The sequence below is a fragment of the Kitasatospora sp. NPDC058115 genome, assembly GCF_042884635.1.
Taxonomy (GTDB): domain Bacteria; phylum Actinomycetota; class Actinomycetes; order Streptomycetales; family Streptomycetaceae; genus Kitasatospora.
The window spans coordinates 1-56,566 of sequence record NZ_JBHVTL010000013.1 but is presented as its reverse complement, the minus strand read 5'-3'; the positions used below and the strand labels follow the sequence as shown (position 1 = coordinate 56,566).

45 protein-coding genes, 1 tRNA gene, 2 pseudogenes and 1 riboswitch (1 of these 49 cut by a window edge) are annotated in these 56,566 nt (G+C 74.0%); of the genes and pseudogenes, 15 read left to right on the top strand and 33 right to left on the bottom strand.

From position 1 onward, the window contains the following. The 3 genes in view from ACFVVL_RS15770 to mca are tightly spaced (at most 49 nt apart) and all read right to left on the bottom strand, a layout consistent with a single transcriptional unit that may run on beyond the window. Positions 1-2,009, bottom strand: the 5' portion of a protein-coding gene (locus ACFVVL_RS15770; RefSeq protein ID WP_387675381.1) for a thioredoxin domain-containing protein. It extends 49 nt beyond the left edge of the window; the window shows 2,009 of its 2,058 coding nt (coding positions 1-2,009); the start codon lies at positions 2,007-2,009; its stop codon lies beyond the left edge, outside the window. A gap of 43 nt (positions 2,010-2,052) precedes the next feature. Then, the gene (locus ACFVVL_RS15765) at positions 2,053-2,244 is read right to left on the bottom strand and encodes a hypothetical protein (RefSeq protein WP_380296639.1); all 192 of its coding nucleotides are present in this window, start codon (positions 2,242-2,244) and stop codon (positions 2,053-2,055) included. A gap of 49 nt (positions 2,245-2,293) precedes the next feature. After that, positions 2,294-3,199, bottom strand: a complete 906-nt coding sequence (gene mca / locus ACFVVL_RS15760; protein ID WP_387675378.1) for a mycothiol conjugate amidase Mca — start codon at positions 3,197-3,199, stop codon at positions 2,294-2,296. Between the two features lie 240 nt (positions 3,200-3,439). Between mca and ACFVVL_RS15755 the strand changes: the two genes are divergently transcribed. Beyond that, on the top strand, positions 3,440-3,850 hold the full coding sequence (locus ACFVVL_RS15755) for a DUF4307 domain-containing protein (protein ID WP_380296643.1): 411 nt from the start codon (positions 3,440-3,442) through the stop codon (positions 3,848-3,850). 272 nt (positions 3,851-4,122) lie between these two features. Continuing rightward, positions 4,123-4,620, top strand: a complete 498-nt coding sequence (gene greA / locus ACFVVL_RS15750; protein ID WP_380296645.1) for a transcription elongation factor GreA — start codon at positions 4,123-4,125, stop codon at positions 4,618-4,620. A 75-nt stretch (positions 4,621-4,695) separates the two neighbouring features. Here the strand turns inward: greA and ACFVVL_RS15745 are convergent, their stop codons facing one another. From ACFVVL_RS15745 to ilvA, 3 genes are all read right to left on the bottom strand, one after another. Further along, positions 4,696-5,553 (bottom strand): ABC transporter permease, encoded by an 858-nt coding sequence (locus ACFVVL_RS15745; protein WP_380296647.1) that lies wholly within the window; start codon positions 5,551-5,553, stop codon positions 4,696-4,698. Position 5,554: 1 nt separating this feature from the next. Then, positions 5,555-6,607 carry an ATP-binding cassette domain-containing protein gene (locus tag ACFVVL_RS15740; protein WP_387675373.1) on the bottom strand — a complete coding sequence of 351 codons (1,053 nt, stop codon included), beginning with the start codon at positions 6,605-6,607 and terminating at the stop codon, positions 5,555-5,557. A gap of 239 nt (positions 6,608-6,846) precedes the next feature. After that, on the bottom strand, positions 6,847-8,058 hold the full coding sequence (ilvA, locus tag ACFVVL_RS15735; protein WP_380296651.1) for a threonine ammonia-lyase: 1,212 nt from the start codon (positions 8,056-8,058) through the stop codon (positions 6,847-6,849). 122 nt (positions 8,059-8,180) lie between these two features. Between ilvA and ACFVVL_RS15730 the strand changes: the two genes are divergently transcribed. Further along, positions 8,181-8,690, top strand: coding sequence for a MarR family winged helix-turn-helix transcriptional regulator (locus ACFVVL_RS15730; protein ID WP_380296653.1), 510 nt, complete (start codon positions 8,181-8,183; stop codon positions 8,688-8,690). Here ACFVVL_RS15730 and ACFVVL_RS15725 read toward each other — a convergent pair. Then, positions 8,671-9,825 (bottom strand): cystathionine gamma-synthase, encoded by a 1,155-nt coding sequence (locus tag ACFVVL_RS15725; RefSeq protein ID WP_380296655.1) that lies wholly within the window; start codon positions 9,823-9,825, stop codon positions 8,671-8,673. The genes ACFVVL_RS15730 and ACFVVL_RS15725 overlap by 20 nt on opposite strands. 143 nt (positions 9,826-9,968) lie before the next feature. Here ACFVVL_RS15725 and msrA point away from each other — a divergent pair, with 143 nt between their 5' ends. Together msrA and ACFVVL_RS15715 are read left to right on the top strand one after the other, a co-directional pair. After that, positions 9,969-10,634: a peptide-methionine (S)-S-oxide reductase MsrA gene (msrA, locus tag ACFVVL_RS15720; protein ID WP_387675368.1), complete on the top strand. Its 666-nt coding sequence runs from the start codon at positions 9,969-9,971 to the stop codon at positions 10,632-10,634. Between the two features lie 170 nt (positions 10,635-10,804). Further along, positions 10,805-11,173, top strand: a complete 369-nt coding sequence (locus tag ACFVVL_RS15715; RefSeq protein ID WP_380294934.1) for a cupin domain-containing protein — start codon at positions 10,805-10,807, stop codon at positions 11,171-11,173. An 18-nt stretch (positions 11,174-11,191) separates the two neighbouring features. Here the strand turns inward: ACFVVL_RS15715 and ACFVVL_RS15710 are convergent, their stop codons facing one another. The 6 genes from ACFVVL_RS15710 to ACFVVL_RS15685 form a co-directional block, all read right to left on the bottom strand. Beyond that, positions 11,192-11,707 carry a DUF1203 domain-containing protein gene (locus ACFVVL_RS15710; RefSeq protein WP_387675365.1) on the bottom strand — a complete coding sequence of 172 codons (516 nt, stop codon included), beginning with the start codon at positions 11,705-11,707 and terminating at the stop codon, positions 11,192-11,194. Positions 11,708-11,781: 74 nt separating this feature from the next. Beyond that, on the bottom strand, positions 11,782-12,630 hold the full coding sequence (locus ACFVVL_RS15705) for a hypothetical protein (RefSeq protein WP_387675363.1): 849 nt from the start codon (positions 12,628-12,630) through the stop codon (positions 11,782-11,784). Continuing rightward, on the bottom strand, positions 12,627-13,187 hold the full coding sequence (locus ACFVVL_RS15700; RefSeq protein ID WP_380294940.1) for a SigE family RNA polymerase sigma factor: 561 nt from the start codon (positions 13,185-13,187) through the stop codon (positions 12,627-12,629). The genes ACFVVL_RS15705 and ACFVVL_RS15700 overlap by 4 nt, the downstream gene beginning before the upstream one ends. A 75-nt stretch (positions 13,188-13,262) precedes the next feature. Further along, positions 13,263-14,606, bottom strand: coding sequence for an Ig-like domain-containing protein (locus ACFVVL_RS15695; protein WP_380294941.1), 1,344 nt, complete (start codon positions 14,604-14,606; stop codon positions 13,263-13,265). Positions 14,607-14,777: 171 nt separating this feature from the next. Then, complete coding sequence (locus ACFVVL_RS15690; protein WP_380294942.1) at positions 14,778-15,116, bottom strand: hypothetical protein; 339 nt, start codon at positions 15,114-15,116, stop codon at positions 14,778-14,780. 483 nt (positions 15,117-15,599) lie between these two features. After that, positions 15,600-17,003 (bottom strand): cystathionine beta-synthase, encoded by a 1,404-nt coding sequence (locus ACFVVL_RS15685; protein WP_380294943.1) that lies wholly within the window; start codon positions 17,001-17,003, stop codon positions 15,600-15,602. Positions 17,004-17,202: 199 nt separating this feature from the next. On the opposite strand from ACFVVL_RS15685, the gene ACFVVL_RS15680 reads away from it, so the two are divergent. The 3 genes from ACFVVL_RS15680 to ACFVVL_RS15670 all read left to right on the top strand — a co-directional run bounded on the left by ACFVVL_RS15680 (position 17,203) and on the right by ACFVVL_RS15670 (position 20,849). After that, positions 17,203-18,288 (top strand): SGNH/GDSL hydrolase family protein, encoded by a 1,086-nt coding sequence (locus ACFVVL_RS15680; RefSeq protein WP_387675358.1) that lies wholly within the window; start codon positions 17,203-17,205, stop codon positions 18,286-18,288. Positions 18,289-18,350: 62 nt separating this feature from the next. Continuing rightward, complete coding sequence (locus tag ACFVVL_RS15675; protein WP_380294945.1) at positions 18,351-19,592, top strand: acetyl-CoA C-acetyltransferase; 1,242 nt, start codon at positions 18,351-18,353, stop codon at positions 19,590-19,592. 312 nt (positions 19,593-19,904) lie between these two features. Continuing rightward, positions 19,905-20,849 (top strand): hypothetical protein, encoded by a 945-nt coding sequence (locus tag ACFVVL_RS15670; RefSeq protein ID WP_387675355.1) that lies wholly within the window; start codon positions 19,905-19,907, stop codon positions 20,847-20,849. Positions 20,850-20,996: 147 nt separating this feature from the next. On the opposite strand, the gene ACFVVL_RS15665 is transcribed toward ACFVVL_RS15670, so the two are convergent. From ACFVVL_RS15665 to ACFVVL_RS15655, 3 genes are all read right to left on the bottom strand, one after another. Continuing rightward, a complete protein-coding gene (locus ACFVVL_RS15665; protein WP_387675352.1) occupies positions 20,997-21,410 on the bottom strand; it encodes a hypothetical protein in 414 nt (137 codons plus the stop codon). 91 nt (positions 21,411-21,501) lie between these two features. Continuing rightward, a complete protein-coding gene (locus tag ACFVVL_RS15660) occupies positions 21,502-22,413 on the bottom strand; it encodes a Bax inhibitor-1/YccA family protein (RefSeq protein WP_380294950.1) in 912 nt (303 codons plus the stop codon). A gap of 141 nt (positions 22,414-22,554) precedes the next feature. After that, a tRNA-Leu gene (locus ACFVVL_RS15655) sits at positions 22,555-22,636 on the bottom strand. Positions 22,637-23,049: 413 nt separating this feature from the next. Here ACFVVL_RS15655 and ACFVVL_RS15650 point away from each other — a divergent pair. After that, positions 23,050-23,823 carry an ABC transporter ATP-binding protein gene (locus ACFVVL_RS15650; protein WP_380294952.1) on the top strand — a complete coding sequence of 258 codons (774 nt, stop codon included), beginning with the start codon at positions 23,050-23,052 and terminating at the stop codon, positions 23,821-23,823. A gap of 54 nt (positions 23,824-23,877) precedes the next feature. Then, complete coding sequence (locus ACFVVL_RS15645) at positions 23,878-26,436, top strand: ABC transporter permease (RefSeq protein WP_387675348.1); 2,559 nt, start codon at positions 23,878-23,880, stop codon at positions 26,434-26,436. Between the two features lie 186 nt (positions 26,437-26,622). On the opposite strand, the gene ACFVVL_RS15640 is transcribed toward ACFVVL_RS15645, so the two are convergent. From ACFVVL_RS15640 to ACFVVL_RS15610, 7 genes and pseudogenes are all read right to left on the bottom strand, one after another. Next, complete coding sequence (locus ACFVVL_RS15640) at positions 26,623-27,993, bottom strand: NAD(P)/FAD-dependent oxidoreductase (protein ID WP_387675345.1); 1,371 nt, start codon at positions 27,991-27,993, stop codon at positions 26,623-26,625. A gap of 428 nt (positions 27,994-28,421) precedes the next feature. Further along, a complete protein-coding gene (locus ACFVVL_RS15635; protein WP_387675604.1) occupies positions 28,422-29,348 on the bottom strand; it encodes an exopolyphosphatase in 927 nt (308 codons plus the stop codon). 14 nt (positions 29,349-29,362) lie between these two features. Beyond that, positions 29,363-30,031, bottom strand: a pseudogene (locus ACFVVL_RS15630) (DUF501 domain-containing protein); the annotation flags it as partial. After that, on the bottom strand, positions 30,003-30,497 hold the full coding sequence (locus ACFVVL_RS15625; protein ID WP_387675342.1) for a septum formation initiator family protein: 495 nt from the start codon (positions 30,495-30,497) through the stop codon (positions 30,003-30,005). The gene ACFVVL_RS15625 and the pseudogene ACFVVL_RS15630, both read right to left, overlap by 29 nt. Positions 30,498-30,667: 170 nt before the next feature. Continuing rightward, positions 30,668-31,954 carry a phosphopyruvate hydratase gene (gene eno / locus ACFVVL_RS15620; RefSeq protein ID WP_380294962.1) on the bottom strand — a complete coding sequence of 429 codons (1,287 nt, stop codon included), beginning with the start codon at positions 31,952-31,954 and terminating at the stop codon, positions 30,668-30,670. 243 nt (positions 31,955-32,197) lie between these two features. Then, on the bottom strand, positions 32,198-33,157 hold the full coding sequence (locus tag ACFVVL_RS15615; RefSeq protein WP_387675339.1) for a transglycosylase family protein: 960 nt from the start codon (positions 33,155-33,157) through the stop codon (positions 32,198-32,200). A gap of 5 nt (positions 33,158-33,162) precedes the next feature. Further along, a riboswitch (cyclic di-AMP (ydaO/yuaA leader) is annotated at positions 33,163-33,311 on the bottom strand. Positions 33,312-33,542: 231 nt separating this feature from the next. Beyond that, the gene (locus tag ACFVVL_RS15610) at positions 33,543-34,829 is read right to left on the bottom strand and encodes a cytochrome P450 (RefSeq protein ID WP_380294966.1); all 1,287 of its coding nucleotides are present in this window, start codon (positions 34,827-34,829) and stop codon (positions 33,543-33,545) included. 220 nt (positions 34,830-35,049) lie between these two features. Here ACFVVL_RS15610 and ACFVVL_RS15605 point away from each other — a divergent pair, with 220 nt between their 5' ends. Beyond that, entirely contained in the window at positions 35,050-35,475 is a 426-nt protein-coding gene (locus tag ACFVVL_RS15605; RefSeq protein WP_387675336.1) for an SDR family NAD(P)-dependent oxidoreductase, read from the top strand. 20 nt (positions 35,476-35,495) lie between these two features. On the opposite strand, the gene ACFVVL_RS15600 is transcribed toward ACFVVL_RS15605, so the two are convergent. Continuing rightward, entirely contained in the window at positions 35,496-36,536 is a 1,041-nt protein-coding gene (locus ACFVVL_RS15600) for a MazG family protein (RefSeq protein ID WP_380296065.1), read from the bottom strand. 176 nt (positions 36,537-36,712) lie between these two features. On the opposite strand from ACFVVL_RS15600, the pseudogene ACFVVL_RS15595 reads away from it, so the two are divergent. Then, positions 36,713-37,402 (top strand): annotated as a pseudogene (locus tag ACFVVL_RS15595) (phosphatase PAP2 family protein); the annotation flags it as partial. 147 nt (positions 37,403-37,549) lie between these two features. Here ACFVVL_RS15595 and ACFVVL_RS15590 read toward each other — a convergent pair. The 5 genes from ACFVVL_RS15590 to ACFVVL_RS15570 all read right to left on the bottom strand — a co-directional run bounded on the left by ACFVVL_RS15590 (position 37,550) and on the right by ACFVVL_RS15570 (position 45,448). Further along, positions 37,550-38,209 (bottom strand): response regulator, encoded by a 660-nt coding sequence (locus ACFVVL_RS15590; RefSeq protein ID WP_380296066.1) that lies wholly within the window; start codon positions 38,207-38,209, stop codon positions 37,550-37,552. 76 nt (positions 38,210-38,285) lie between these two features. Continuing rightward, positions 38,286-39,689 (bottom strand): sensor histidine kinase, encoded by a 1,404-nt coding sequence (locus ACFVVL_RS15585; RefSeq protein WP_387675332.1) that lies wholly within the window; start codon positions 39,687-39,689, stop codon positions 38,286-38,288. Positions 39,690-40,711: 1,022 nt separating this feature from the next. After that, positions 40,712-42,346, bottom strand: coding sequence for a protein kinase (locus tag ACFVVL_RS15580; RefSeq protein ID WP_387675329.1), 1,635 nt, complete (start codon positions 42,344-42,346; stop codon positions 40,712-40,714). Further along, complete coding sequence (locus ACFVVL_RS15575; RefSeq protein WP_387675326.1) at positions 42,343-43,125, bottom strand: hypothetical protein; 783 nt, start codon at positions 43,123-43,125, stop codon at positions 42,343-42,345. Before ACFVVL_RS15575 ends, ACFVVL_RS15580 begins: the two co-directional genes overlap by 4 nt. A 178-nt stretch (positions 43,126-43,303) precedes the next feature. Continuing rightward, positions 43,304-45,448 carry an N-6 DNA methylase gene (locus tag ACFVVL_RS15570; RefSeq protein ID WP_387675324.1) on the bottom strand — a complete coding sequence of 715 codons (2,145 nt, stop codon included), beginning with the start codon at positions 45,446-45,448 and terminating at the stop codon, positions 43,304-43,306. A gap of 218 nt (positions 45,449-45,666) precedes the next feature. Between ACFVVL_RS15570 and ACFVVL_RS15565 the strand changes: the two genes are divergently transcribed. Beyond that, a complete protein-coding gene (locus ACFVVL_RS15565) occupies positions 45,667-46,323 on the top strand; it encodes a DUF4352 domain-containing protein (RefSeq protein WP_387675321.1) in 657 nt (218 codons plus the stop codon). Between the two features lie 170 nt (positions 46,324-46,493). On the opposite strand, the gene mfd is transcribed toward ACFVVL_RS15565, so the two are convergent. Further along, entirely contained in the window at positions 46,494-50,123 is a 3,630-nt protein-coding gene (mfd, locus tag ACFVVL_RS15560; protein WP_387675318.1) for a transcription-repair coupling factor, read from the bottom strand. A gap of 587 nt (positions 50,124-50,710) precedes the next feature. Here mfd and ACFVVL_RS15555 point away from each other — a divergent pair. Then, positions 50,711-52,027 carry a nucleotide sugar dehydrogenase gene (locus ACFVVL_RS15555; protein ID WP_387675315.1) on the top strand — a complete coding sequence of 439 codons (1,317 nt, stop codon included), beginning with the start codon at positions 50,711-50,713 and terminating at the stop codon, positions 52,025-52,027. Between the two features lie 97 nt (positions 52,028-52,124). On the opposite strand, the gene ACFVVL_RS15550 is transcribed toward ACFVVL_RS15555, so the two are convergent. Then, positions 52,125-52,406, bottom strand: a complete 282-nt coding sequence (locus ACFVVL_RS15550) for a beta/gamma crystallin domain-containing protein (RefSeq protein ID WP_387675312.1) — start codon at positions 52,404-52,406, stop codon at positions 52,125-52,127. A gap of 508 nt (positions 52,407-52,914) precedes the next feature. Here ACFVVL_RS15550 and ACFVVL_RS15545 point away from each other — a divergent pair. Beyond that, the gene (locus tag ACFVVL_RS15545) at positions 52,915-53,601 is read left to right on the top strand and encodes a hypothetical protein (protein WP_387675309.1); all 687 of its coding nucleotides are present in this window, start codon (positions 52,915-52,917) and stop codon (positions 53,599-53,601) included. A gap of 57 nt (positions 53,602-53,658) precedes the next feature. Here the strand turns inward: ACFVVL_RS15545 and ACFVVL_RS15540 are convergent, their stop codons facing one another. Further along, positions 53,659-55,020 carry a hypothetical protein gene (locus ACFVVL_RS15540; protein ID WP_387675306.1) on the bottom strand — a complete coding sequence of 454 codons (1,362 nt, stop codon included), beginning with the start codon at positions 55,018-55,020 and terminating at the stop codon, positions 53,659-53,661. A gap of 266 nt (positions 55,021-55,286) precedes the next feature. Beyond that, a partial coding sequence (locus ACFVVL_RS15535) for an SUKH-4 family immunity protein (RefSeq protein ID WP_387675303.1) occupies positions 55,287-56,566 on the bottom strand: 1,280 nt, incomplete at its 5' end.

Here is a 56,566-nt window from a genome sequence, read left to right as displayed (position 1 = left end):
GTGGTCGGCGCGTCGCAGGTGAAGTGCCGGCAGACGTACGCAGCCGGCGCGCCGTCGACCAGCGGCCGGCCGGCGAGCAGCGGCACCTCGTCGCTGCCCGCGCCCGGCTCGCCGAACGCGACCACGGCGCCGGGCGCGGTGCCCAGCAGCGCGGTCCGGTGCAGCGCGACCGTCCCGGGGTCGCCGGCCGGGCCGATCACCGCGACCTCGCGCGGGCCGTCGGCCAGTGCCTCGGCGGCGGCCAGGCCCCAGCCGACGAACCGCGGCGCGCGCGGGGCGAGCGCCCCGACGATGCCGAGCGCCCGCTCGGCGGCGGTCCGGTGGCGGTCCGAGCCGGTGTACGCGGCGTAGGTGAGCAGCGCGGACGCGGCGGCGGTCCAGCCGGACGGGGTCGCGTTGTCGGTCGGGTCCTGCGGGCGCCGGATCAGTTCCTCGGCGTCGTCGGCGGTGTCGTACAGCGCGCCGGTGCGCTCGTCGGCGAAGTGCTTGAGCACGGTGTCGAGCAGCCCGCCGGCCAGCTGGAGCCACTCGGCCTCGCCGGTGACGGCGTACAGCGCGAGGAAGCCCTCGGCGGTGTCGGCGTAGTCCTCCAGCACACCCGCGTTGGCACCGGGCCGGCCGTCCCGCGAGGTGCGCAGCAGCCGGCCGTCGGGGGTGAGGTGGACGGCGAGCAGCAGGTCGGCGGCGCTCTCGGCGGCCCGCACCAGGTCGGGGCGCTCCAGCAGGGCGCCGGTCTCGGCGAGGGCGGCGATGGCGAGGCCGTTCCAGGCGGCGACCACCTTGTCGTCCCGGGCGGGCGCCGGGCGGGCCGCGCGGGCCGCCAGCATCCGCTGCCGGATCGCCTCGTACTCGGCGGTGTCCTCGGGGTCGGCGAGGAGCTGGAGGACGGAGGTGCCGTGCTCGAAGGTGCCCTCGGCGGTGACGGAGAACAGCCGGGCGGCGGTGGCCGCGTCGGCGGGGCCGAGCAGGTCGACCAACTGGCCGGGCTCCCACACGTAGTAGGCGCCCTCGGCGGTGGCGCCGGTCTCCTCGTCGAGGCTGTCGGCGTCCAGCGCGGAGGCGAACGCGCCTTCGGGGGTGCGCAGTTCGCGCAGCAGGAAGTCGGCGGTGGAGAGCGCGACCCGGCGGGCCAGCGGGGAGCCGGTGGCCCGCCACAGGTGCAGGTAGGCGCGCAGCAGCAGCGCGTTGTCGTAGAGCATCTTCTCAAAGTGCGGCACCACCCAGCCGGCGTCCACCGCGTACCGGGCGAAGCCGCCGCCGAGCTGGTCGTGGATGCCGCCGCGGGCCATCGCCTCACCGGTGCGGACGGCCATCTCCAGCGCGGCCTGCGAGCCGGTCCGGGCGTGGTGGCGCAGCAGGTACTCGACCGCCATGGCCGGCGGGAACTTGGGCGCCCCGCCGAAGCCGCCGTGCCGCGGGTCGAAGTCACGGCTGAGCGCGACCAGCGCCTCGTGCAGCTCGGCCTCCCCGGGCGGCTGGTGCACCCCGCTGCCGGCCGCGTAGACGGAGGCCCGCTCGGCCAGGTCGCCCCGGATCCGGGCGGCGACCTCGCCGACCTCCTCGCGCCGGTCCCGCCAGGCGGCGTGGACGCCCTCCAGCACCTGCCGGAACGACGGCATCCCGTGCCGGGGCTCGGGCGGGAAGTAGGTGCCGAAGTAGAACGGCTCCTTGCCGGGCGTCAGGAAGACCGTCATCGGCCACCCGCCCTGCCCGGTCGCCGCCTGCACGGCCTCCATGTACACCGCGTCGACGTCCGGCCGCTCCTCCCGGTCCACCTTGACCGCGACGAACCGCTCGTTGAGGTACTCCGCCGTCCCCTCGTCCTCGAAGGACTCGTGCGCCATCACATGGCACCAGTGGCACGCCGCGTAGCCGACGCTCAGCAGGACGGGCACCCCGCGCCGTGCTGCCTCGTCGAACGCCGCGGGGCCCCACGGCCACCAGTCGACCGGGTTCTCGGCGTGCTGCTGGAGGTAGGGGGACGTCGCGTCGGCGAGGCGGTTCGGCATGTTCCCCATCCTTGCGCATCCGCGCGGCGGAGGGGGCGTGGCCTCACTCCTTCGGGGCCTCCGGCTCCTCGGTGAAGTTCACGCGCTTGAACTGCTTGTTCATCGACTTGGCCAGGAACCAGGTGGCCACGCCGAGGGCGGCGAAGACGACGAAGCCCAGCAGGCCGGGGGTGACCTTGGCGTCGTCGACGGCGAGCTCGACGGCGAGGTGGGTGAGGTTCACGGGGGCACTCATATCTCTATGGTGGCCCGGCTCACGGGGAGCCGGGCCGTCGGGGGGTGCTTCAGTCCCGCGTGTCGGCCGACTCGGCCGTCAGGCTGGGGGTGCGCAGGCCGGCGAACAGGTCGTCCTCCGGCAGGTCCACGTCGACCAGGGTACGGGCGAGCTCGTAGTCCTCGGTGGGCCACACCTCGCGCTGGACCTCCAGCGGGACGCGGAACCACGGGCCGTCCGGGTCGATCTGGGTGGCGTGCGCGATCAGCGCGCGGTCCCGGGTCTCGAACCAGTCGTCGCAGCGGACCCGGGTGGTGATCTCGCGCTCCTGGCGACCGCTCTTCTCCCAGCCGGCGATCCACTCGCCGTAGGGGGACTCGTGGCCGTTCTCGGAGAGGTACGCGTGCAGGGCCCGGATGCGGCCCATCGGGAAGCCGTGGTTGTAGTACAGCTTCAGCGGCTGCCAGGGGTCGCCGGCGCCGGGGTACGCGTCGGGGTCGCCGGCGGCGTCGAAGGCCAGCATGGTGATCTTGTGGGTCATGATGTGGTCGGGGTGCGGGTAGCCGCCGTTCTCGTCGTAGGTCGTGATGACCTGCGGCTTGAACTCCCGGATCAGGCGGACCAGCGGCTCGGCCGCCTCCTTGACGTCCTTCAAGGCGAAGCAGCCCTCGGGCAGCGGGGGCAGCGGGTCGCCCTCCGGCAGGCCCGAGTCCACGAAGCCCAGCCAGGCCTGCCTGATCCCGAGGATCGCGCGGGCCTCGTCCATCTCCTTGCGCCGGACCTCGTGGATGTTCTCCTCGATCTCCGGCCGGCCCTGCAGCTTCGGGTTGAGGACCGAACCGCGTTCCCCCCCGGTGCAGGTGGCCACCAGCACGTCCACCCCCTGGTCGACGTACATGGCCATGGTCGCCGCGCCCTTGCTGGACTCGTCGTCCGGGTGGGCGTGCACCGCCATCAGTCGCAACTGCTCACTCAACGCGTGCGTTCCTTCCACAAATGTCCGGGCGTACCGCGCTAGCCGGTCTGCCCACCGTCCGAGCCGCTCTCGGGGCCGCGTCGCCGCGGGACCGGCCGCCGCGCCGGGGCGTCGACACGGCCGGGCCCGCCCCCGCCGGACCGGCCGCGGGCGTGCCCCTCCTATAGTGACGGACTGGAGGAGCACCGCATTCCCCCGCACCACCCGCGCGGCCCCCTCCCCACGAGAGGACTGAGCCCCATGAGCGCTGGCACCCGGAGCCCGCAACTGCCCGAGGACCGCTACGGGCGGCGCGGCGACCGCGAGAGCGACCGTCGGCTCAAGGTGGTCGGCGCGGTCTGCGGGGTGCTGATGCTGGGCCTGATCGCCTGGCTGGGCGGCTCCTACCTGATCCGCGAGACGAAGATCAACGGCGCGGTGCCGACCTTCCAGGCGCTCTCGGACACCGAGCTCCAGTTGCACCTGGCGGTGCGCAAGAGCGACGGCACGGCCGGCAGCTGCACCGTCCGCTCGCAGGGCGAGGACGGCGCGGTGGTCGGCGTGGCCGACTTCGCGGTCCCGGCGGAGGGCTCCGAGTACGACGCCGTGGTGAGCCTGCGGACCACCGCCCGCGGCACCACCGCCGAGCTGCTGGGCTGTACGCCCGAGTAACGGCACCACAGGCATATCCGCCCGGCGGAACGGGCATCCGTAGAGGAGCTCCGTCCGCCGATCCTGTACACCTCGACGCAACGCTGTCGTCAATGGCAGGCCAACGACCCTCCCCTTTGTCGGCGGGAGTTGTTAGGCTCGTGGTTTCGCCCCTTCCGCACCAGCTGGTACGGGAGCGGGCGTTGCTTTGTAGTTAAGACCGATATCAGCACCACTCAACACGCTGACGACTCACACCCTCAGCACAGCCCCAGCACCTACGAGGAGCACCCGTGACCCAGACCAGCGAGAACGTGACCTGGCTCACTCAGTCCGGCTACGACCAGCTCAAGGCCGAGCTGGACCACCTGACCGGCCCCTGGCGGATCGAGATCGCGCAGAAGATCGAGGCCGCGCGTGAGGAGGGTGACCTCAAGGAGAACGCCGGTTACCACGCCGCCAAGGAGGAGCAGGGCAAGTACGAGCTGCGGATCCGCCAGCTCACCCAGATCCTGGAGCGCGCCAAGGTCGGCGAGGCCCCGGCGGACTCGGGAGTGGTCGCTCCGGGCATGGTCGTCACGGTCGCCTTCGACGGCGACGAGGACGACACCATGAAGTTCCTGCTGGGCTCGCGCGAGGTCGGCGACGACGACCTGGACATCTACTCGCCGCAGTCCCCGCTCGGCCGCGCCATCGACGGCCGGACGATCGGCGACGAGGCGACCTACGAGCTGCCGAACGGCAAGCAGTCCATGGTCAAGATCATCGAGGTCAAGCCCTACGCCGGCTGACCGCACCCCGCACGCGCGAAGGGCGGCCGTGGCACAGCGCCGCGGCCGCCCTTCGGCGTGCTCCGGGAGGCCCGCTCAGCCGGCGGAGTGCCGGTACTTGCGCACCGCCAGCCAGGAGAACACCGCGGTGATCACCACCGACCAGAGCACCGACACCAGCTCGGCGTGCTGCATCGGCCACACGTCGTCCACCGGGCCCACCTGGTTGCCGAACAGGTTGCGGCAGGCCTGCACGGTGGCGCTGAACGGGTTCCAGTAGGCGACCGCCTGCAGCCAGCCCGGCATCGAGCTGACCGGCACGAAGGCGTTGGAGATGAAGGTCAGCGGGAAGAGCCAGATCAGCCCGGCCGAGGTGGCCGCCTCCGGGCTGCGCACCGAGAGGCCGATCAGCGCGCCGATCCAGGAGAAGGCGTAGCCCAGCAGGAGCAGCAGCCCGAACGCGCCGAGCGCGGACAGCACCCCCTCGTGGATCCGCCAGCCGACCAGCACCGCCACCACGGCCAGCACCACCAGGGTGAACGCGGTCTGGCAGAGGTCCGCCAGGGTGCGGCCGACCAGCACCGCCGAGCGGGCCATCGGCAGCGAGCGGAACCGGTCGACCAGGCCCTTGGACATGTCCTCGGCGATGCCCGCCGAGGCACCGGCCACCGCGAAGGTGACGGTCTGGGCGAAGATGCCCGCCATCAGGAACTGGATGTACGCCGAGGAGCTGGACTCCGAGCCGGGGATCCTGATCGCGCCGCCCATGACGTACGAGAACAGCAGGACGAACATGACCGGCTGCATCAGGCCGAACACCACGATCTCGGGGATCCGGGTCATCCGGCGCAGATTGCGTCGGGCGACCACCCAGGAGTCGTGCAGGACGGCGTCCACGCCCCGGCGCTGCTTGGGGACCGCCCCGCCGATGGCGTGCTCGGTGGCCGTGGCCATCTCAGCGCTCCTTCCCGGCCGGAACGGCCTGCTTGCCGGTGCCGGTGCCGCCGCCCGGGCCGCCGCCCCGCCCGCGCCCCTTGCCCCCGGCGGCGCCGTTCTCCTCGCCCTCGGCCTCGGTGTGGTGGCCGGTGAGCGAAAGGAAGACGTCGTCCAGGGTCGGCCGGCGCAGGCCGATGTCGTCGATCCCGATCGAGCGGGAGTCCAGCTCGCGGATCACGTCGGCGAGCATCCGGGAGCCGCCGCTGACCGGCACGGTGATCCGCCGGGTGTTCTTCTCCACCGCCGGTTCGCCGAGCGCGTAGGCGGAGAGCGCCGCGACCGCGTCGGCGACCAGCTCGGGCCGCTGCACCACGACCTCGATCCGCTCGCCGCCGATCTGTGCCTTGAGCCGGTCGGCGGTGCCGCGCGCGATCACCCTGCCGTGGTCGACCACGGCGATGTCGTGGGCGAGGCGGTCGGCCTCCTCCAGGTACTGGGTGGTGAGCAGCAGCGTGGTGCCCTGTTCGACCAGTGTCTCGATGACCTCCCACAGGGCGAGCCGGTTGCGCGGGTCGAGGCCGGTGGTGGGCTCGTCCAGGAACATCACCGGCGGGCGGACGACCAGGGCGGCGGCGAGGTCGAGGCGTCGGCGCATGCCGCCGGAGTACGTCTTGGCGGTGCGGTCCTTGGCCTCGGTGAGGTTGAACCACTCCAGCAGTTCGAGGGCCCGGGCCTTCGCCTCGCGGGCGGGCATCTGGTACAGCTCGCCCACCATCCGGAGGTTCTCGAAGCCGGTGAGGTACTCGTCGACCGCGGCGTACTGGCCGGAGAGGCCGATCAGGCTGCGGACCCGGTTCGGGTGCTTGAGGACGTCGACGCCGGCCACCGTCGCACGGCCGGAGTCGGGGCGGAGCAGGGTGGTGAGGATGCGCACGGTGGTGGTCTTGCCGGCGCCGTTCGGGCCGAGCAGCCCGAGCACCGCGCCCTCGGGGACGTCGAGGCTGACGCCGTCCAGGGCTCGTACGTCGCCGAAGGTCTTGACCAGGTTCTCGGCTTGGATGGCTGGCGCCATGGGCCTGCCTCATTTCCTCGGAGGAACGGGCGGAACTGTGTGGTCTGTCCCACTTTGCCCCTAACACCGGCGGGCGAGCGACTCGTTCCCGCCGCCCGCGGCGGAAGAACGCGATGTATCGCGAGTTCGGCGTGCGCAACACCTCGTGTCCGGGAGCGTCGACGGCCGGGCGCGCCCCGCGCACTCCGCCCCGCGCACTCCGGCCCCGTGCACTCCGCCCCACTCCCCTCCGCGCCGCCCTACCGGGAGACCACGTAGCCCGCGCCCCGCAGTTCGCCGAGCACCGCCGCGCAGTGCTCCGGGCCCTTGGTCTCCAGGTGCAGGTCCACCTCCACCTCGGTCAGCCCCAGCTGCGGATCGACCCGCACGTGCGCGACGTCCAGCACGTTGGCGTCCACCCTGGTCAGCACCCCGAGCAGGCCCGCCAGCGCACCGGGCCGGTCGGCCAGCCGCACCCGCAGCGAGAGGTACCGCCCGGCCGCCGCCAGACCGTGCCGCAGCACCCGCTGCATCAGCTGCGGGTCGATGTTGCCGCCGGACAGCACCGCCACCACCGGCCCCTCGAAGGAGTCCGGCCGCTCCAGCAGCGCCGCGACCGGCGCCGCCCCGGCCGGCTCCACCACCAGCTTCAGCCGCTCCAGGCCGAGCAGCAGCGCCCGGGACAGCGAGTCCTCGGAGACCGTCCGGACACCGTCCGCCAGGGTGTTCACGATCTCGAACGGGACGTCCCCCGGCCGGCCGACCATGATGCCGTCCGCCATGGTGGCGAACCGTTCCAGCGAGACCGGGTGCCCGGCCGCCAGCGAGGGCGGGTACGCGGCCGCGGCCGCCGCCTGCACCCCGATCACCCGCACGTCCGGCCGCAGCGGCTTGACCGCCGCCGCGATCCCGGCCAGCAGCCCGCCGCCGCCCACCCCGACCAGGATGGTCCGCACCTCGGGGCACTGCTCCAGGACCTCCAGCCCGACGGTGGCCTGCCCGATCACCACGTCCCGGTGGTCGAACGGGTGGATGAAGACCGCGCCGCCCGCCTCCGCGTAGCGCTGCGCCGCCTGCAGCGCCTCGTCCACGGTCGCCCCGTGCAGCCGCACCTCGGCGCCGTACTCCCGGGTCGCCGCGATCTTCGGCAGCGGCGCGGAGACCGGCATGAAGACGGTCGAGCGCACCCCGAGCAGCGAGGCCGCCAGCGCCACCCCCTGGGCGTGGTTCCCGGCGCTCGCCGCGACGACCCCGCCCGCGCGCTGCACCGGCGACAGGCCCGCGATCCGCACGTACGCGCCACGCAGCTTGAAGGAGCCGGTGCGCTGGAGGTTCTCGCACTTCAGGTGGACCGGCGCGCCGACCAGCGCGGAGAGGTGGCGGCTGCCCTCCATCGGCGTCACCCGGGCGACCCCGGCGAGCATCTTCTGGGCGCCGCGGACATCGTCGAGGGTGATCGGCCAGCTGTGCATGACAGCAGCCTAGGTGGTGATGACACGTGGCCCGGGGACGTCGGCCCTGTTCCCGGGCCCGCCCGGCCCGCGTACTCTGCTGCTCCTGAGCCTTCCTCACCGCACGACGATCGTGAGCCGCGATGACGACGACCTCGCCCCAGGCCCCCGACCTCACCGACCCCGTGCACACCCAACTCCAGTACCAGCTGGCGCTGTTCGCCCGCCGTATGGAACAGGTCCGCGGATCCGACGGGGTGGCCGCCCTGGTCCGGGCGGCCTATCTGCTGCTCGAACGGCTGGAGCGTCTCGGCCCCGCCAACGTCAAGGCCCTGGCGGACGCCCTGGGCGTGGACTCCTCCACCGTCACCCGGCAGGTCGCCCCGCTGGTCGCGGCGGGCCTGGTCGGCCGGGTGCAGGACCCGGCCGACCGGCGCGCCGTCCGGCTCGCGCTGACTCCGCTGGGCGCCGGACGGCTGGCCGAAGTCCGGGCCGGGAGAACCGAGTTGACCCGCCGGCTGGTCGCCGGCTGGCCACCCGAGGAGCAGCGGGCGTTCTGCGCCCTGCTGGCCCGCTTCAACCACTCCATGGAGGAGTACACGGCGGGCCGGCAGGGCGCCGGCGGACAGGGCGTCAGCCCAGCGCCTGCTTGAGGTCGGCCAGCAGGTCGTCGATCGACTCGATGCCGACGGAGACGCGCACCAGGTCGGCCGGCACCTCCAGCGCCGAACCGGCCACCGAGGCGTGGGTCATCCGGCCCGGGTGCTCGATCAGCGACTCCACGCCGCCCAGCGACTCACCGAGGGTGAAGAGCTGCGCCCGGTTGCAGACCTCGACCGCCGCCTCCTCGCCGCCGTTCACCCGGAACGACACCATGCCGCCGAAGGCCTTCATCTGCTTGGCGGCGATGTCGTGGCCGGGGTGCTCGGCCAGACCCGGGTACAGCACCTGGCTGACCTTGGGGTGGCTCGCGAGCAGCTCGGCGACCCGCTCGGCGTTCGAGCTGTGCCGGTCCATCCGCACACCGAGGGTCTTGATGCCGCGCAGCACCAGCCAGGCGTCGAACGGGCCGGAGACCGCGCCCATCGCGTTCTGGTGGTAGGCGACCTCCTCGCCGAGACCCGCCTCGGCGATCACCAGGGCGCCGCCGACCACGTCCGAGTGGCCGCCCATGTACTTGGTGGTCGAGTGCACGACCACGTCGGCGCCGAGCGCGATCGGCTGCTGCAGGTAGGGGCTGGCGAAGGTGTTGTCGACCACCAGCAGCGCGCCGGCGCCGTGCGCGATCTCGGCCAGCGCGGCCAGGTCGGTGATGCCCAGCAGCGGGTTGGACGGGGTCTCCACCCACACCGCGCGGGTGTTGGGGCGCAGCGCCTCGCGGACGGTGGCGAGGTCCTGGGTGTTGGCCACCGAGAACTCGACGCCCCAGCGGGTCAGCACCTTGGCGAAGAGCCGGAAGGTGCCGCCGTAGGCGTCGTTGGGGATCACGATGTGGTCGCCCGGCTTGAGGACGGTGCGCAGCAGGGTGTCCTCGGCGGCCAGGCCGGAGGCGAAGGCGAGGCCGCGGGCTCCGCCCTCCAGCGCGGCGAGGCACTCCTCCAGCGCGGTGCGGGTCGGGTTGGCGCTGCGGCTGTACTCGTAGCCGCCCCGCAGGCCGCCCACCCCGTCCTGCTTGTAGGTGGACACCTGGTAGATCGGCGTGACGACGGCCCCGGTCTGGGGGTCTGCTTCCTGACCCGCGTGGATGGCGAGGGTCTCGAAGCCTTGGGGAAGCTGGTGCTCGGTCATGCTCCGAGCGTAGTCGGCGAACCGCCGGCCGCCGCCCGGAAGACGCGCACGCGTCCGCCGGGAGGCGGCCGGTCGGCCGGAATCCCCGGCCGCCCGGCCGCGTTGGACTCTGCGCAACCCTCCCCGAACCGTTGGAGCAGGCCGTGCTGTTCAACCGCCACAAGACCTCGCTCGTCCCCGCCGACCAGGCGCTGCCCGGCCGTGAGGCCCCGGCGTTCACGCTCCGTGACCCGCACACCGTGCTCGGCCACCCGCTGACCGGCCCCTACCCCGACGGTCTGGAGGTCGCGGACTTCGGGCTGGGCTGCTTCTGGGGCGCCGAGCGGACGTTCTGGCGGCTGCCCGGCGTCTGGACGACGCTGGTCGGCTACCAGGGCGGGCACACCCCGAACCCGACGTACGAGGAGGTGTGCAGCGGCCTGACCGGGCACACCGAGGCGGTCCGGGTCGTCCACGACCCCGCCGTGATCTCCTACGAGCGGCTGCTGAAGACCTTCTGGGAGGCGCACGACCCGACCCAGGGCAACCGCCAGGGCAATGACGTGGGCACCCAGTACCGCTCCGCGGTCTACACCCACTCCCCGGCGCAGGCCGCCGCCGCGACCACCACCCGGGACGCCTTCCAGCCGGCCCTGACCGCGCTCGGCCTCGGCCCGATCACCACCGAGATCGCCCCGGCGGGCCCGTTCTACCCCGCCGAGCCCTACCACCAGCAGTACCTCTCGGACGCCAAGAACCCGAACGGCTACTGCGGTCTCGGCGGCACCGGCGCCAGCTGCCCGATCGGGGTGGCCCGCACCGGCGCCTGACCCCGTCGGGCACTCCGGGTGAGCCGTCACCCACGGTCGGCGGTCACCCGGGGTGAGCCGTCACCGAGGGTTCCCGACCGGGGCCCTGCGGGCGCAGACTGGAAGGACCGGTTGGGCGGCCGCGTCACCGTCCCTGGTGACGCGGCCGCCCCTGTCCCGAGGAGCACCTCATGGCCGGTCTCATCCGCAGGAACTTCGACACCGATCCCGACGAGGTCCGCCCGTTCGAGGCGGACAAGGGCGAGATGCGCCTGGTCCACCTGGACGGCGGGGGCGTCGGACGGGCGGTGTTCCAGCCCGGCTGGCAGTGGTCCCAGCACGTCAAGCCGATCGCCGGAACGAACAGCTGCCAGGCCTCCCACGCCGGCTACGTCCTCTCCGGGCGGCTGAAGGTCGTCATGGACGACGGCGAGGAGGACGAGTTCGGTCCCGGCGACTTCATGCTCTGCGAGCCCGGCCACGACGCCTGGGTGGTCGGCGACGAGCCGGCCGTCGTCCTGGACTGGCAGGGCTACGTCGACTACGCCAAGCGCTCCTGAGCACCCGGCCGGCGGTGCTCAGCCCCGCCGGACCTCGTGCATGAAGCACCCGAAGTCCACCGCCCGGACGTGCGCCACAGCCACCTGCGGGTCGGCGAGCAGCCGTGCCGCGACCGCCTCGGCGGTGTCCGGCTCGGCCAGCTCGCCGCCGAGGATGTGCCCGCGCCGGTCGTACAGGCGCACCAGCCGCCGGCCGCCGTGGAAGCCCTCCGGCCAGCCCCGGCCCGCCGGACCGGCGCACGGGCCGTCGTGGACGAAGACCGGGCCGGTCTCGTCGTACGGGCCGGGCTCGGCCCCGGTCTCGGCGGCCCAGCGCCGCAGCGGCGCGTAGGAGAGCAGGGCGATCCGCTCGCCGGGCCGTGCCCTGGTCAGGCAGCAGCGCAGCGGGGCGCCGCCGGTCCCGTCGACGGAGCGCACCGGCGCACGGCCGGAGTCGTCGCGCACCAGCAGGGCGCGGTGCACGGCGGGGTCGATCGCGTGGACGGTCAGGACGGACGGGGCGGCGGGGGTGGTCGTCGTGCGGGTGGTCGTCATGCCTCCACCCTCCCGGTGCGGAGGCCGGGATTCCGGCGGAAATCGGCCGTCGCGTTCCGCCCCGTCCCCGGCCGTCAGTGCGCGGACGGTGTGCCCGCCCCGCTGCCGCCGGTGGCCCAGGGGTCGGGCCGGCGGGGGTCGATCAGCTCCGCGAGCCGCGTCCCGTCGGCGGCCCAGGCCGCGACGGCCGGGGAGCCGGTGGGCCCGTTCGGCCCGGAGGGCGCCGGGGCGGTGGCGGGGAACACCGCGTAGTAGGCGGTCCAGCCGTCCATCCCGGTGGTGGTGACCAGGGGCGCGACGACCTGCGTGCCCTTGAGCTCGACCACGATCCGGGCCGGGGCCGGGCCCAGGTACATCCCGGTCACCACGGTGCCGCCCTGGTGGCCGCTGCTCTGCGCGGTGATGGTGGGCCGGGTGTGGTCGAGGTTGTCGCTGGTGGCGTCGCGGCAGCCGAACGGCGTCTCCCAGGTGCCGGTGGCGCTCACCCACGCCTCGACGCAGGACCCGGTCGCGGTGACGCTCATCCGCATGCCGTCGACGATCGTGACCTGCTCCCCGGGGGCCACCCGCCTGACCGGTGAGTCCGGCGTCCGCCGGGGGCCGGTGGAGGGCTGCCGGGTTCCGGGCGCCTCCGGTGCGACGGGCACGTACGTCGGCGCCGCCGCCGTCGCTCCTCCCGCCGGTGCCCCCGCCGCCGTCGCCGCCCCGCCCGCCGGTCGGCCGTCCCCCGGGGCCAGCGCCGTACCGCCGGCGATCACCGCCACGGCCAGCACGGCCGCCCCCGTGGCGGCCCGCCGCCGGGCCCGGCGCCGCCGCGCCCCGGCGATCACCGCCGCCGGATCGGGGCCGCCCGTGCCCGGTCCCCGCTCCCCCCGCTTGAGCAGTTCGTCGAGCCGCCGCTCGAAAGCCGTGTCGTCGCTCATACCGCCACCTCGATGTCGCTCGGGTCGTGGCCCGCCGGACCGCCGGTGCGGTCGGCGAGCTCGGGCCGTGCGCGCAGCTTCGACAGCGCCCGGTGCAGGGTCGACTTGACCGTCCCGGGCGCGATGCCCAGTTCGGCGGCGGTCTGCGCCTCGCTCAGGTCCGCGTAGTACCGCAGCACCACCACCGCCCGCTCGCGCCGGGTGAGGGCGGCCAGCGCCTGGTGCAGCAGCGCCCGCTGGGCCTGCTGCTCGGCGAAGTCCGCCGGCCCCGGCCGGTCGGGTGCGCGGTCGGTGGGCAGCTCGCGGTTGCGCAGCCGCCGCCACCAGTCGCGGTGCTGGTTGACGACGATCCGCCGCACGTAGGCGGCCGGGTCGTCCGCGTTCGCGGTGATCCGGGGCCAGTGCAGGTAGGCGCGTTCCAGCGCGGACTGCACGATGTCCCCGGCCCGGTGCGGGTCGCCGGTCAGCAGTTCGGCCAGCCTGGTCAGCCGGGGTCCGGCGCCGACGACGAACGCGCTGAACTCGGCGTCCAGGCGCTCTCTCTGCTCGCGTTTCACACCCCCCTGACTCCTCGGGGCGCGGGGGAGGTTCTGTCCTCCCGGGCGGAAATCGCGGGGTGCCCCCGGCGGGCGTCAGATCGCGCTGCCGGCCTTCCAGTCGGCCCAGCCCATGTTCCAGCCGTTGAGGCCGTTGGACGGCGCGACGGTCTTGTCGCCGGAGTTCACGACCTCGACCACATCGCCGATCATCGAGCTCTTGAAGAACTTGTAGCCGTCCGCGCCGGCGTCCTGGCCGCCCTTGACGTCCCGCAGGCCGACGCAGCCGTGGCTGGTGTTCTGGCTGCCGAAGATCGACGGCGGGGACCAGTAGTTGCCGTGGATGAAGGTGCCGGAGGTGCTGAGCCGCATCGCGTGCGGCACGTCCGGGATGTCGTACTCGCTGCCGAGGCCGACGGTCTGCGAGTTCATCCGGGTCTGCTGGTACTGCTCGGTGATCACCATCCTGCCGCCCCAGGTGCGGTACTCCGGCGAGCCGCCGGAGATCGCGTAGACGGCGCTGACCTGGCCGTCCGTGGTGACGGTGAGCTTCTTGGTGGCGAGGTCGGCGACGCTGGTCTGCGCCCGGCCGATGGTGAAGCGGACGTCCTTGGACTGGGTGCCGTAGACGCCCTTGGCGCCCTGGACGTCCTTCAGCCGGAGCTTCACGGTCACCTTGGTGCCCTTGGCCCAGTACTCCCGCGGCCGGAAGTCGAGGCGGGTGCTGGAGAACCAGTGCCCGACGATCTCGACGCCCGGCTCGGCTATCACGGTGATCGCCTGCTGGACGGCCTTGCGGTCGGTGACCGGCTTGCTGAAGTTGATCGAGACCGGCATGCCGACGCCGACGACCGAGCCGTCCTCGGGGGTGAAGTAGCCGACGAAGGTGTTGGCCGGGGTCGCCGTGGTGAAGACGGCGTTGGCGTCGGCCTCCAGCTTCTCCTTGTCGAAGGCGACCGCGGACACCGTGTACTTGGTGCCGCTGGCCGGGGCGGCGGCGGAGGTCCAGACGGTGCCGTCGGCGGACAGCTCGCCGGCCAGCGCCTTGCCGGTGGAGTCGGTGACCTTGACCGTGGTGAGGGCGCCGCCCGCGACGGCGACCCGGACCGGCTCGCTGAAGCTGGCGGCGGTGGCGCCGTCGGCCGGGGTGACGGTGATCACGGCGGTCGAGGTCTTCGGGGTGGGGGTGCTGGTGGCGCTGGGCGTGGGCTGCGCGCTGCCGGTGGCCGCCCCACCGGTGCCGCCGCCGGTGCCGGTGGAGCCGGTGTCCGTGCCGCCGGTCCCGCCGCTGCCGCCGGCGCCGTTGTCGGCGCTCTTGCTGTCGTTGCAGGCCGCGAGCAGCAGGACCGGGGCGCCGATCAGGCCCGCCAGTACGCCGCGCCGGCTCCAGTTGCTCCCGGCCGCTCGGCCCTGACCTTCCCGTGCCGTCACGTCGCCCACTCCCTGTTGATCATCCGGGCTTTACGGATACAGAAACGCAATCCGTGCGTTCACGGTTCCATCACCAACGGCTTGCGATCGTACGAGAATCCGAAAGTCGGCGCCAAATATGGACAAAAGCCCGGCCCGCGGACCGCGGACCGGGCATGCACGGGCTGTGACGGGCGCGCCCTACTCGGCGGACTCCTCCACCGCGTACTCGTCCCACTCGCCGCCCTCCGGGTCGAAGTCGGTCTTCGCCGACTCCCAGGTCGCCGAGGCCAGCTCGACCCCCGGGACGTCGCCGAGCAGCGCCACCGGGTCGATGAAGTGGGCGAGCGAGCCCGACGGGTCCACCTCGATGGCCTCGACGGACTGCGCGCGCTCCTCGTCGTCGAGGTACTCGTCGCCGGCCACCTGCTGCAGGGCCGCCGCCTTGAGGGCGCCCTCGTCGGTGATCTCGGCGATGAGCTCGATGCTGAGCCGGACGTAGCGCGGGCTGTCCTGGCCGGTCGTGTCAGTGCTGGTCATGACAGTGAGACTACGGGAACGAGCCGGTGCGCAGGCACGGAAGACGGGAGGGGCCGGCCCTCCGCGTGGAGGACCGGCCCCGCCGCCTCCGCCGGACTCCCCCACCCGGGAGCCGCGGAGACGCGCCAAGCGGCGCGGGTCGCCCGGAGAGCCGCCACACCCTGGCAGCCGGCCGGAGCCGGGCAGGGGCGGGACGACGGCGCCTCCGCGGGCAGGGGCACCACCGGCCGGGTCAGGACCGACCGTCGGGCCCGAGACGGACCGCGCCGCCGGGGAGCCGCTCCCGGTCGGTCACCGCCGTCTCGCTCGGCGTCTTGCCGTGAGCACAACGATGCCGCAGCCGTGTTAAGCCCGTGCTGCGCGGAGATGACGCCGGTGTACCAGTTCGCCCGGAAACGGAAGCCCGCGCCCCGCGGGCCCCCCAGCCGCCGGATCGGGGGCGGCGGCCGGTCCGGACCCGGCGCCCGGCCTCGGTGCCCGGCCTCAGTGCCCGGCGCGGCTGCCGGTCAGGAAGCCCAGCAGGTCCTGGCGGGTGACGATGCCCTGCGGCTTGCCCTCCACCAGCACCACCGCGGCGTCGGCCTTCTCCAGCACCGCCATCAGGTTGGTGACGGTCTCGCCCGAGCCGACCACCGGCAGCGGCTTGGACATCACCTTGTCCAGCGTGTCGGTCAGCTGGATGTCGCCCGCGAAGACGCCCTCCAGCAGCAGCTTCTCCACCACCGAGCCGATCACCTCGCCGGCCATGATGTCCGGGTGGCCGGCGCCCGGCGAGACCACCGGCATCTGCGAGACGCCGTACTCGCGCAGCACCCGGACCGCCTCGGAGACCGTCTCGTTGGGGTGCATGTGGACGAACTGCGGAATGCCCTCGTGCTCGATGGCGTCCTTGCGGGCCAGCACCTCGCCGATGTGCGCCTCGTCGGTGGCGGACGGCAGGAAGCCGTAGTCGGCCATCCAGTCGTCGTTGAAGATCTTCGACAGGTAGCCGCGGCCGCCGTCCGGCAGCAGCACCACGACGACGTCGTCCGGGCCGAGCCCGCGGGCCACCTCCAGCGCGGCGACGACCGCCATGCCGCAGGAGCCGCCGACCAGCAGGCCCTCCTCCTTGGCCAGGCGGCGGGTCATCTGGAAGGAGTCCTTGTCCGAAACGGCGACGATGCCGTCCGCGACGGTGCGGTCGTAGGCGGTCGGCCAGAAGTCCTCACCGACGCCCTCGACCAGGTACGGCCGGCCGGTGCCGCCCGAGTAGACCGAGCCCTCCGGGTCGGCGCCGATCACCTGGACCTTGCCGCCGGAGACCTCCTTCAGGTAGTTGCCGGTGCCGGAGATGGTGCCGCCGGTGCCGACGCCCGCCACGAAGTGGGTGATCCGGCCCTCGGTCTGCTCCCACAGCTCGGGACCGGTGGAGTGGTAGTGCGAGGCCGGGTTGTCCGGGTTGGAGTACTGGTCCGGCTTCCAGGCGTTCGGGGTCTCCCGGACCAGGCGGTCGGAGACGTTGTAGTACGAGTCCGGGTGCTCGGGGGCGACGGCGGTCGGACAGACGACCACCTCGGCGCCGTAGGCGCGCAGCGTGTTGATCTTGTCGGTGGAGACCTTGTCCGGGCAGACGAAGATGCACTTGTAGCCCTTCTGCTGGGCCACGATCGCCAGGCCGACACCCGTGTTGCCGGAGGTCGGCTCGACGATGGTGCCCCCGGGCTTGAGCGCGCCGGAGGCCTCGGCGGCCTCGATCATGCGCATCGCGATGCGGTCCTTCACCGAGCCACCGGGGTTGAAGTACTCGACCTTGGCGAGCACCGTCGCGCTGATCCCCTCGGTGACCTTGTTCAGCTTGACCAGCGGCGTGTTGCCGACCAGGTCGATGATCGAGTTGTGGTACCGCACGGGGGTCCTCCCGGTCTGTGGGCATGCAGTGGCTTTCGGTACTGCAAAGCCTAGGCCGTACCACGCGCCCCGGAAGGCCCTCGCGCCCCACGAACGGACCACCCCCGTCGTAGGCCGGGCCGATCGCGGGTACTAGGGGTGTACACGCATCAGGAGCGGCCCCCCACGGGGCGGCGCGAGGACGCGAAGGGGGCACCGGATGTCCACGGCACAGGAGTCCCGGGCCCGGGTGGCCCGCAGGATCGCCACCGCGGCGGCGTACGGCGGCGGCGGGCTGGGCGTGCTGGGCGTGGGCCTGGTGGGCCTGCTGCTGACCGAGAGCAAGCTGGCCGTCCAGGCCATCGGCATCCTGGAGGGCGCTCCGCCGAAGGCCGACGGCGTCTACGGCGAGGCCTTCGCCGACACCTCCGCCGCCCCCCAGCCACCGCTGGTGCTGGCCTTCCTCGGCGACTCCACCGCGGCCGGCCTCGGGGTGCTGCGGGCCCGCGAGACGCCGGGCGCGCTGCTCGCCGCCGGGCTCGCCTCGGTCGCCGAGCGTCCGGTGCGGCTGGTCAACGTGGCCTTCAGCGGCGGCCGCTCCGCCGATCTGGCCGGGCAGCTGGACCAGGCCCTGGCGCACCGCCCCGACATCGCCGTGATCATGGTCGGCGCCAATGACGTGACCCGGCACAGCCCGGCCCAGCTCGCGGTGCGCCAGCTCGGCGAGACGGTCGCCGCACTGCGCGCCGCCGGCTGCCAGGTGGTGGTGGGCACCTGCCCGGACCTCGGGACGATCAAGCCGGTCCGCCCGCCGCTGCGCTGGGTGGCCCGCCGGCTGAGCCGTCAGCTGGCCGCCGCGCAGACCATCGCGGTGGTGGAGGCGGGCGGGCGGACGGTCTCGCTCGGCTCGCTGCTCGGTCCGGAGTTCGCGGCCCGGCCGGAGATGTTCGCCGCCGACCGCTACCACCCCTCGGCCCAGGGCTACGCGACGGCCGCGATGGCCGTGCTGCCCTCGGTCTGCGCCGTACTGGACCTCTGGCCGCAGGAGGAGCGGCCGGCCGGGACGGTCCCGGGCGAGGCGGTGCTGCCGGTGGCGGTGGCCGCGGCGGCCGCGGCCGGACGGTCCGGCTCCGAGGTGGCGGCGGTCGGCGGCGAGGCCGGCGCGGCCGGGCGCTGGGCGCTGCTGCGCCACCGGCTGCGGGTCGGCCTGCCGGGTTCCGGAGCCTTCGCGGAGCCCCCCGCGGAGGGCCGGCCGACCGGCCGGAGCACGTCGGCCAGCTCACACGCCGGAGCGGATGACGCCTGATCTACCAGGCGGTAACTTTCCTCCCGGACGCCTGTCCGCCGCCACTCAGCGAGGAGCCCGTCATGCCCGAAGCCGTCATCGTCAGCGCCGCCCGTTCGCCGATCGGCCGGGCCTTCAAGGGCTCGCTGAAGGACGTCCGCCCGGACGACCTGACCGCGCACATCATCCAGGCCGCCCTGGCCAAGGTGCCGCAGCTGGACCCGCGCGAGATCGACGACCTGATGCTCGGCTGCGGCCTGCCCGGCGGCGAGCAGGGCCACAACCTGGCCCGCATCGTGGCCGTGCAGATGGGCATGGACTACCTGCCCGGCGCCACCATCACCCGCTACTGCTCCTCCTCGCTGCAGACCACGCGGATGGCGCTGCACGCGATCAGGGCCGGCGAGGGCGACGTCTTCGTCTCGGCCGGCGTGGAGACCGTCTCGCGCAGCGTCCACGGCACCTCGGACGGCCTGCCGGGCACCATGAACCCGCTGTTCGACGAGGCCCGGGCGCGCACGGCCGAGCGGGCCGAGAAGGGGACGTGGGGGGCCGACGGGCAGGGGCCGGGCTGGCACGACCCGCGCGAGGACGGGCTGCTGCCGGACGCCTACATCGCGATGGGCCAGACCGCCGAGAACCTGGCCGCGCTCAAGGGCATCACCCGCGCCGAGCAGGACGAGTTCGGCGTGCGCTCGCAGAACCTCGCCGAGGCCGCCATCGAGGCCGGCTTCTGGGAGCGCGAGATCACCCCGGTCACGCTGCCGGACGGCACCGTGGTCAGCCAGGACGACGGCCCGCGCGCGGGCGTCACCCTGGAGGGCGTCTCCGGCCTGAAGCCGGTGTTCCGCCCGGACGGCACGGTGACCGCCGGTAACTGCTGCCCGCTGAACGACGGCGCCGCCGCCCTGGTCATCATGTCCGACACCAAGGCCCGCGAGCTGGGCATCACCCCGCTCGCCCGGGTGGTCTCGACCGGCGTCAGCGCGCTCTCCCCCGAGATCATGGGCTACGGCCCGGTCGAGGCCTCCCGGCAGGCGCTCAAGCGGGCCGGCCTGACCATCGGCGACATCGACCTGGTCGAGATCAACGAGGCCTTCGCCGCCCAGGTGATCCCGTCCTACCGCGACCTCGGCGTGGACCTGGACCGGCTGAACGTCAACGGCGGCGCGATCGCGGTGGGCCACCCCTTCGGCATGACCGGCGCCCGGATCACCACCACCCTGATCAACTCCCTGCAGTGGCACGACAAGCAGTTCGGCCTGGAGACCATGTGCGTCGGCGGCGGCCAGGGCATGGCGATGGTCATCGAGCGACTGAGCTGACCCCGAACGACCCCTGCCACGGCCGGATCCGTCAACCCGGAAGGGTCCAGACCACCCATTTGGAGTGACGCAGCGTAATTGAGGGCCGGATCACACCGAGAGGTCGATCCGGCCCTCTTTCCTGTCATTTACGGACCGGAAATCGACGGTGCGGAGCGGATCAACTCCGCAGCGTAGAGCGGGACTACCTAACAATTTGGGGACAAGAGCGAAAGTCACCGACAAAGTGGACATTCGCCACTGCAGTGACAGGGCCGGATGCGGCAGTGTGGAGACGTAACCCCGTTCCGCTCCTCGCTAGGAGTACGTTCCGTGAGCGCCGTCTACACCATCCTGCTGCTGATCCTGATCGCCGTGTCGACCGCCGTGCTGCTCCACCTCCGGGGAATCTCCCGTCGGCTGGACGCGCGGGCGACCGCCGCGCCGGCCGTCGACGAGGCGGCGATACGCCGGGCCGTCGCCGACGCGCTGGCCGCCGACCGCGAGCGGGAGATCACCGAGGCCCGGGCGTTCTGGGCCGAGCAGGAGGCCCGTGCGGCCGAGGACGCGCCCCTGTTCGACTCCCCCTTCGCCGGGGTGTTCAACACCACCGACGAGTGGCCGCTCTTCTTCCCTCGCCCGACCGGGCCGAGCGAGGCGGCCGACAACGCGGGCACCATGGATCCGGAGTTCGGCGAGGCGCTGCGCTCGGCGCTGGAGGACCTCATCCAGGAGGGCGGCGCCCGCCCGGCCGAGCCCGAGACCGAGGGCGGCGCCCCGGTGCGCCCCGGCCACCCGGCCGGCGCCCCGGCCGCCGAGACCGCCGGGGAGGCCCGGGCCCGCCGCGAGGCCGACCTGCTGGCCACCGGCCTGGAGGCCGGGCTGCTGGACGCCGAGCCGGCCGTCGAGGATGCCCCGGCCCCCGCGCCCGACCCGCGCCGCCACCCCTCGCACCCCGACTTCGTCCCCAGCCAGGCGCCGTCCCGGGAGTGGACCGACACCCGGCTGACCGCGCTCGCCGAGGAGGCGACCGCCCTGGTCGACGTCCGCCCCGGCCCGCTCGGCACCCTGGACGTCTACGCCTTCGCCGACGGCACCACGCTCTGCGTGGCCCCGGGCGACCGCGAGGCCGCGTACCGGCTGATCGACGCCGTCCGGGCCGGCGAGAACGTGCGGCTGCTCGGCGGCTCCCGGTTCTCCGGCTCCTACTCGCTGACCTTCTCCACCGACGAGGACACCGTGTACGTGCTCGCCGACCGGGTGGTGGCCAGCATCTGACGCGACCGACGCGCACCGGCCGAGGGGCCGGCCGGATCAAGGGGTTACCGATCCGGCCGGCCCCTCGGCCGTTCGCGTGCCGGGTGGCGGGTGCCGGGCAGCGGGCGCCGGAGGGTCAGAGGGTCAGAGGGTCAGAGGGTCAGAGGGTCAGAGCACCGCAGTGGTCTCCGCGAGCCACCCCAGGGCCTGCGCCCGCAGCGCCCGCACCGTCAGCGGCCCGTCCGGCAGCGCCACCGCGGCGTCCGCGGGCAGCGCGGCCAGCGCCGCCGCCAGGTCGTGCCCGACCACCGCGAGCTGGTCGCCGACGGCGAACGCCCCGGCGTCCGGCAGCTCGCGCGACGGCCCGCCGCCCGCACCACCGCCGGCCCCGCCGTCCGGCCGCGCCCCCTCGGCCGCCAGCGCCGCGGCCGCCAGCCGGCGGGCCAGCGCCAGCCCGGCCGCCGCCCGCGAGGGGTGCCCGGGAACGGCGCCCAGCAGCCGGCTCTGCGGCATCGCGCGGAACCGGTCGGCGAGCGCGTCGACGGCTTCCACCAGGGTCTTCTCATCGGGCGTCTCGGACATGCCGCGAGCATACGGGGCCCGGACGCCGAAAGCCGCCGGGCCCCGGAGCGGGTGCTCCGGGGCCCGGCGGCAGTGGTGGCGCGAGGGAGGATCAGTCGTCGCCGCGCAGGATCGCGATCAGCCGCAGCATCTCGACGTAGATCCAGACCAGCGACAGGGTGAGCCCGAAGGCGGCCCGCCAGGACTCCTTCTGCGGGGCGCCGTGCGCGATCGCCTCCTCGATGGCGGCGAAGTCCAGCGAGAGGAAGAACGCGCCGAGGCCGATGCCGACCAGGCCGACCACGATGCCGAGCGGGCCGGAACGCAGCCCCATGTCGGCGCCGAAGACCATCGAGGCCACCAGGTTGACCAGCATCAGCAGCACGAAGCCCATGGCGATCGCGATGCCGATCCGGGTGTAGCGCGGGGTGACCCGGATCCGGCCGGTCTTGTAGGCGATCAGCATCGCCGCGAAGACCGCCGCGGTCCCCAGCACCGCCTGGATCGCGATGCCCGGCCAGATGGTGTTGAACACCTTGGTGATCGCGCCGAGCGCGAAGCCCTCCAGACCCGCGTAGAGCAGGATCAGCGGCGGGCTGACGCTCCGCTTGAAGGAGATCACCATGCCGACCACGAAGGCGATCAGCGAGGCGCCGATGGCCAGGCCGAAGTTCCGGTCCGGCAGGGCGAACCAGGCCAGACCGCCGGCCGCGACCAGGGTCAGCAGCGTCATCGCGGTGCGCGCGACCACGTCGTCGAGCGTCATCCGGCCGGTCGCCAGCGGACCGGCGGACGGCGCGTTGTACATCTCGACGAGCTGCTCGTCGGTCAGCGGCGCCTGGCCCTGCGGCTGCTGGGCGTAGGGGCTGTTGGCGTACGGGTTGTTCCCGTACGGGTTGTTGCCGTAGGGGTTGGTGGCGGTCGGGCCCCCGGCCGGCGGGGTCTGGGTGGTCCCGAAACCCGCGTAGCCGGACTCGCGGGTGAAGGACCCCTCCCGCGAGAAGACCGGGTTGCTGCTTCTCATTGCTCATTCCCTCCGTGGCGGCACTGCACCGCCCGAACCACAAGGGTAATGGCTTGGCAAAGAAATCGGCATCCGCCGCGAGAAGGATTCGGGTGTGACCTCCGGCGGGGACGCCGGAGGGCGTCCCCGCGAGCAAGTACGTGCCCAGAGCCGGACTCGAACCGGCACGGCCTTTCGGCCAAGCAGTTTTAAGCTGCCCGTGTCTGCGTTCCACCATCTGGGCGTCCTGCGGACCCGGCCCCGCGGACGGAGCGGAGAGCATCGCCCAGCCGCCCGTGCGGACCACCCCTGAGCCTAGTCGCCCGGCCTCCCCTTTCGCATGTTCCAAGGCGGGGAAGTTGTCATGTTTCCTTGCCATCTGACGAACAGTTCGTGATTTGGCCACCGAACCCGCCCGATCCGGCCACCGCCCTTCCGCTCAGGGTGGGTGTCATACCGCAGGAGGAGAGCGCCACCTGGGCGTACACCCAGCGGCGGTCAGGCCAACCGTCCGGCGGAGCGACGAGAAACCATGATCATCCGGCGGAGCATGGAGGTACGGCCGGACACCCCTGGAAGGGCCCGGCCGGACGAGCACCCCTGCGCGCCGCGCCCACCCGGCGCGCCCCCTGTCTGCCGAGCCCGAGGAGCACCCCCGTGACCACGTCGACCGCAACCGCCGTCCGCACCGGCCGGGCGGCCGCCCGCGCCACCGGCCTGAACAAGGTCTACGGGGAGGGGGAGACCCGCGTCGTCGCCCTCGACAACGTCAGCGTCACCTTCCCCCAGGGCGAGTTCACCGCGATCATGGGCCCCTCCGGCTCCGGCAAGTCGACCCTCATGCACTGCATGGCCGGCCTCGACACCGTCACCTCCGGCTCCTCCACCATCGGCGACACCGAACTCGTCGGCCTCAAGGACAAGCAGCTCACCCAGCTGCGCCGCGACCACATCGGCTTCATCTTCCAGGCCTTCAACCTGCTGCCCACCCTCACCGCCCTGGAGAACATCACCCTCCCGATGGACATCGCCGGCCGCAAGGCCGACAAGCAGTGGCTCGACAAGGTGGTCGAGACCGTCGGCCTGTCCGGCCGGCTCTCCCACCGCCCCAGCCAGCTCTCCGGCGGCCAGCAGCAGCGCGTCGCCTGCGCCCGCGCCCTGGCCGGCAAGCCCGACATCATCTTCGCCGACGAACCCACCGGCAACCTCGACTCCCGCTCCGGCGCCGAGATCCTCGCCTTCCTGCGCAACTCCGTGCGCGAACTCGGCCAGACCGTCGTCATGGTCACCCACGACCCCGTCGCCGCCTCCTACGCCGACCGCGTCGTCTTCCTCGCCGACGGCCGCATCGTCGACGAACTGACCCACCCGACCGCCGACGCCGTCCTGGACCGCATGCGCCGTTTCGACGCCAAGGGCCGCACCAGCTGACGCCCCGCGCCGGCCGCCCGACCCTTCGCAGACCTCAGGACCCCAGGACACCCCATGTATCGCACCGCACTGCGCAATGTGCTGGCCCACAAGGGCCGACTGCTGATGACGGCGCTGGCCGTCATGCTGGGCACCGCCTTCGTGGCCGGCACCATGGTCTTCTCCGACACCTTCGGCAAGGCCATGCGGGACAACAACTCCAAGAGCTACTCCGACGTGGCGGTCCAGGTCGTCGACACCGCCGCCGGCGCCGGCGCGACGGCCCGGGAGAAGAGCGAGAAGAGCGCGGTCACCCTGACCGACGCCACCGTCCAGCAGCTCGCCGCGCTCCCCGGCACCGCGAGCGCCCGCGGCGTGGTCAGCGGCTTCACCGGTGTCGCCGACAAGGACGGCACCCTGATCGGCCGGCCCTGGACGGCCAGGGGCGCCAACTTCGCCCCCGGTCCGGACGGCAAGGACGCCCGCTACCCGATGGCCGAGGGCCAGGGCCCGAAGAGCGGCAAGGAGATCGCCCTCGACCGCAGGACCGCCGACAAGGGCGGCTACAAGGTCGGCGACACCGTCCGGGTCGGCTCCAACGGCCCGGTCCTGGAGGCGAAGCTCACCGGCATCTTCACCACCGACGACCCGGTGGTGAACTCCGGCGGCACCCTCACCCTGTTCGACCGCGCCACCGCCCAGCAGCTGCTGCTGGAGCCCGGCCGCTACAGCAGCATCGTGCTCGCCGCCAAGCCCGGCACCAACCAGGACGCCCTGCTCTCCGAGGTGACCCAGAAGCTCCACCCGGAGCAGCAGATCGAGGCCCGCACCGGCGCCGACCTGAAGGCGGAGGACGAGCGGCTGATCGAGAGGAGCAGCGAGAGCATCCGCACCATGCTGCTCGCCTTCGCCGCGATCTCGCTGTTCGTCGGCATCTTCATCATCGCCAACACCTTCACCATGCTGGTCGCCCAGCGCACCAAGGAGCTGGCCCTGCTCCGCGCGGTCGGCGCCAGCCGCAAGCAGGTGACCCGCTCGGTGCTGGTCGAGGCGCTCGCCATCGGCACCGTCTCGGCCGCGGCCGGCCTGCTCGCCGGTCTCGGCGTCGGCGCGGGGATGCAGTCCCTGATCGCCTCGCTGGACGACGGCATGCCGACCGGCCCGCTGGTGATCAAGCCGCTGACCGTGGTGGTCACCCTGGTCGTCGGCATCCTGGTCACGGTGCTCTCCGCGCTGCTGCCGGCCGTGCGCGCCGCGCGGATCGCCCCGGTCGCCGCGATGAGCAGCGGTGACCAGCCGGTCAGCCAGAAGTCCCTGGTGGTCCGCAACGTGATCGGCTCGCTGCTGGCCGCCGCCGGCATCGCGCTGATCGCCTTCGGCGCCTCGAAGGGCAACTCCGACGGCCGGATGCCGGTCGCGTTCGGCGCGCTGCTCGCCGTCCTCGGCGTCTTCGTCCTGCTGCCGCTGCTCTCCCACCCGGTGATCGCCCTGGTCGGCCCGGTCCTCGGCAAGCTGTTCGGCACCCCCGGCAAGCTGGCCCGGCAGAACGCGGTGCGCAACCCGCGCCGCACCGCCGCCACCGCCGCCGCGCTCACCATCGGCCTGACCCTCGTCAGCGGTCTGACGGTGATCGGCGCCTCGGTCGCCGACACCCTGGACCGGACGGTCACCAGCTCGATGAAGGCCGACTACCTGGTCTCCGCGGCCAACGGGATGAGCCTGTCCGACAAGGTCCCGGCCGAGATCGCCAAGGCCCCCGGGGTCGCCGCCTCCTCGCCGCTGACCTCCGTCTACTGGGATCTCAACGGCAAGGGCCGGACGATCACCGGCCTGAACGCCGACAGCCTCGACAAGCTGGTCTCGGTGACGATGAAGAGCGGCTCGATGGCCACCGCCGCCCAGGGGCAGCTGCTGCTCGACGAGGACGCCGCGCAGAAGGCGGGCGTCACCACCGGCTCCAAGGTCGACGTCACCTACGGCGACGGGAGCAAGGGCTCCCTGACCGTCGGCGGCGTCTACGAGAAGGGCGGCCTGCTCGGCGGGGCACTGCTGGCCAACAGCGAGATCGTCAAGCACGAGCCGCAGCCCTACCTGAACAACGTCCTGGTCAAGGGCACCGGCGGGGAGACCGAGGCGCTCAAGAAGGCGCTCAAGGACGCCACCGGCGCCAACCCGGTGATCGAGGTCAAGTCGCGCCAGGACGTCCGGGACGACTTCAGCCAGACCATCACCTTCGCGCTCAACCTGATGTACGGCCTGCTGGCGATGTCGGTGATCGTCGCGATCCTCGGCGTGATCAACACCCTGGCGATGTCGGTCTTCGAGCGCAAGCGCGAGATCGGCATGCTGCGGGCGATCGGCCTGGACCGCTCCGGCATCAAGCGGATGGTCCGTCTGGAGTCCGTGGTGATCTCGGTCTTCGGCGCCGGCATCGGGGTCCTGCTCGGCTGCTTCATGGCCTGGGCGATCAACGGCACCCTGAAGTCCAGCCTGCAGGGCATGGCCACCGTGGTCCCCTACGGCCAGCTGCTGCTCTTCCTGGTCCTGGCCGGCCTGGTCGGCCTGGTGGCCGCCTTCTGGCCCGCCCGCCGCGCCTCCAAGCTGGACATCCTGGCCAGCATCAAGACGGACTGACCACCGGGTCCTGACACTCGGAAGGCCCCTGCCGGAGGGTTTCGGCAGGGGCCTTCTTCGTACTTCTGTACTCCGCCCGACTCGCACAGCCGGCTGAGCACCACGGAGGTCGTGGTCCGGCAGCACTGCCGGGCGGAGGGCCTCCGACTCATACCCCGGTGCTCCCACACCGGGGTCCGCAGTCGCTTACTTGCTGGCGAGCTCCTTGCCGGCGGCCGGCTCGGCGGCCGCGACGGCGGGCTTGGTGGGGGCCGTGACCTCCTGGATCGGCTGGTACGGGTTCTCCATCTGCGACAGGCCGACCATCTCGCGCTTCAGGAACATGGCGAGGGTCCAGTCGGTGAAGACCCGGACCTTCCGGTTGAAGGTGGGGACCATGGCGCCGTGGTACAGGCGGTGGAACCACCAGGCCGGACGGCCCTTCAGCTTGTACTTGCCGAAGAGGATCGCGACACCCTTGTGCAGGCCGAGGCCGGCGACCGCACCCAGGTTCTTGTGCTTGTACTCCTGCTGCGGGAAGCCGCGCATGCCGGAGATCACGTTGTCGCCGAGGACGGCGGCCTGGCGCACGGCGTGCTGCGCGTTCGGCGGGCACCAGGCGCCCTCGCCGGCGGCGAGGTCCGGCACCTGGGCGTTGTCGCCGGCGGCCCAGACGTAGTCGAAGCCCTGGACCTGGAGGGTCGGCGCGGTGTCGACGTGGCCGCGCGGGCCCAGCGGCAGGCCGAACTGGGCCAGCACCGGGTTCGGCTTCACGCCGGCCGTCCACACGATGGTGGAGGCGTCCATCTCCATGCCGTTCTTCAGCACGACGTGGCCGTCGACGCAGGAGTCCATCGAGGTCTCGATGTAGACCTCGATGTTGCGCTCCTCCAGCTTCTCCTTGGTCCACAGACCGAGGTCCGGGCCCATCTCGGGGAGGATGCGGTTGGCGGCCTCGACCACGACGAAGCGCATGTCGTCACGGCTGACGGTCTTGTAGATCTTGGAGGCGTCGCGCGCCATGTCCTCGATCTCGGCGATCGTCTCGACGCCGGCGAAGCCGCCGCCGATGATGACGAAGGTCAGCGCCTTGCGGCGGACCGCCTCGTCCGTGGTGGACTCGGCCTTGTCCAGCTGCGCCATGACGTGGTTGCGGAGGGCGATGGCCTCCTCCACGGTCTTCATGCCGATGCCGTTCTCGGCCAGACCCGGGATCGGGAAGGTGCGGGAGACCGAACCGGTCGCGACGACCAGGTAGTCGAAGGGCAGCTCGTACGAGTCGCCGGCCGCGGGCTGGATCGTGGCGATCTTGCGCTCGTGGTCCACACCGGTGACCGCACCGGTGAGCACCTCCGCGTTCTTCAGCGCGGTGCGCAGGGGCGCGACGAGGTTGCGGGGCGCGACGTTGCCGCCGGCCGCCTCGGGGAGGAAGGGCAGGTACGTCATGTACGACCGCGGGTCCACGACCGTGACGGTCGCTTCGCCGTAGCGCATCTTCTTGAGGATGCGCATCGCGGCATACAGGCCGACGTAACCACCGCCGACAATGAGGATGCGAGGACGCTCCGTGGTGCTCATATCCGAAAGTATCCAGCACCGCCCGGAGCAGTCTTCGTGAGCCCGCTCACAAGCTTATGGACCCCTTCTGCTACACTGCGCGCCCCCGTTCCGGCCCCCCACCGGACCCCGCGCGGCCCTCCCGGGCCCCCGGTGCACACGTCCGTTCGGACGCCCCCGCTGAGCAGCAACGATCCTTGACACGGCCCGGTTCCCGCATAGGATTTCGATTTTCAAACCTCCGGCGGGCCGGAACCTGCGATCCAGTGGCGATCACCCCCGGCGAACCTTCGGTCCCACATATCGGACGGACCGGGCCGCCGAGTACGGCGAAAGACCGGATCCTCATGTGAAGAAATTCACGAACATTCCCGCCCGGCCGTCGGCGCGCCCCGGCCCCGGAGCCCCAGGGGGGGCTGCCGGGGCCGGTCGGCGGGTCCTCCGCCTGCTCAGCGGGCGATGCTCCAGGCGATTCCGTCGAGGATGTCGTGCTCGCTGACGACCACCTCGGCGGCGCCGGTGCGCTCCATGATCTCCAGCAGTTCCAGCGCGCCGGCCGCGATCACGTCCACCCGTCCCGGGTGCATCGACGGGATCGCCGCCCGCTCCGCGTGGGTGGCGTGCAGCAGCCGGTCGGCGATCTCGGCGACCCGCTCCCGGGAGATCCGGGAGTGGTGGATCGCCTCCGAGTCGTACCGGGGCAGGTCCAGGGCGATCGCCGAGATGGTGGTGACCGTGCCGGCCAGGCCGACCAGGGTGGCCGCGCCGGTCAGCGGGACGGCCTCGGCGGCCCGGTCCAGCTCCGCCCGCACGTGCGCGCGCGCCTCGGCGATCTGCTCGTCGGACGGCAGCTCGGCGCCGCCGAAGTGCCGCTCGGTCAGCCGGACGCAGCCGATGTCCACCGAGCGCGCCGCCCGGACGTCCTCGTCCCCGAGCACGAACTCGGTCGAGCCGCCGCCCAGGTCGAAGACCAGGTACGGGGCGGGGAACTGACCGCCGGTGAGCTCCTTGGTCGCGCCGACGAAGGACAGGTGCGCCTCCTCCTCGCCGCTGACCACCTCGGGCTCGACGCCCAGGGCCGCCCGCACGCCGTCGACGTACTCGGCGCTGTTCTCGGCGTCACGGGAGGCGCTGGTGGCGACGAAGCGGATCCGCTCCGGGCCCACCCCGAGGTCCGCGATCACCCCGGCGTACTCCCGGCAGGCGGCGAAGGTGCGCTCCAGCGCGTCCGGGTGCAGCCGGCCGGTGCGGTCCACGCCCTGGCCCAGCCGGTTGATGATCATCCGCCGGTCCAGGTCGGTGATCGCCCCGGTCTCCGGGTCGAGGTCGGCGACCAGCAGCCGGATCGAGTTGGTGCCGCAGTCGATCGCGGCCACCCGGGTGGTGGTCACGCCCCGGCCTCCCCCGCCTCGTCCGCCTCCTGAGCGGCCCGCTTGGCGGCGCGCTCGGCGGTCTTCTGCTCCTTGGCCGCGATCACGGCCGCGTGGTCCTGCTCCTTGGCCCGGTTGCGGACCACCCGATCGCCGGCGGCCGCGACCTCGGCGGCGGAGACGCAGGGGCCCTTGGCCCACCAGTCCTCCAGCATGCCGATCGCCTCGTCGCCGAGCGGGTTGACGCCCTCGCCGGCCGCCAGCGAGTGGCCGACCAGCACGTGCAGGCACTTGACCCGGTCCGGCATGCCGCCGGCGCTCGGGAAGCCCTCCAGCACCTCGATGGCGTCACGGCGGGCGATGTAGTCCTCGTGCGCCTTCTGGTACGCCGCGGCCAGCTCCGGGTCCTCGGCGAGCCGGGCGCTCTGCTCCTTCATCACGCCGTCCGCCTCCAGGGTGCCGATCAGCGAGGCGGCCTTGGGGCAGGTCAGGTAGTAGAGCGTCGGGAACGGCGTGCCGTCCGGCAGGCGGGGGGCCGTCTCCACGACGTCCGGGTTGCCGCACGGGCAGCGGTGGGCCACGGCGCGCAGGCCGCGCGGGACCCGGCCGAGCTGTGCGGCGATCGCCGCGACGTCCTCGTCGGAGACGGTGGGGTGGTTCTCAGTGGTCATGGGAGGAGCTGTCTCCAGCGGGGGCGGGGGCGGGTGGTGAGGGTGGGGCGGGCTGCCCCGGGGCGGCGGGGGCCGCCGGCGCGGCGGCGGCGTCCACGGAGTCCCAGACGCTGGCGTACCAGGGCCGGGCCGCCTTGGCCGGCGCGGCCGCCGGGCCCGCCGCGGGCGGCGGTGCGCCCAGCGCGGACTTCCCGGCGTCCTTGGCCGCCGGGTCCACCGCGATGTACGGGGTCTCCCCCGGCATCGCGTAGTGCAGCCGGGTGCGGGCCTGCGCCTTGACGTACTCCGGGTCCTGCCAGCGGGCCTTCTCCCGGCGCAGCTGCTCGACCTGCTGCCGGGCGTGCTCGGCCCGGGCGCGCTGCGCCGAGATCTCCGAGCGCTGGGAGACGAACTGCCGGGTCGGGTAGGCCAGGATCGCCACCAGTGAGCAGAGCACCAGCACGAGGACGGTCGCCCGGCTCGTGAACCGGGGCCGGGCCGCCAAGCCCGGGATCCTCCAGCCTGCCATCTCCGGTGTCCCCCTCCTGCTCCTGGTCCGCTCCTGGTCGCGACGGTGCCCCGCCGTCCACCCTACGGGGTGAACGGCGGGGCACCGGTCAGGCGTGCGCTACCGGGACGTCCCGGCGTCGACGGCCGGGGCGCCGCCGGGCGGGCTCAGCCCTCGTGCTTGAACCGCGGGAAGGCGCCGCGGCCGGCGTACTCGGCGGCGTCGTCGAGGATCTCCTCGATGCGCAGCAGCTGGTTGTACTTGGCGACGCGCTCGGAGCGGGCCGGGGCGCCGGTCTTGATCTGGCCGCAGTTGGTGGCGACGGCGAGGTCGGCGATGGTGACGTCCTCGGTCTCGCCGGAGCGGTGCGACATCATGCAGCGGTAGCCGTTGCGCTGAGCCAGCTCGACGGCGTCCAGGGTCTCGGTCAGCGAGCCGATCTGGTTGACCTTCACCAGCAGCGCGTTGGCGGTGCCGGTCTCGATGCCGCGGGCCAGGCGGGCCGGGTTGGTGACGAACAGGTCGTCGCCGACCAGCTGGACCTTGTCGCCCAGCTTCTCGGTCATGGCCTTCCAGCCGTCCCAGTCCGACTCGTCCAGCGGGTCCTCGATGGAGACCAGCGGGTAGGCGTCGACCAGGCCGGCGTAGTACTCGATGAGCTCGGCGGAGGTGAGCGCCTTGCCCTCGAACTGGTAGGCGCCGTCCTCGTAGAACTCGGAGGAGGCGACGTCCAGGGCGAGCGCGACGTCCTTGCCCGGCACGTAGCCGGCCTTCTGGATGGCCTCGACGATGAGGTCCAGGGCCTCGCGGTTGGAGTCCAGGTTCGGGGCGAAGCCGCCCTCGTCGCCCAGGCCGGTCGACAGACCGCGCTCCTTCAGCACGCCCTTGAGGGTGTGGTAGACCTCGACGCCCCAGCGGACGGCCTCGGAGAAGGACTCCGCGCCGATCGGGGCGATCATGAACTCCTGGATGTCGACGTTGGAGTCCGCGTGCGAGCCGCCGTTGAGGATGTTCATCATCGGGACCGGCAGGACGTGGGCGTTCGGGCCGCCCAGGTAGCGGAACAGCGGCAGGTCGCTGGCCTCGGAGGCGGCGTGCGCGACGGCCAGCGAGACGCCCAGGATGGCGTTGGCGCCGAGCGAGGACTTGTCCGGGGTGGCGTCCAGGTCGAGCATGGCCTGGTCGATCAGGCGCTGCTCGGTGGCGTCGTAGCCGACCAGCTCCGGGCCGATCTGCTCGATGACGGCCAGGACGGCCTTCTCCACGCCCTTGCCGAAGTAGCGGTTCTTGTCACCGTCGCGGAGCTCCAGCGCCTCGAAGGCGCCGGTGGAGGCACCCGACGGGACGGCGGCACGGCCGGTGCTGCCGTCGTCGAGGCCGACCTCGACCTCGACCGTGGGGTTGCCGCGCGAGTCGAGAATCTCACGGGCGACGACGACATCGATGGACGGCACGAGGCATCTCCTAGCGGAAGCAGGTTCGGCTGACGGTGGGTGCTGTCGGCCGGACGATTGCGGAGTCGTTACGACCAGAGCCTAACCGCACGGGCTGTCCGGGCCACGTCGACCTCGGCTCCGTCTCAGCGTGTGGCCCGGCTACCCACCGGTAGTTCACCTGGTTGCCCGACCCGAGGGGGCCGGATGCGGACGAAGGGGGACCGATCGGTCCCCCTTCGTCCCGTGCGGCCGGACCGGCCGTCAGGCGAGGCTCAGCACCTGGCCCGGGACGATCAGGTTCGGGTCGGCGCCGACGGTGCCGCGGTTGCCGTCGTACAGCGCCTGCCAGCCGCCGGAGACGCCCTGGGCGGTGGCGATCCCGGCGAGGGTGTCGCCGGAGCGGACGGTGTAGCCCTGGCCGGCCGGCTGCTGCGCGGCGGGGGCGGCCTGGGCAGCCGGGGCGGCCGGGGCGGCGGCCTGCTGGCCGGCGTACTGCTGGTAGACGCTCTGGTGGCTGGTCCAGTACCAGGCGCCGTTGCTCTGGTACCAGAACACCTTGGCGTCGGCGTCCCAGCCGGCCTTGCCGGAGAAGGCCGGCGACTGCTGCTGCGCCTGCGGGGCCTCCTGCTTGGGCGCGGCGTGCTTCGGCGCGTACTGCTGCGCCTGCGGCTTGGCGGCCTGCTGCTGGACCTGCGGGGCCTGCTGCTTGGGCGCGGCGTGCTTGGGCGCGGCGGGCTTCGCGGCCTCCTGCTGCGGCTTGGCCTCCTGGGCGGCCTGCGGGACCTGCAGCTTCGGGGCGGCCGGCTTGGCGTCCGTCGAGGTGTCGACCGCCGCCGGGGCGCCGCCCTTGCTCAGGCCGGCCTTCTTGGAGCAGACGGGCCAGGCGCCCGGGCCCTGCGAGGCGAGCACCTTCTCGGCGACCGAGATCTGCTGGGCCTTGGAGGCCTGGTTGGCCTGCGGCGCGTAGGCGGTGCCGCCGTACGCCTTCCAGGTGCTGGAGGTGAACTGGAGGCCGCCGTAGAAGCCGTTGCCGGTGTTGATGCTCCAGTTGCCGCCGCTCTCGCACTGGGCGACCGCGTCCCAGGTGGAGACCGGGGCGGCGGAGGCGCCGGTGGCGCTCAGGATCGGCATGGCCAGTCCGACGCCGGCGACACCGGCGACGGCGATGGCCTTCTCGGCCTGGGTACGGCGACGGTGACGACCGGTTCCAACGAACAGCATGAAGGGGTCCCTCTCCGCACGCCTGCGAGGTGAGCTGTCGGGTTCGGACCGGGAGGTGGCCCGGCCGCGCGGAGGCGGCTTCACCCCTAGCCGTGGGAGACGGCGCAAAACCTGGGTCCCCCGCCCCTGCCCAGGGTTCTGGTCGGTTTCCCGTGGCGCGGCGGGCAGGACTCGGCGTTCCGCGCACGGGGCTCGCAGCTGCGAACTCCAGGGAGAGTAGACAGATCTTCAGAGCAATCACAAGCTCATATCGTCGATATCACATGGACATCACGTCATGTGATGGATTGCCTACCAACCGGGGCGGTATGTCCGGATTGAGGGTGGTTCAGACCCCCCGAATCCGGGCAACGGAGAGTCTCCGTCAGCGTGTTGTGCCGATGCGTCAGCCCTCGGAGCCGGTCTCCGGAGCCTTGCCGCCGGGCGTTTTCTCCGGCGTGAATTCCACCGGAAGTTCACGGAGTCCACGCATGATCAGACCACCCCGCCAGCGCAGGTCCACCGGGTCCGCGGCGAGTTCGAGGTCCGGCAGCCGGGTCAGCAGGGTGGCCAGCGCGGCCCGCCCCTCCAGCCGTGCCAGCGGGGCGCCGATGCAGTAGTGGATGCCGTGCCCGAAGCCCAGGTGGGGGTTGTCCGTCCGGGCCAGGTCCAGGGTGTTCTCGTCGGCGAACCGCGCCGGGTCCCGGTCCGCCGCGGCGAGCACCACCAGCACCGGGTCGCCGACCGGGATCCCCACCCCGCCGATGGTCAGCGGACTGGTCGCGAACCGCCAGGTGGCCAGCTCCACCGGCCCGTCGTAGCGCAGGAGTTCCTCGATGCCGGTCTCCAGCAGCGCGCTCTCGCCGCGGCCGACCGACTCCTGGAGCAGGGCGCGCTGTCCCGGGTTGCGCAGCAGCGCGTACACGCCGTTGCCGATCAGGTTGACCGTGGTCTCGAAGCCGGCGAACAGCAGAATGAAGGCCATCGCCGCGGCCTCGTTCTCGGTCAGGTGCTCGCCGTGGTCGCTGGCCCGGATCAGCCCCGAGATCAGGTCGTCGCCGAGATCGGCCCGCTTGCGGTGGATCAGCTCCGCCAGGTAGGCGCGCATCCGCTTCACCGCGCGCCCCACGCCGCCGCGCTGACCGCCGCCGTGCCGGATCATCATCCCGGCCCAGTCCCGGAAGTCGTCCTGGTCCTCGGCCGGCACCCCGAGCAGGTCGCAGATCGCGTAGATGGGGAGCGGGAACGCGAACTCGTGGATCAGGTCGGCGGACCCGCGCGCGGCGAAGCCGTCGATCAGCCGGTCGGTCAGCTGCTGCACCCGCGGCTCGAAGGCCGCCACCCGGCGCGGTGTGAACGCCTTCGACACCAGCCGCCGCAGCCGGGTGTGGTCCGGCGGGTCGATGTTCAGCAGGTGGGTCATCAGGTCGGCCTGCCGCTCGCCCGGGATGCCGACCCGGCCGGTGCGGTGGGCCTGCTCGCTGTGGTGCACCGGGTTCTTGGAGAGCCGGCTGTCCGCGAGCGCCTGCCGGGCGTCCGCGTACCGGGTGACCAGCCAGGCCTCCACCCCGCTCGGCAGGGTGGTCCGGTGCACCGGTTCGTGCTCGCGCAGCCAGGCGTACGCGGGGTACGGATCGGCGGCGAACTCCCAGGTGAACAGGGGCGGACGGGGGGAGGCGGGCTGAGCTGGCATGGGTCGACGGTATCCCGGGCGTGTCCCGGTCACCGCACGGCGTGCGCACGCCGTGCGCGCGGGCGGCGCGGGACCCGGACGCGGTCCGCCGCGCGCGGCAGGCGTGAGCCTGGTCACCTGAGGGGTAATTCCTGTTGCGGAGGGTCAGGACCTGCCTACGATCCTCCGCAAGATGTCCGTGGGCGCCGGTGCGGAGCCGCCCACAGGGAGGAGCAAGGCCATGCGGGTCACCGGTTCGGTCGTCGTGATCACCGTGCTCGACGGCGGGTCGGGGGCGGACCTCGCCCGGCGGCTCACCGCTGCGGGGGCCGTCGGCGTGCTGATCGCCGACCAGCGGGTCGGGATCGCCGAGGACCTCGCCACCGAGCTCGACCGGCCGGGCTGCCGGGTCGTCGGCGTCTGCGGCGACGTCCGCCGGCCCAGCGACGTCGCCGCGCTGGTCGACACGGCGGAGAAGCACCTGGGGCCGATCGACCTGTTCTGCGTGGCCGGGCCGGACGGCGAGCGGATCGTCTCGCTCGGCGACCTGCCCGACCACCTCGACCTGGAGCGGCTCGCCGAGCTGGTCGCCCTGGTCGGCGAGGCGATCGGCGAGGTGGTCGTCCCGGCGCAGCGGCGGCCGGTGCAGGACGTGGCCGTCGTCTGAGGCGGCCCGCGCGGGCGGCGCTACTCCGCGGGCTTCAGGCCCTCGGCGGCGCGCACCGCGTCCCGGTAGCCGCGCGCCGAGGCCCGCAGTGCGGCGTCCACGTCGATCCCGGCGTCGTGCGCGCGCTGCGCCACCGCGAGCAGCAGCCGGCCCGCCGACTCCGCGGTGAGCTCGGCGGGCAGCTCGTACGGCTCGTCCGGCACGCCCGTGAAACCGGCCCGGCGCACCCGTGAGACGAGCTTCGCCGCGTACGCGAGCGAGGGCAGCCCGGCCGGCACGCCGTCCAGCACCGACTCCCGCTCCGACTTCTCGGCCGCCTTGAGCGCCTCCCAGCTGGCCTCCACCTCCGCCGCGCCGCTCGCCTCGGCGTCGCCGAACACGTGCGGGTGGCGGTACATCAGCTTGTCGACGATGTCGCCCGCCACGTCGTCGATCGAGAAGGCGCCGGTGGGGTGCTCCTCGGCGATCCGGGAGTGGAAGAAGACCTGGAGCAGGACGTCGCCCAGCTCCTCGCGGAGCATGTCGCGGTCCCCCTCCTCGATCGCCTCGACCAGCTCGTAGGCCTCCTCGACCAGGTACTTCACCAGGCTGGCGTGGGTCTGCTCGGCGTCCCACGGGCAGCCGCCCGGCGAGCGGAGCCGGTCCATCACGGAGACCAGGTCCAGCAGCCGCGCGCCCGGCAGGTCGTACGAACCGGGCAGCACCTCGATCTCCGGCACCTCGCCGGCGTGCTCGACGGCCAGGCGGGCCAGCGCGTCGGTCAGCCCGGGGTCGCCGTCCGGACTGCCCAGCCAGACCGTCGGACCGGCCTCCTCGGCGGACGGCCCGGCCGGGGCCTCGGTCAGCAGCCGGGCCAGCGCGGGGGCGGAGCCGGGCGCCACGATCCGGACCTCGACGCCGGCCTGCGCCACGGCGGGCAGCTGCGGGTGGGCGGGGTCGGCGGCGAGCACCCGGCCGGCCGACCGCAGCGCCTCCCAGGCGGGCCACGACAGCAGGCCGGGGGCCACCCGGTGGGTGGTGATGAGGAGGATCAGCTTGGGGCCGGGAGGATTCGTCGTCACACCCCGAACCTACCCGCCCGGCCCGCACCCCCGCCCCCGGATTCGGGAGCGTCCGCGGGCCCCGGCCGCTGCCGCCCGCACAGCCGGGCGGGGGCGTCAACCCTGACGATCGTCCAGGTCGGACCCTGTCTTTCGGGTCGGGCCGGCCGCCGCTCCCGGCGCCTACCGTCCGCGGCATGACGAACACGCTCAGGAACCGAACGGCCCTCGCGGTGGTGCTGCTGGGGGCGGGCACCGGCGCGGTCGGGTGGCTGGCGCCGGGGCGCGCGGGCGGGGACGGCCCGGTCCGGGTGGTCACCGGCTGGTCCGCCGCCGGTTACCGCCGGGTGGCCGAGGCCGTCGCCGACGCCCCGCCCCGGCTCGCCGCCCTGCTGGAGCCCGCCACCGAGGCCGGGCTGCTCGCGCTGGGTCTGCTGCTGGTGCTCGGCTGGTGGACGGCGCGCGGGCGACGGGACGCGGGCGCGGTCGCGGGCGTCGCGCTCACCGGCCTCGGCACGGTGCTCGCGTACGGGACGAGCGAGCTGCTGAAGTCGGTGCTCGACGAGGAGCGGCCGTGCCGGGCGCTGTCCGCCCTGCCGTCCACCGCGCTCGCCGACTGCCCGCCGCCGGGCGACTGGTCGTTCCCCAGCAACCACGCGACGCTGGCCGTCGCGCTGGCCACCGGGCTGGTGCTGCTGCGGCCGCGCCGGGAGGCGTGGGCGGGGCCCGCGCGGCCGAGGTGGGTGGCCCGGGCGAGGTGGGTGGCCCGGGCGAGGTGGGTGGCCGTGCCCGTCGGTCTGGGGACGGCCGGCCTGCGGGTCGCCGCCGGGGTGCACTACCCGCACGACGTGCTCGCCGGGGCGGCGCTGGGCGGGGCGGTCACGGCGGCGGTGGTCGTCGCCCTGCTGCCGTCCGCGACGGCGGCGGTCGGCGCGCTGGGCGGCGTGCGGCTGCTCGGGCCGCTGCTGCTCCGGCCGCTGCCGGTGGCCGTCGCAGTACCGGTGCCGGTGCCCGTCGCGGCGCCCGCCCCGGGGTCAGGCCGGCGGGCCCGCCGCCAGGCCGGCCTCGTGGGCGAGGACGGCGGCGGCCGCCCGGTTGGCCACGCCCAGCCGCGCCAGGACGTTGCTGACGTGCGCCTTCACCGTGCCCTCCACCACCCCGATCCGGCGGGCGATCTGACCGTTGGACAGCCCGGCGGCGACCAGCGCCAGGACGTCCCGTTCACGGGCGGTCAGCCCGGCCACCCGGCGCTGCGCCGCGGCCCTGCGGTCGGCCGGGCCACCGGCCCCGGTGGCGGCGAGGTGGGCCACCACCCGGGCGGCCACCCGGGGTGAGAGGTAGGCCGCGCCGTCCGCCACCGACCGGACCCCGGCGATCAGCTCCTCCGGCTCGCCGGACTTGATCAGGAAGCCGTTGGCGCCCCCGCCGAGGGCCCGCAGGATGTAGTCGTCCTCGCCGAAGGTGGTCAGCATGACGATCCCGGTGGCCGCTCCGGTCCTGGTGGTGACGGCGCCGCGGCGGATCTCGGCGGCCGCGGCGATGCCGTCCGTGCCGGGCATCCGGATGTCCAGCACGGCGACGTCCGGGCGGTGGCGCCGGACCAGCTCCACCGCCTCCCGCCCGTCCCCGGTCTCGGCGACGATCTCGATCCCCGGGTCGGTGGCGAGCACCGCGCGCACCCCGGCCCGCACCATCGGCTCGTCGTCCGCGATCACCACCCGGATCGGTGCGCGGGCCCCGTCCGCCCGCTCCACGTCGTTCACCGGGCGCTCACCGGACCAGGGCGTCCAGGGAGATCAGCACGTCGTCCCGGAAGCAGAGCCGGTACGCGTCCCCGGAGCGGTCGTCGCCGAACGCCTCGGCCGTCATCGCGTAGTACTCGCACGTCACTCCCTCTCCCCCGGGCGGCGGGTCGCCCACGGACGGATGGTACGGAAACCGGTGGTCCGGCAGGACCCGCTGCACGGTGGCCCGGTCCTGGCCGACGCGCAACGACGCGTAGTCGGCGGGGTCGAGGACGGATCGGCCGGCCGCCTGGATCGTCCAGCCGCGCAGCACGGCGGTGAGGGCCAGGGCGACGGTCAGCGGCGCCAGCACCACCGCCGCCATCATCCGGCCCACCCGGCGGCGGGCCCGGCGCAGTTCACGGGCCGGCGACAGCGTGACCGGCCGCGGCGCCGGGGCACCCGCCGGGGCGCCGGCGCGCGGCAGCCGGGCGCCGACCTCGAAGCCGCCGTCGTCCCGGGGCCCGTACCGGAAGGTGCCGCCGGCCAGCCGGACCCGCTCGGCCAGGCCGATGAGGCCGCGGCCGCCCGTCACCGGACCGGGCGCACCTCCCCGGGGCGGCCCGTTGACCACCCGGATCCGGGCCCCGTCCGGGGAGTACCCGACCCGCACCGCGACCGGGGCCCCGGGGGCGTGCTTGGCGGCGTTGGTCAGCGCCTCCTGGACCACCCGGTAGGCGGCGTGCTCGGCCGCCCGCGGCAGCCCGTCCGGCTCGCCGGTGACGGTCAGCCCGACGTCCAGGCCCGCCGCGGCCGCCTCCTCCACCAGCTGCGGGACGCCCGCGTCGGCCGGGCCCCGGGAGGCGTGGGCGTCCGTCTCGTCCCGCAGGACCCCGATCACCTCCCCGAGGCGTTCGACGGCGGCCGCCGCACCCGCGCGGATCTCCTGGGCCGCCTCCCGGTGCGGCGGGGCCAGGCCGGGCGCCAGCTGCAGCGCGCCGACGCGCAGCGCGATCAGGCTGAGGTCGTGGCCGAGGGCGTCGTGCATGTCCTGGGCGATCCGGGCCCGCTCGCGCAGCCGCGCCTGCTCGGCCACCAGCTGCTGCTCACGCTCGGCCCGCTCCGCCCGCTCCCAGCCGGCCCGCACCAGTTCCTGCGACAGCCGCCAGAACCGGCCCACCATCCACGGGCCCATCCCGGCGCAGACCAGCACCGAGACCACCGAGATCGCCTGCTCGGACCGGTCCGGGACGACCACGGCCACCAGCGTCCCGGCCGTCACCAGGACCACCAGCAGCACGGCCGCCACCCGCACCCGCTCCATCCGCACCCCGGCCGCGAACGCCGCCCCGACCCCCGGCAGCACCCACCAGAACGACACCGCCGTCAGCCCGAGCCCCCCGGCCGCCACCGCCAGCAGCGCCCACTCCACCCACCGATCTCTCCACACCCACCCGACCCTACGGACCCCGTCCCGCCCCCGAATCTGCCGAAAGTCATAGCCACCCCACCCAACACGGAAAGTCGAACCCGCCGACTTCCTGCTCCCCGCCCGACGCAGCGAGCAGGTGGCCAAGTGGCGGTGGGGGTCCCGGGGAAGTGCGCGGCAACACCGCCCCGACCAGCGCAGGAAGTCCGCCCCGCCGACTTCCCACTCCCATCCCGACCGTCTACCCCCACGCCAGGGCCGCAGGTGGGCAGAAGGACTGGGGTGGGCGGCACAGGAAGTCGGGCCCGCCGACTTCCCACTCCCATCCTGACCGCCTCCTCGGCCGCCTCCTCGGCCGCCTACCCTCACGCCAGGGCCGCAGGTGGGCGGAGGTCGGGCGGGCAGCACCGGCACGGCCAGCGTGGAAAGTCGGGCCCGCTGACTTCCCACTCCTGCACCGGGGCAGCGGGTGGGCGGAGGTGGGAGGGGCAAGACCCGCCCGGCCAGCGTGGGAAGTCCGGCCCGCCGACTTCCCACCCCACACACCCGGGCAGCAGGTAGGCAGAGGCTGGGGTAGGCGACACAGGAAGTCGGGCCCGCCGACTTCCTGCTCCCACGCCGGGGGCGGCGGGTGGGCGGCACCGGCACGGCCAGCGTGGGAAGTCCGGCCCGCCGACCTCCCATTCCCCGCACCCGGGCAGCGGGCGGGCAGAGGGGCTGGGGGTGGGCGGCACAGGAAGTCGGGCCCGCCGACTTCTCACTCCCGCACCGGGGCAGCGGGTGGGCGGAGGTGGGAGGGGCAAGACCCGCCCGGCCAGCGTGGGAAGTCCGGCCCGCCGACTTCCCACTCCCCGCACCCGGGCAGCAGAGGGGCTGGGGTGGGCGGCGCCCGCCGACTTCCTGCTCCCACGCCGGGGGCGGCGGCGGGTGGGCGGCACCGGCACGGACAGCGTGGGAAGTCGGGCCCGCCGACTTTCGGCTCCCCACGCCTGGGCAGAGGGGGAAGTCGGGCGTGTCGGCTTCCCGCTCCTGTGCCGGGGTGGTCAGGGGTGTGGGGGCCAGGGGGTGGCGGTGGTGCGGTGGGGTTGGAGGGTGTCGAGGGTCTGGCGGAGGCGGCGGACGGAGGGGTGGTGGGGGCCCTCGCGGCGTTCGCGGTCGAAGAGGAGCTGGAGCAGCCAGGACCAGGCCGCTTCGGTCTCGCCGAGCGCGGCCAGCAGGACGCCGATCCGCTCCCGGAGGTCCAGCAGGCGTTCCGGTTCGGTCTCCGGCCACACCGCGAGCAGGGCCTGGTACTCGGCGAGGGCCTCCGCGCCCCGCCCCAGTTGTTCGAGGCACTCGGCGGCCCGGTAGCGCGGTTCCAGGGCCCGGCGGCCGTGCGGTCCGCCCTCGGCGGTCGTCGCGAGCAGCCGGTACTCCGCCAGGGCCTCGTGGTGGCGCCGCTCCTGGAGCAGCGTGCGGGCGTAGATGGTCCGGACGGTGCGGACCATCGCGGCGCCGTCACCGAGTTCGGAACGGCCCCGCGTCAGCAGTCGGGCGGCGAGGTCGAGCACCTCGGCACGCCGGCCCGCGTCGACCAGGTCGGAGAGCCGGGCGCAGGCCGCCGCGAAGTCCTCGCCCACCGCGACGGGCACTGCGACGGGCGCCGGAGCCGGAACGGCGGCCGGCAGGAACGGGGGCGGCACGGCCCGCACCGGTGGTGCCGCCGGTGCGGCGCCGGCCGGCCGGGGCTGCGGCTGGAGCGGGTGCCGGTACGGCCGGGCCGGGTCGGGCAGCGGCCCGTACCGGGGTTGCGGCACGGGGACGGCGGCGGGCAGCAGCGGCAGCAGCCGCCCGTAGACCTCCTGGGCGTCGGCCGGGCGGTCCTGCGGCCGCTTGGCGAGCAGGTCGAGGACCAGCCGCTCCAGCGGCGCCGGCACCTCGGGACGCAGTTCGCGCAGCGGCACCGGTGGGTCGTCGACGTGCCGGCGCAGCAGCCCGAGGGCGGTGGGTGCGCGGAACGGTCCCTCGCCGGTCAGCATCTCGTGGAGCAGGCAGCCGAGCGCGTACAGGTCGCTGCGCGGGTCGACGGCGGTGGACAGCGCCTGTTCCGGCGCCATGTAGGGGGGACTGCCGATCAGGGCGCCGGTGAGCGTGAGGCGGGTGGCGGCGGGGTCGATCGCGGTGGCGATGCCGAGGTCGAGCAGGACGGTCCGGCCGTCCTCACGGACCATCACGTTGCTGGGCTTGAGGTCCCGGTGGACGACCGGCACGGCGTGGACGGCGGCCAGCGCGGCGCAGAGCTGGGCGGCCACCGAGACCGCCCGGTCGACCGGGAACGGCGCGTCCTCGGCGATGAGGTCGGCGAGGCTGACGCCGGGCACGCGCTGCATGACGAGGTAGAGCTCGCCGCCCTCCTCGCCCGCGTCGAAGACGGTGACCAGGCCGGGGTGGTCGAGGGCGGCGGTGGTGCGGCACTCGCGCAGGAAGCGGTGGCGCAGTTCGTCGGCGTGCCGCCGGTGTTCGGCGGTGGCGGGGTCGGCGGCGCCGGTGGCGGCGAGGAGGTGGTCGGTGCGCAGCAGCTTGACGGCGACCGGGCGGGCGAGCCGTTCGTCGCGGCCGGCCCAGACCTGGCCCATGCCGCCGTGGCCGATCTTCTCGGTGAGGTGGTAGCGGCCGCCGATCACCCGGGCGACGGTCACGGGCGGTCCTCGCGGGCCTGCCGGCGCAGCAGTTCGCCGAGTTCACGCAGTTCGTCGGAGGTCGCGGGGCCGGCAGCGGCGGCCCCGGGACCGGCGGGTCCGGGACCGGCGGCGCGCACGGGCGGGTGGGAGATCGCCGACGGGTGGGAGTCGACGGCCGGGTACGGCCGGGCGGCCTGCGGGTAGGGGGCGGCGGCCCCGTACGGCTGGGCGGTCGGGTAGGGCTGCACGGGCTGCGGGTACGGCCCCACCGGCCCCACCGGCCCCACCGGCGCGGCGGGCACCGGGTAGCCGTACCCGGTCGCCCCGGCCGCCGGGGCGTAGGGGCCGGCCGGGACCCGGCCGGACGCCCAGACCACCTGGCGGTCCATCAGCAGGAAGTGCACCGGCGGGGTGAACCACAGCAGCACCATCATCGTGGTGCCGATCGCGTCGGCGACCGGGGCGTCGCCCTTGGGGTAGCTGCCGGCGATCCCCATGCAGATGAAGAAGGTGAGGAAGACCCCGGCGTAGACGACCGCGCCGAGGATGTCGTACGCCCGGCGGCGGCGGACCGCCAGCAGCAGCGAGGGGACCATGCCGAGCAGCCCGAAGGAGAGCAGCGGCGCGAGGACCGCCAGGACGCGGCCGAGCACGCCGTACGGTCGGCCCTGGCCTCCGGGACCCTGCTGGGGAACCGCCATGGTCGGGGCGTAGGCCTGCGGACCGGCGCCGGGTATGCCGCCGGTCGGCGTGCCACCGGGCGGTGGGCCGAACTGCCCGGGGTACTGCCCTGACATGCGCGCTCCTGAGCGGTGAGGACGACGGCGGTCCCGATCACGGAACCGGCTCCGCACACCGTACCGCCCGCGCCCGTCACGCCGGAGTCCTTCTGCCGTACCCGAATCACCCGCCACCGCGGGCCGCGCGCCCGGCCCGGGAGCAGGAAGTCGGCCGGGCCGGCTTCCTGCTCCGGCGTCACCGGGCCTGCGGAGGCTCGGCGGTGCCGGAAGCGAGGGCGTCGGTGGCGGACTGGGTGAGGGTGCGGCCCAGCGCGGCGGCGCGTTGCAGGGCGGTGTCGAAGGCGGCGAGCCGGGCGAAGGCGGCGCCGAGCCGGCGCTGTTCGGTGATCGGCAGACGTGGCAGCTCGACCCGGCGGATGTCGAGGCGGGTGGTGGTGGAGGCGTGGCTGGCGGCCCGGCGGGCGGCGGCCGTGGAGCGCAGGTGACCGGCCAGGAAGTCCGGGTCGAGGGCGGCCGGGTCGGGGCGGAGCAGGTGGAGCTGGCGGCCGAGGGCGGCGCCGGCGGGCGGGCCGTCCGGGCCGACGACGCGGGCGGTGCCGCCGCCGAGGGCGGGGACGAGGACGTCGCCGGGGCGGGTCAGCGGCAGGGCGTCGGCGCCGGCGGCGGACCGGTCGAGGACGGCGCCGGGTGCGCTGCCGGTGACCAGGTCCTGGTCGGTGAGGACGGGGGTGCCCGCCGGGTCCGCATCGGCCGGGAGGGCGGGCGCACCGGTGCCGGAGGAGTGCACGTCCAGCAGCCCGGTGCGGACCAGCTCGCTCAGCGTGACGACCGCGCCGCCACCGGCACAGCCGCCCGCTCCACCGGCCGGCTCGGGCAGCAGGGCCCCGGGGTCGGCGAGCCCGGCCAGCAGCTCGGTCAGCCGGCCGCTGAGGTGGGACAGCCCGGCGGCGCCGCCGGGCGGGGCGGCCGGCGGGACGTGACGGGTGGGCGAGAGGTCGGTCTCGTCGTCGAGCAGGTCGATCGCCGCCACGGTCCGGTGCCGGCCGGGTCGGTCCTCGGGCAGCGGCAGGCCCTCGCGGGCCGCGAGGTCGAAGGCCCTCCAGGCGTCCACGACGGTGCGGCGCAGCTCGGGCCAGCGCACCTTGTCGCGGCCGCCCTCGGCGACCTCGGCGGAGCTCGCCGAGGCGGAGGCGGCGTCCAGCATCAGCACCTGGCGGAAGTCGTCGCCGGGGCGGGGGGCGCGCAGCACCCAGAGGTGGAGCGGGACCCCGTACGGGGGCGCGACGCCCGCCGGGAGCGCGACGACGGCGCGCAGCGCGCCGGAGCGCAGCAGTTCGGCGCGGACCCGGCGGCCGGCCCGGCGGGTGGCGACGGTCGGCGGGAGCAGCAGGGCGGCGAGCCCGCCGGGGCGGGTGTGGGCGAGGCAGTGCAGCACCCAGGCGAGCTCGGACTCGCCGCGCGGCGGGACGAGGCCGCCGGGCCAGCGCCGGTCGAACTGCAGCTCGTCGTGGCCCCAGTCCCGTTCGTTGTAGGGGGGCTGGCAGAGCACCGCGTCGAAGGTGTGGCCGGTGTAGGCGTCGGCGCGCAGGGCGTCGCCGGGGCGGATCTCGACCGGGAGCGGGGCGGGGTCGGCGGCGGGCGCGTGCAGGGCGAGCCGGAGCCCGGCGAGCGCGGCGGTGACCGGGTCGGCGTCCTGGCCGTAGCGGTCGGTGGTGGACGGCAGGGCGAGCAGCAGCGCACCGAGGCCGGCGGCGGGGTCGAGCACGGTGGCGGGGACGCCCGCGACGCCGGCGAGCAGCTCGGCGGCCTCCGGCGGGGTGGGGCTGAGCTGGCGGGTGTTGGCCTCGGCGTAGCGGGTGAGGAGCTGTTCGAAGGCACCGGCCGGGCCGGCCGCGGCGGCGAGTTCGGCGAGCAGCCGGGCGAGGTCCAGTTCGGTGGAGCCGAGCAGTCCGGACCCGTGCAGGCCGGCGGCGCCGTCGGGGCCGAGCACGGTGCGGACGGTGTCGGCGAGGGCGCGCGGCAGGCCGGTGGCGAGCTTGGTGTCCGGCAGGCCGGTGAGCGTGTTCCAGCGCTCCGGCGCGCGGTGGTGCAGCAGCAGGACGCTGCCGGCCCGGACCAGCGGGGCGGCCGGGTGGCCGTCCGGGTCGCGCAGGGTCTCGACGAGCCGCCAGACCCGTTCGAGCAGCGGCAGTTCGGCGATCTTTCCCTGGGCCCTGAGCCAGGACTCCACGTCGGTGAGCGCGAAGGTCGGGCTGCTGTCGGTGCCGCCGACCGGGCGGGGGAAGTCGGGGTGGCGGCGGCGCCAGTTGCTGACGGCGGCGCGGCCCACCCCGGCGAGGCGGGCGATCTCGACGGCGGTCACCTCGGGACGGTCCGGCATGGGGGCTCCTTCGGCGGCGATCCGCAGCGGCGGCGGCACGGGTGGTGTGACCACACAGCATATCCAGCGCCCCCGGTCGAGGCGTTCACACGTGAACGGAGAGGTTCGATGAATCATTGTTGACACGGTTCACAGCCCGTGGTGTGATCTCTCCTGTCGACAGCAGGTCGGCGCGCAGCAGAGAAGAAGAACAAGAACCGAGGCCCGAGGAGACAGCCATGTCCGCCACCACCCGCCGCACCCGCCGCACCGCCGTCCTGCTGGCCGGCGCCGCGCTCGTCGCCCTCACCGCGACGGCCTGCGACTCCACCGGCGGCCCGTCCGTCTCCACCGAGGCCAAGCAGACCGCCGCCGCCCCGGCGTCCGGCGACTCCGCCGCCGCGGTCAAGCCGGCCGACAGCCTGCCCGCCGAGAGCAAGGCCGCCGAGAGCAAGCCGGCCGAGGCGGCCAAGGCCCCGGCCAAGATCGGCGACACCATCGCCCTCAAGGGCACCCTGGAGAAGGGCAACACCGCCGACGTCACCGCCGTGAAGGTGGTCGACCCGGCGGCGAGCACCAACGAGTACCTCACCGCGGCGGACGGCAAGCACTACGTCGCCGTGCAGTTCCAGATCAAGGCGACCGGCTCCAAGGCGTACAGCGAGGCGCCCTGGAGCAGCGCCAAGGTGATCGACGACCAGGGCCAGGCGTACGGCCCGACGCTCGCCGACACCAAGGCCGGCCCGTCCTTCCAGACCCCCACCAACATCGCCGCCGGCGAGACCGGCAAGGGCTTCGTGGTCTTCGAGGTCCCCAACGGCACCAAGCTCGACAAGGTCCAGTTCTCCCTGGACAACGGCTTCGCCGACCAGGTCGGCCAGTGGAAGATCGGCTGACCGCCCTGTTCACGCCCGGCCGGCGCCCCCGGCCCGCCCGGCACCGACCACCCGGCACCGACCCGCCGGCCCGGCACCGGCCCACCCACGACGACGGCGGTCCCGGGCGCCATCGCCCGAGACCGCCGCCACCCCTGCGGTACCCCGCGGGTCCCCCCGCCCGGGGTCCGCTACTTCTTGGCCCCCGCCAGGTCGTCGAACATGGTCGACAGGAACTCCCGGGACCACGCCAGCAGCTCCCGCCCGACCAGCGGCTTGCCGCCGATCCGCCCGGTCGACGGGCGCGGCACCAGCAGCTGCTGGGTCGCCGCCTTCACCTGGCTGCGCGGGTAGAGCCGGTTCAGCCGCAGCTGCTGCGACTCCCGCAGCTCGACCGGCCCGAACCGCACGTGGGAGCCCTGCAGGGTGATGTCCGCGATGCCGCACCGCCGGGCGTACAGCCGCAGCGCCGCCACCAGGAGCAGGTTCTCCACCGGCTCGGGCAGCTTGCCGTACCGGTCGACCAGCTCGTCGCGGACCTGGGTGATGTCCTCCTCCGAGTTGACCGCCGCGATCGAACGGTAGGCCTGGAGCCGCAGCCGCTCCCCCGGCGCGTAGTCGTGCGGCACATGGGCGTCGACCGGCAGTTCGATCTTCACCTCCAGCGGCTCCTCCTCCGCCTCGCCGCCGCCCGCCAGCGACTCCCGGAACTCGGCCACCGCCTCCCCGACCATCCGCATGTAGAGGTCGAAGCCGACGCCAGCGATGTGCCCGGACTGCTCGCCGCCGAGCAGGTTGCCGGCCCCGCGGATCTCCAGGTCCTTCATCGCCACGTACATGCCGGCGCCCATCTCGGTGTGCTGGGCGATGGTGGCCAGCCGCTCGTGCGCCGTCTCGGTCAGCGGCTTCTCCGGCGGGTACAGCATGTACGCGTACCCGCGCTCCCGCCCGCGGCCCACCCGGCCGCGCAGCTGGTGCAGCTGGGAGAGGCCGAAGGTGTCACCGCGCTCGACGATGAGCGTGTTGGCGTTGGAGATGTCGATGCCGGACTCCACGATCGTGGTCGACACCAGGACGTCGAACTCCTTCTCCCAGAAGTCGACGACCACCTTCTCCAGCTGGGTCTCGCCCATCTGACCGTGCGCGGTGGCGATCCGCGCCTCCGGCACCAGGTCCTTCAGCCGGGCGGCCGCCTTGTCGATCGACTCGACCCGGTTGTGGATGTAGAACACCTGGCCCTCGCGCAGCAGCTCACGCCGGATCGCCGCCGAGATCTGCTTCTCGTCGTACGGTCCGACGAAGGTCAGCACCGGGTGCCGCTCCTCCGGCGGGGTGGTGATGGTGGACATCTCGCGGATGCCGGTGACGGCCATCTCCAGGGTGCGCGGGATCGGGGTCGCGGACATGGTGAGCACGTCCACGTTGGCCCGCAGCTTCTTCAGCTGCTCCTTGTGCTCGACGCCGAAGCGCTGCTCCTCGTCGACGATGACCAGCCCGAGGTCCTTGAAGCGGGTCTCCGAGGAGAACAGCCGGTGGGTGCCGATGACGACGTCCACCGAGCCCTCGAACAGCCCCTCCAGCACGGCCTTCGCCTCGCTGTCCGTCTGGAACCGGGACAGCGCCTTCACGTTCACCGGGAAGTTGGCGTACCGCTCGGCGAAGGTCGAGAAGTGCTGCTGCACCAGCAGCGTGGTCGGCACCAGCACCGCCACCTGCTTGCCGTCCTGCACCGCCTTGAAGGCCGCGCGCACCGCGATCTCGGTCTTGCCGTAGCCGACGTCGCCGCAGATCAGCCGGTCCATCGGGACGGACTTCTCCATGTCCGACTTGACCTCGGCGATGGTGGTCAGCTGGTCCGGCGTCTCCGCGTAGGGGAAGGCGTCCTCCAGCTCCCGCTGCCACGGGGTGTCCGGGCCGAAGGTGTGGCCGGGCGCGGCCATCCGGGCCGAGTACAGCTTGATGAGGTCGGCGGCGATCTCCTTGACGGCCTTCTTGGCCCGCTGCTTGGTCTTCGCCCAGTCCGCGCCGCCGAGCCGGTGCAGCGTCGGGGCCTCGCCGCCGACGTACTTGGTGACCTGGTCGAGCTGGTCGGTCGGCACGAACAGCCGGTCGCCGGGGTGGCCGCGCTTGGCGGGCGCGTACTCCAGCACCAGGTACTCGCGGGTGGCGCCCTGCACGGTGCGCTGCACCATCTCCACGTACCGGCCGACGCCGTGCGCCTCGTGCACCACGTAGTCGCCGGCGACCAGCGCCAGCGGGTCGATCGCGTTGCGGCGCCGGGAGGGCATCCGCCGCATGTCCTTGGTGGAGGACTTCTGGCCGGACAGGTCGGTCTCGGTGATGACGGTCAGCCTGAGCGCCTCGTCGACGAAGCCGTACTCGATCGAGCCGCAGGCGACGTGCACGACGTCCCGGGTCGGCGCCTCGGACAGGTCGGCGACCAGCCGGGCCGGGATGCCCTCGTTGCCGAGCACCTCGGCGAGCCGGGAGGCCGGACCGTGCCCCTCGGTCACCATGACGACCCGCCAGTCGGCGGCGAGCCGCTCCTTGGCGTCGGCGATCGCCCGCGCGGTGTCGCCCCGGTACGCCTCGACCGCGTGCATGCCGAGGGTCAGGGTGTTGACGTCGAACTCCAGCAGGCCGTCAACCGTGGCGTCGCTGGTCGCGAACGGGCTGACCGACCACCACGGCAGGCCGATCTCGGCGGCGTGCTCGCGCACCTCGGCGAGCGACCGCAGCGAGGCGGCCGAGACGTCGATCGCCTCCAGGTCGATCGGCCGGTCGCCACCGGCCGCGGCCGCCACCCAGGAGGCGTGCAGGAACTCCTGGCTGGTCGCCACCAGGTCGGCGGCGCGGGTGCGGACCCGCTCGGGGTCGCAGACCACCGCGACCGAGCCGAGCGGCAGCACGTCCAGCAGCAGTTCCATGTCGTCGACCAGCACGGGCGCCAGCGACTCCATGCCCTCGACCGCGATGCCCTCGGCGATCTTGTCCAGGATCTCCGCCAGCCCCGGGTGCTCGGCGGACAGCCCGGCGGCCCGGGCCCGCACCTCGTCGGTCAGCAGCAGTTCACGACAGGGCGGCGCCCACAGGCCGTGCTCGGCGATCTCCAGCGACCGCTGGTCGGCCACCTTGAAGTACCGGATCTCCTCGACGTCGTCGCCCCAGAACTCCACCCGCAGCGGGTGCTCCTCGGTCGGCGGGAAGACGTCCAGGATGCCGCCGCGCACCGCGAACTCGCCGCGCTTCTCGACCAGTTCGACGCGGGAGTAGGCGGCCGCGGCGAGCCGCCGGGCGATCTCCTCCAGATCGTGCGACTCGCCCCGCCCGACGGCCACCGGCTCCAGCTCGGCCAGCCCCTTCACCTGCGGCTGGAGCACCGAGCGGACCGGCGCCACGATCACCTGCACCGGCCCGGCCGCCGGGTCGTCGGCCCGCGGGTGGACGATCCGGCGCAGCACGGCGAGCCGGCGCCCGACCGTGTCGGAGCGCGGCGAGAGCCGCTCGTGCGGCAACGTCTCCCAGGCCGGGAACTCGGCGACCGCGTCCGGCGGCAGCAGCGAGCGGAGCGAGGCGGCGAGGTCCTCGGCCTCCCGGCCGGTGGCGGTGACGGCCAGCACCGGACGGCCCCGCTCGCCGGCCGCCTGCCCGGCGAGCGCACGGGCGAGCGCGGCGATCGCGAACGGCCGGGCGGCGGGCGGTCCGACCAGGTCGAGGTGACGGCGGCCGCCGGCCGCGGCACCGGGGGCGGTCGCGGCCTCGATCGCCTCGGCGAGGGCCGCGTCCCGCGCGACGACATCGAGCAGTCCGGTCAGGCTCATCTGGAGTCTCTTCTTCGTCCCGTGGCTGGTGCTGCCCTGGAGGCCGGAGGGCCCGTCCGGGCAACGCGAACGGCCCGGCACGCCGAGCGGCCGGGGGTCTCCAGCCTACGCCGCGCGGCCGACCCGCACCCGGTGCACGGCCGGGGCCGGACCGGGCGCGGTCAGGCGCGGACGAACCACCGGCCGCGCGCCGTCGCTCCCGTCGTGGGGCGGGCTGTTTCCGGGCCGTCGCGATCCGCCACGAACTGGACATACTCCTGTCACTGCCCGTCCATGGAGATCGCGCACCATGGAGAACGTGCCCGCCGCACCCAACCGTGGGGGATGGCTGCGAGGGCACGGTCGCACACCCGATGGGGGTCGGGCGTGCGAGGCCGGGCGACCCTGGGTGGGGGCGCCCGCCCACGCGCCGGGAACCGTGGCGCCCTTTCCTGGAGGGCGCCACGGGTCTCGGCCTCACTCTTTCCCCGGCCCGGTCCCGGGAATGCCCGCGCGGCCGGCCCCCGCTCCCTACCCTGGGACGTGAAACTGCGGGGGCGACGCCCGGAGGGGCCAGGGGAGCGCCGCGGTGGAGGGGGTTCGTCGTCATGCGCGTCGTCATCGCGGGCCAGGGCTGTACGGGGCTGCCGCTCGCGGTCCGCGCGGCCGAGGCCGGACACCGGGTGATCGGCTACGACGTGGACGAGCACCGGATCAAACGGCTGACCGTCGGCGAGTCCGACGTCGAGGACGTCCCGGCCGGCCGGCTGCGGCCGCTGCTGGAGGACGGCAGCTACCTGCCGTCCGCCGATCCGTCCGACGTGGCGGGCTTCGACATCGCGGTGATCACGGTGCCCACGCCGCTGCGCGACGGCGTGCCCGACCTGTCGCCCATCGAGGACTCGGCCGCCCTGCTGGCCCCGCACCTGCGGCCCGGGGCGGGCGTCGTCCTGGAGTCGACCGGCTACCCCGGCACCACCGAGGAACTGCTCGCGCCGCTGCTGGAGGCGGGGTCCGGGCTGACCGCCGGGCGGGACTTCCACCTCGGCTGCAGCCCCGAGCGGATCGACCCGGGCAACCCGGTCTGGCGGCTGGAGAACACCCCGAAAGTGGTCTCCGGGATCGACCCGGCCTCGCTGGCCGTGGTCGAGGGCTTCTACGGCGGGCTGGTCGAGCGGACCGTCCCGGTCTCCTCGTGCAGGGAGGCCGAACTGACCAAGCTGCTGGAGAACGCCTTCCGTCAGGTGAACGTCGCCCTGGTCAACGAGCTGGCGATGTTCGCGCACGACCTCGGCATCGACGTCTGGACGGCCATCGACGCGGCCGCCACCAAGCCGTTCGGCCATCTGCGCTTCACCCCCGGCCCGGGGGCCGGCGGGCCCTGCCTGCCGATCGACCCGACCCACCTGCCCTGGCGGACGGAGCGGGCGCTCGGCCGGTCGTTCCGCTTCGTCGAGCTGGCCAACGACGTCAACGGCCACATGCCCGACTACGTGGTCCGCCGGCTCGCCGCGGCGCTGGACGACCGGCGGTGCCCGGTCGAGGGCTCGCGGGTGCTGCTGCTCGCGCCGGCGCAGCCGGGGTGCGCCGGTGGCGCCCGGGAGACGCCGGCCGCCCGGATCGCCGAGCTGCTGGTCCGGATGGGCGCCGAGGTCCGGGTCGCCGACCCGCGCGTGGTGGTCGGGGTGCACGTGCCCGAGCCGGTCGTCCCCGGCCCGCGGGCCGCCGGGCACGCCCCGTACGGGGACCCGTCCGCCGCGGTCCGCCGGGTGGAGGCGAGCCCGCAGGAGCTGGCGGCGGCGGACGCGGTGGTGCTGCTCGCCGACCACGACGAGGTCGACCACGAGGCGGTCACCACCCACGCCCGGTACGTGCTGGACTGCCGGCGCCGGCCGGCCCCGGGCGCCACGGTCGAGGTGCTCTGACCCTTCGGAGACGGTGCCGGGCGACCGCACCCGCCCGGCACCGCGGGTCAGCGGGCCTCCTCGCCCGCGCGGGCCCGCGGGGCCCGTCCTCCCGCTCCTACCAGCGGGAGAGGTTGATGTCGTACATCGTCACCTCGTGGCCCACGTGGCCGTTGAAGTCGTACTGCTCCCAGTTGAAGACGGTCCAGGAGCCCATGCTGCCGCCGAGGTACGTGATGACCTTGTTGTTCCCGGCGTCGATCCGGTCGACGTTGTAGACGCGCACCGCCATCCACCCGTCGTTCGCGAAACAGAGCGTGCCGCCGTAGCCGTAGTTGTAGACCTTCGCGAAATCGGTGCGGCCTCCGCAATCGACCCGGTTGACGGCCTCGGCATTCACGGCCGGCAGTAACGTCGCGGCCGCCGCGACGAGCACGGCGAGTGCTCCGACCCGGCGGCCCAGAACATTTCCGGAACGAGGTCCCGAAGGACGTTCCGAATGATTTGTGCGGCGAATCATATGAACCCTCCGAAGGGTAGCGGCTGCGACTCCAGAGGCTGACATGGCGCCGCACGGCCGAACAGTTCTTTTCCGGCCAAGCCGCACCGTCCCGGCGCCTCCCGGGCCGCCCCGCACAAGCATGCGCTAGGGTCCGAACAGTCCTGCCGTTCCTGAGGATCGGAGCTTCCGCTTGGCCCGCCCACCGCATTTCGGACGATTCACCGCGACCGCTGCTGCAGTCGTTCTGTCGGCCTTTTTCACAGGCTGCTCCGGACCCTCCGCAGGGGGTTCCGCGGATTCCGCCCTGACCCCTCCCGCGATCGACGCACCGAAAGCCCCGGAATCCGGCCGGGCCGGAATGACCGGACTTCCGCTTTCCGCTTACCAGTCCGACGACCAGGCCGCCGTGAAGGAGATTCGGGTCCGCAATGCGCTGATCGTCTCCTGCATGCACCGGGCCGGCTACACCGGCTTCCGCGGGGACGGCCTTCAGGAGGCACGCCCCCCGGACAACGCCACCGCGCTGCCCGCCGGCGCCTGGGGGTACCTCGGGGCCGAGATCGCCGGCGTCCAGGGGTTCCACGCACCCCGGACGGCCGGTCCCGGCCCGGGCGCGGAGGCGCCGGCGGCCGGGTCCGGCGAGGCCTACGACAGCGCCCGGATCGACTGCGACCGGCAGACCCTCGAACGGATCGGCGCGCCGCCGGCGCCGGGGGCCGACCTCCTCGGGCGGCTCTTCTCGGACTCCATGACCGCCACCGGACGGGACGGCCGGGTCACGGCGGCGACCGCGCAGTGGGCCGACTGCATGGCGGCTGCGGGCTTCCGGGCCGACGACCCGCGGTCCTTCCCGGAGCCCTACCGTGCCGCGCCGCAGGCCACCCCGGCCGAACTGGCCGCCGCCCGGGCCGACGCCGACTGCACCACCCGCAGCAACCTGGCCGCGATCTGGTTCACCGTCCTGGCGGGCTACCAGCGCCAGCAGATCGACCGCAACGGCCCGGCCCTGAACGCCCACCGCGAGGCCGTCCGCGCCCAGGACGCCAAGCTCACCCGGCTGCTCGCCGAGGGGGACGCCGGGCCGACCCCGTGAACGCCACCGGGCCCCGGACGCCGGGAGGCGTCCGGGGCCCGGTGGGACCGGGACGGATCAGCGGCGGTGGAAGCCGACCGTGTTCGGGGTGGCGTAGTCGCTGCCGTCGTCGATGATCACGATCTTCGGAATGATCCGGGTCTCCTCCTCGGCCGGGCGCCCGGCCGCGGGGGCAGCGCCCGCACCGGCGTCCACCGCCGCCGACGGCGGGGTGGCCGGCCGCGGCGGCACCGGTCCGGTGGCGACCGCGGCGGCGGGGGCCGGGGCGACCCGGCCCGGGGTGACCCGCAGCACCGCCGTGGCGGCCTCGCTCGCGGGCGCCGGGACCGCGTCCTTGCGGAGGTCGGCCCGCGGGTCCGCGACGACCGGCAGCGGGATCTCCCCGGTGTCCGCCTCCGAGTCCACCAGCGGGGCCCGGTCCGCCGGAGCGGCGTCCGCCGGGGCCCCGTCGGCCGGGGCGGCGTCCACGGGCGCGGCGCCGGAGGCGAGCTCCAGCGCGGCGGACTCCAGCACGGCGGACTCCAGCGCCGCGGGCTCGATCGCGCCGACCGCCGCGCCCGTGAGCGAGGCCAGCGTCGCCTTGATGTGGTCGAGGTGCTGCTGCACCGTCTCCAGCTTGGTCGCGTACTCGCGCTGCTCGCGCTCGCTGACCGCGTTGATCCGCTCGGCCTCCCGGCGGGCCTGCTCGATCAGCTGGTCCGCCCGGGCCTGCGCCTCGGCGTCGCTCTGCTTGATCTGGCCGAGCACCGTCTCGCGGAACTGCTCGGCCTCCTTGACCCGCCGCTCGGCGGTGGCGGAGACCGCCGCGTCCTCGGCGTCGGCCTCGGCCTGGGCCTCGGCGAACATCTCGTCGGCCTTGCGGCGCAGCTCGGCCAGCTTGGCCTCGGCCCGCTCGGAGGCCTCGGCGGCCGCGACCCGGACCTTGGCGGCGTGCGCCGTGGCGGCGTCCCGGACGGACCGGACCTCGCGGTCGGTCTCGGCCCGGACGGTCTCCGCCTCGGCCCGGGTGCGCTCGTCGGTGCGGCGGGCGGCGGCGTCGGCCTCGGTGCGGGTGGTGGCCGCGTACTCCTTGGCGGCGCGGTCGAGCGCCTGGCCGGCCTCGTAGACCTCGTCGCGGAGGTCCTCGGCGAACCGCTCGGCCTTGTCGCGGACGGCGCGGGCCTCGTTCTCCGCCATCCTGGCCAGACCGGCGGCCTCGTCGCTCAGCACCTGGTAGTCGGGCTCGGGGGCGTCGGCGGCGGCCTGCTGGATCTCGGCCAGCCGGCGCTCCATCTCCCGGATTCCGGCGCCGAGTACGCTCAGCCGTTCCCACGCCTCGTCGCGCTGCGCGGTGAACGCGGCCAGGGCTCGGTCGACCTGCTCCGGCGCGTAACCGCGCCGGGCAACGGTGAAGCCGTACTGGGGGACGGCGTCGCTCATGGGCTCTTCCCCTCGTGTCGCGGGCTGCGGAGCCCATGATCGGACGGATCGGTCTGCCCGGGAACCCGGTGGGGGAACCCGGTCGGAATTCGGGCGTCGGGCGGATCGGAACAGGTCGAGGATGGACGCTTGCGACCATCCTCTTGACCTATTTTGCGCGGATGTGGACGAAACCCCAACGAGGCACCGCCGCACCGGTACGCCGAAGGGGCCGTTCCGGGCACCGGAACGACCCCCTGCCACCTGCGCGGATCCGGCACGGCCTGCTAGAGCAGGCCGTCCCAGAACTGCTCCAGCAGCACGGCCCACCAGGTGTCCGCGGACTGCAGCGCAGCCGGGTCGATCGCGGCCAGCTGGGCCTGGAAGTCGGTCGTCCAGCGACCGGCCTGGTCCGGGGTCAGCCCGTACCGCAGCCGCCACATCCGGCCCAGCAGGGCCAGGGAGCGGACGAACTCCGGTACACCCGTGTTGACGAACCGGGGGGGCTCGCCGGTTCCTTCCAGGTCCACCGCGACCACGTGCGCCGTGCCGTACTGCACACAGAGCTGCCGGCCGTAGTCGTTGCCGAGCACCAGGTAGCCGCCGAAGTCCGGACCGCCCGCCAGACCGCGCTCGGCGGCCAGCTCGGCGAGCGTCGGGATCGGCCGGCCCTCCTGGGCCTGCGCCCAGAAGAACGGTCCGAACTCGCGCGGCAGCCCCGACCACATCAGCGTCTGCGCCACCGGCTCGGGCACGCCCTGGCGGGCCACCGCGCGCTGCTCGAAGCGGAACACGTTCGGGCCGAAGGCCTGGCCGAGCTCCTGGGCGAGCTGCTGCGGCGCGAGCGGCGGCAGCGGCGGGACGGTGCCCGGGGCGGGCAGCGGCACCCGGAACGGGCGGACCCGCTGCGGACCGGAGGCCAGCTGGTGCAGCTCGTCCAGGTGGTCGAGCAGCTGGGCCATGCCGGCCTGCCGGGAGTGGTGGTCGCGGCCGTAGTCGGCGGTGTGGGTGAGCCGGACGTTCGGCCAGGACGCGGCGATCATCCGGTTGCAGTACCCGCCGGGCAGGTCGCAGGACTCCAGCTCGGTGTACAGCTCCAGCACCTGCTCCGGCGGCACGTTGAGCCGCCGAAGGTCCTGGAGGATCTTCCATTCCGGGTGCGGGGTGCCGGGCTCGCTGCGGTGCAGCAGCTTCTGCTCCGAGCCGTCCGGGCCCCGGTAGCTGAGCGCGGCGAAGTAGCCCGGGCCGACGGCGGGCACGCCGGGCGGCACCGGGGCGCCCTGCGGCGGCCCGGGGACGGGCGCCGGCGGCGCTGCCGGGACCGGGACCGGGGCCGGGGCGGCGGCCGGAGCCGGGGCGCCGGGTCCGGCCGGGCCGCCGGGGTAGCCGTAGCCGGCACCCGGCGCGCCGGTGGGCACGCCGGCCCCGGGCGGCGGCGGGACGGCGGGGCCGCCGGACGGCGGGGTGCCCGGGTCGGCGGGGGCGCCGCCGAGCAGCGCCGGGTCGATCGCGCCCGCGAGCTGGGTGCGCTCGTACGCCACCCCGCCGCCCGGGGCCGGGGCCGGGG

What these genes read in the sequence shown, in the direction of transcription:
- ACFVVL_RS15765 (WP_380296639.1), bottom strand. Translation starts at nt 2,244, where the DNA reads ATGAGTGCCCCCGTGAACCTCACCCACCTCGCCGTCGAGCTCGCCGTC.
- ACFVVL_RS15755 (WP_380296643.1), top strand. Translation starts at nt 3,440, where the DNA reads ATGAGCGCTGGCACCCGGAGCCCGCAACTGCCCGAGGACCGCTACGGG.
- ACFVVL_RS15745 (WP_380296647.1), bottom strand. Translation starts at nt 5,553, where the DNA reads ATGGCCACGGCCACCGAGCACGCCATCGGCGGGGCGGTCCCCAAGCAG.
- ACFVVL_RS15740 (WP_387675373.1), bottom strand. Translation starts at nt 6,607, where the DNA reads ATGGCGCCAGCCATCCAAGCCGAGAACCTGGTCAAGACCTTCGGCGAC.
- ilvA (WP_380296651.1), bottom strand. Translation starts at nt 8,058, where the DNA reads ATGCACAGCTGGCCGATCACCCTCGACGATGTCCGCGGCGCCCAGAAG.
- ACFVVL_RS15730 (WP_380296653.1), top strand. Translation starts at nt 8,181, where the DNA reads ATGACGACGACCTCGCCCCAGGCCCCCGACCTCACCGACCCCGTGCAC.
- ACFVVL_RS15725 (WP_380296655.1), bottom strand. Translation starts at nt 9,825, where the DNA reads ATGACCGAGCACCAGCTTCCCCAAGGCTTCGAGACCCTCGCCATCCAC.
- ACFVVL_RS15715 (WP_380294934.1), top strand. Translation starts at nt 10,805, where the DNA reads ATGGCCGGTCTCATCCGCAGGAACTTCGACACCGATCCCGACGAGGTC.
- ACFVVL_RS15710 (WP_387675365.1), bottom strand. Translation starts at nt 11,707, where the DNA reads ATGACGACCACCCGCACGACGACCACCCCCGCCGCCCCGTCCGTCCTG.
- ACFVVL_RS15705 (WP_387675363.1), bottom strand. Translation starts at nt 12,630, where the DNA reads ATGAGCGACGACACGGCTTTCGAGCGGCGGCTCGACGAACTGCTCAAG.
- ACFVVL_RS15690 (WP_380294942.1), bottom strand. Translation starts at nt 15,116, where the DNA reads ATGACCAGCACTGACACGACCGGCCAGGACAGCCCGCGCTACGTCCGG.
- ACFVVL_RS15680 (WP_387675358.1), top strand. Translation starts at nt 17,203, where the DNA reads ATGTCCACGGCACAGGAGTCCCGGGCCCGGGTGGCCCGCAGGATCGCC.
- ACFVVL_RS15675 (WP_380294945.1), top strand. Translation starts at nt 18,351, where the DNA reads ATGCCCGAAGCCGTCATCGTCAGCGCCGCCCGTTCGCCGATCGGCCGG.
- ACFVVL_RS15665 (WP_387675352.1), bottom strand. Translation starts at nt 21,410, where the DNA reads ATGTCCGAGACGCCCGATGAGAAGACCCTGGTGGAAGCCGTCGACGCG.
- ACFVVL_RS15660 (WP_380294950.1), bottom strand. Translation starts at nt 22,413, where the DNA reads ATGAGAAGCAGCAACCCGGTCTTCTCGCGGGAGGGGTCCTTCACCCGC.
- ACFVVL_RS15645 (WP_387675348.1), top strand. Translation starts at nt 23,878, where the DNA reads ATGTATCGCACCGCACTGCGCAATGTGCTGGCCCACAAGGGCCGACTG.
- ACFVVL_RS15640 (WP_387675345.1), bottom strand. Translation starts at nt 27,993, where the DNA reads ATGAGCACCACGGAGCGTCCTCGCATCCTCATTGTCGGCGGTGGTTAC.
- ACFVVL_RS15615 (WP_387675339.1), bottom strand. Translation starts at nt 33,157, where the DNA reads ATGCTGTTCGTTGGAACCGGTCGTCACCGTCGCCGTACCCAGGCCGAG.
- ACFVVL_RS15610 (WP_380294966.1), bottom strand. Translation starts at nt 34,829, where the DNA reads ATGCCAGCTCAGCCCGCCTCCCCCCGTCCGCCCCTGTTCACCTGGGAG.
- ACFVVL_RS15605 (WP_387675336.1), top strand. Translation starts at nt 35,050, where the DNA reads ATGCGGGTCACCGGTTCGGTCGTCGTGATCACCGTGCTCGACGGCGGG.
- ACFVVL_RS15590 (WP_380296066.1), bottom strand. Translation starts at nt 38,209, where the DNA reads ATGGTGCGGGCCGGGGTGCGCGCGGTGCTCGCCACCGACCCGGGGATC.
- ACFVVL_RS15575 (WP_387675326.1), bottom strand. Translation starts at nt 43,125, where the DNA reads ATGTCAGGGCAGTACCCCGGGCAGTTCGGCCCACCGCCCGGTGGCACG.
- ACFVVL_RS15570 (WP_387675324.1), bottom strand. Translation starts at nt 45,448, where the DNA reads ATGCCGGACCGTCCCGAGGTGACCGCCGTCGAGATCGCCCGCCTCGCC.
- ACFVVL_RS15565 (WP_387675321.1), top strand. Translation starts at nt 45,667, where the DNA reads ATGTCCGCCACCACCCGCCGCACCCGCCGCACCGCCGTCCTGCTGGCC.
- mfd (WP_387675318.1), bottom strand. Translation starts at nt 50,123, where the DNA reads ATGAGCCTGACCGGACTGCTCGATGTCGTCGCGCGGGACGCGGCCCTC.
- ACFVVL_RS15555 (WP_387675315.1), top strand. Translation starts at nt 50,711, where the DNA reads ATGCGCGTCGTCATCGCGGGCCAGGGCTGTACGGGGCTGCCGCTCGCG.
- ACFVVL_RS15540 (WP_387675306.1), bottom strand. Translation starts at nt 55,020, where the DNA reads ATGAGCGACGCCGTCCCCCAGTACGGCTTCACCGTTGCCCGGCGCGGT.